Origin of the sequence: Kitasatospora sp. NPDC057015 (assembly GCF_042673745.1) — a bacterium.
Taxonomy (GTDB): domain Bacteria; phylum Actinomycetota; class Actinomycetes; order Streptomycetales; family Streptomycetaceae; genus Kitasatospora.
In genome coordinates this window covers 1-54,409 of sequence record NZ_JBHUSG010000055.1, presented here as the reverse complement: position 1 = coordinate 54,409, position 54,409 = coordinate 1, and the positions used below count along the sequence as shown (strand labels likewise).

Here is a 54,409-nt window from a genome sequence, read left to right as displayed (position 1 = left end):
CGACCTGGCTGTCGGCCGCCCGGCCGGCGGGTGCGGGGGTCGTGGTCCGCGCGTGCGGGTGCGGGTGACCGGCCTGACCGCGAGCCTGCCGATCACCACCTCCTGAACACCCATACCCGCATCCGGGTCACCGCCCGAACGCCCGTACCTTCGTGCCAGCCCGGACCGGTCGGGGTGAGCCGGGAGCAACTGGAGACTGCGCCGGCGTGTCGGGGAATCATGGAAAACCCAGTCGGGCAAGGGGCTGAAGTGGTCTCGGCTAGCGTGGACGCATGGTGCATCTCAAGCAACCGCAGTTGTCCGGGCTGGGTCGCAACGCGGCTGCTCCGGCGCACGTCCTGGTGCGCTTGGCCGCGCACACGGCGGGCCGGCACGGGCTGGGGATGCGCAGGGGCCGGCTGCCGGACGCGGTGGTCGAGGCCCTGCTGACGCATGACGGCAGGGATTCGGCGGTGCTCCTGCACGGGAACCGGATCTCCCCGGCGATGCGCCGCCGGATCGCGGACCATCCCGACCCGGCGATCGGCGACGCCCACGCGGACTTCGTCCGGACGACGGTGGCGTGCGGGTTGTCGATCCGAAGGTCGCCGACGCCGCGGCGGCCAACCCCGCGCTGCCACTGCCCCGGATGAACCGCGTGCTCACCGAGGCCGGTCTCTGACAGCCGCCGGCTTCAACACCTGTGGCCGGTTGGTGAGGTGATAGGTCTCGGGAATCGGGTTGTCAGTCCAGCGGACGCACATGCCGCAGGTCTGGTGCTCGGGCCACACGGGCTCCAGGAGGCTTTGCCGATCGACTTGGTCTTCGGCAGCGCCCGGGCCGCTCGTCGTGCCGATCAGAGTCCGATGCCTTGGCGCGTCGAGGATGCGCCTGGAGGCGGGCGGGTGGCAGGTGATCTGGGGTCAGGACGCCCAGAGGACAGCAGCGGTCGAGTCGACGTTCCAGTCGTGAGGCAGGTCGGCGTCGCAGAAGACGCACACGTAGTGTTCCTCCCTGACGATGTTGTGCTCCTGGCATTCGGGGCAGCGTCGGAACACGACCTCGTGCGTGAAACCGGCTGGCTTCCGCAGGCCGGCCCGGTCCAGTGCCTGAGCCACGGCCGGCCAGGACGAGGTATCCGGGCAGTAGCCGGTGGACTGGTTGCTGACCCCGTCCACTGCCCACCGACCGGACGCGTGCTGGAAGCTCATCTCGCCGGCGCTCAGCACCGGCTGCCCGCCCGCGCAGGCCACGTGCTCGCTTCGGCGGGGAGCCAGCAGCAGCACTCCGTCGGTGTCGATGACGAAGGTGAAGGGATCAGCCAGCTCCTCTGCGGCCCGCTCCGCCACCCATGTCGCGAAGTCCGCCGCGGTGCGGACGCGGAAGCCCCCGTACCCGGGTTGGACGGCAGCCCTCGGATCAGCCGGTCCGACATACCGATAACGATGCGACACGCTCATGCCGGTCAACCTAGGGCACCATCGCAGCGCCCGGCATCGGTTTCCAGGGCAGTCGGATCTCGGGGCGAGCATCCTGGCACCCAGCCGGTCACCGGGTGCTGGTCTTCCGGACGTGGAGCTACACCTCGGCACCCTTGTAGGTGACGCGGACGTGGATGCCGCCTCGACGTTGATGGTGACGATCCGGCCGCTGCAGGTGCGTCCGACGACCCGAAGGCGGTGGCGTCACGCCCACGTACGCATGCCCACTCGGAGATCCTTATGGGCGGCCCGGTTGTCAGCGTCTCGTGCTATGCCTGGCCACCATGGACGAAGAGACGAAGCTGCCGACGACGACCACGGACAGTGTCGCCGAGGCGCACTTCCTGCGTGGCTGTCAGATCCTGGAGGAAGGCGGGCCTGACGATTGGGACGTGGCCCGCGCCCGGTTCGAGGAAGCCGCACGACAGTCGGACCCGTCCATGCTCTGGCGCATCGCCGATGTGTGCCGGTGGGTACCGAACCAGGCTGCCTACTGGATGAGCCGAGCCGTCCTCACCGAGAGTCGGCCCGGCGGCATCACGACGGACCGCAACCTGCTGCGCATCGTCGAGGGCCACAACGGCGCCGCGGTCACCCAGGACTTTTCGGTCGCTGTCGAATCGGACCATCACGACCTGGCCGTTGCCGCGCTCACCGCGGCTGCTGAGAACCGACTGTGGGCGATTCTGGAAGACGGCCGCGAACTGCCGCCGGAGGAGGCTGAGGAGATCATCGACGACACCGACCTCTACAGCCCCAACTACGTGGGCATCGATCCTGCGGTGCCGAGGGTCTGGCTGGACTGCAAGGGCGGGATCTTTCCGCACATGGCCCGCACGGTGCTGCTCATCGTCGCGGACGAACTGCGCAAGGCCGGGATCCAAGAGGCACACCTGTTCACTCCGGAGCGGTGAACAGCTCCCGAAGTGCGTGAGGGTGTCCGCTGGGGCGATCCGTTGAGCGGGGCCGGACGGTGCGGCCCGGCGCGCGATGGCCAACGGGCGGGGGAGTGCGGCGTGTTCAAGCGAAGGCGGTCCGGCGATTGGAGGGACTCGACGGTGAGGGCGTGCCTCGCCATCGCGGCCGGGTTCATGGCCTTCACCCCCGACTCCCTGTTCCGCCATGTCGTCACCGGGGCCGTGTTCGCGGTCAGCCTCCTGGACTTGGTCCTGGTGATCACGGGGTGGATTCTGCTGCGCCGGGCGGCGCGGTCCGGGCGGCTGAAGGGCCGCCACAGTGTGACGGGCCGAAGCCTCGACCTGTGAGGGCCGATCCCGGTTCTCCCAATGCCGGGCGGCGCCCGGCCGCGGCGGATCGGACGAGGCTTGCACACGGCAACCCAGACGCACGGGCTGCGGACGACGGAGTGGGAGACTGCAGCACGTGGACAGCCTGATCACGCTGGACGATCGCGGCCGCATGGTCCCCACCGACCGCGCGGCCCTGACGCAGTTCGTCGCCGGCCTGCTCGATGGTTCCCTCGACCGGCCTGCGGACCTGCGGCACGCGGGCGTGGGGCTGCTGGTGCTGGGGCGTCACGAGGAAGCGGTGCGCCTGCTGGAACGTGCGCTGCTGTCCGTGGAGGGCAGAGCGGTGGTGGCCGTCCACATCAACTTGGGCGACGCCCACCGCTACCGAGGTGCATTCGAGCAGGCCGAGCCCCACTACCTGGAAGCTCTTCGGCTGGCCCGCGAGGCTCACCCGGGGATGGTGCACTTCTGCCTCCAGCACCTCGGCAAGCAACGACTCGATCAAGGGCAGATCCCGGCCGCGCGTTCCCTGCTGCGCCTGGCACTGCGTCAGCGCCAGGCCCTCGGTGATGTCGACCTGATCGCCGCAACCCGGAACGCCCTGCGCCTGGTCGAGGAAAGCGTCGCCGAAGGGCGTTCGCCGACCTCACCTTGATCCGGGCGCCCGTTTGATCCGGACGCCGGTGTGCGGCGGCACCAGCTGCTGCCGGCCGAGGCGCGGGCCGCATTGGCGCTTCCGAGCTCGGCCGTCCCGTGACCTGCCCTGCGGTCCGTCACCGTCGCCGCCCAAATTCGGCCAAGGCCTGGTCATCCGATGATCTGCCTGGGGCGCCGGGTGCCTCCCTGTGTCTGCGTGCAGGGCGGGCGAGTTGGCCTGTTCATGCATCGGCACTCCGTGTGTTGGGGCATGATCACAGCGTGAGCATGTGGTGGATGGTGCGCAGGGACGATCTGCTGGCGGAGCTGGCGGGCACGCTGGTGTTCTTCGGTGCTCACCCGATGGAGGACCCCGGCATTGGCGAACTCGCCCACACCGCGGCCACCTTGGCGGGGGAGTACCGTGCCGGCGAGCTGGGGGAGGACATCCGCCGCGCCGGCCGCCTGCTGCAGGAGGCCGCCGTCGAACTCCACGCCGCAGACCGTTTCCGCGGCACGCTCCTGCCCGTCGTCAATCGCCACCTGCACCACGCCACCACCGCTTTGACCCGTGCCCGGACCTGCCTTCAGTCGGTACCCAGACCGACCAGTGAGCAATACTCCCCACGCCGGGACGAGTCGGCACAAGCCTCGCCCCTCGCCCCCTGCCCGGGCCCGCCGAAGCCCTGACGGCTGCCTGTCTGCACGCCCTGCTGAACACCGGAATGCGACGCCGCCCCCCGAACTGCAGCGGGTCGAGGACGCCGTCACTGACGGCGTCGGCACCTATACGTTCTTCGCGGGCCTGGTCCTGCGCTACGCCCTGCTGGCAGGCGGTGCAGGGAGCGCCGACCAGCTGTGGCGCTCCCAGCGATGCCATGCCGGACCAGAACCGGGCAGTCGGCGCCTTGGCACCTTCAGGCCCGCGCGACCTCCGGCTCCGCCACGGGCCTGTGAAAAGCGGTCGTCAGGGCTGGGAAGGAGCGCTTGCGCGCAGTGCTGAGCCGCAGGCATCCCGTGCCGGCGGCTCGTACCGTCAGTACGCCGATACGGACGCCCGACGCCTCAACGGCCAGGTGAGGTGCTCAGTCCCACGACCGAGAGCTTCGGTTGGCAAGTGAGCGCCTGTCGTCCACTTGAGCGGCTGTTGTCGAGGGCGCGGATGCGCTCGGTGGCGTAGGCATCGTCAAGGAATGACTTCGTCCGAGGCGGGGGTGGGGGCACGTTTGCACCGGCGCACCCGTTTCTGTTTCGGATGATCAAGGTGGGGAGAGTTCGATGGCGGTTCAGGTACTGGCGGCGGCGGGGCGGGTGGCGTCGCTGTGGTGGGACGGCGAGGAGCTCGTCGACCTGGTCGGGGGCGGGCGACGATGGGGGACGGACGGGAAGGTGCGGGAGAGCTCGCTGCGGTGGGGGTATCCGTTCGACCAGGGGGTGGTGTCGCCGTCCGGGCGGTTCGCCGTGCTGTACGCGGAGCGGGGTACCAAGGGTCTGGTGCTGGACATCGAAGGGCCGAAGGTACTTCGGGAGATCAACCGCAGCTACTACCGCGCCGAGGACTACGACTACCCGGTGGCTATCGGTCGACTGCCGGACGGACGGGAGATCCTGGCGCACTGCCCCGAGGAATACAACCGCTTGCAGGTCGAGGACCTGGTGACCGGGGAGCGACTGACCGAGGGCGAGCGCGGATCCGTCGACGTCTTCCACTCGCGGCTCGCGGTGAGCCCCGACGGTCGGCACCTGCTGACGGCGGGCTGGGTGTGGGCCCCGATCGGGGTGGCGCACGTGCACGACCTGGCGGCGGCGTTCGCCGATCCGGCCACGCTGGACGCGGACAGCCTGTTCGAGCCGTACGCCGGTGTCGATGCCGAGGTGGGGGCGGCCTGCTGGTTGGACGAGGACCGGCTGGCGGTGGCCACCACCGACGAATCGTTGGGATGGGAGGAGGAGCCGGTGCTCGGCACGATGCGACTCGGCGTGTGGTCCGTCGGGCAGCGTCGCTGGCTGCACCGAAGCCCGGTCGACCACCGCACCGGTACGCTGCTGGCCCGTGGCTCCCAGGTGATCTCGTTGAACGGTCACCCCCGCCTGCTGGACACCACGACGGGCCGCGTGATCGCCGCTTGGCCCGAGGTGGCGATTCCCGAGAAGGCCTACTGCTACGGCGTCGAGCACCTTCCGACCCCGGCTGCCGCCGTCAGCCCCGACGGCACCCGGCTCGCCGTCGCGCAGGAAGGCGGCGTCGCCATCATCGACCTGCCGGAGCATCAGCAACCCTGAGGCCGAAGCGCCCTCGCCCCGCCCGGCTGGCCTCGTCGACCAGGTCGGCGTCACGAGCAATGCCACCGCCGACTCACCCGCCGCCGGTCCGTTGGACCCCGCTCGGGTGCCATTGGCCCGCAGGCGCGGCGACTACGGCCGTGACGACCCTGGAGCGGCCACCGCACCGTCGGTGGTCTGTGGGCGGATTCAGGTCGGGTCGGGGGCCCGTAGGCCGCAAGGCCTCTGGTTGCCCGTCCACCCGAACGGCGTGTCAGACGATGGCGAGTCGGCCCACCAGCAGCTCCACCCGTTCCTCGGCTTCCGCCGGCGGCAGTCGCCCCGCCCGGGTCAGGGTGGCCAGCCCGTGTAGGGCCGCCCAGAACGTCTCGGTGAACAGCCCCGGGTGGACGCCGTCCCCGGCGACCTCGCCGAGGCTTTCCAGTAGGGCGGCGAAGGCGTCCTTCAGCGGCGCGGGGGTGTCCTCGACCGCGAAGGCCAGGCCGCCGTCCAGCTGGAACATGGCGTCGTACACTGCCGGGTTGCCTCTGGCGAAGTCGAGGTAGGCACGGGCGAGGGCGGTGGTCCGGGCGCGAGGGCCGTCCGCGGCGGAGGTCGCGGTGCGTACCGCCGCGGCCATCTCGGCGGCACCCTGGAGGGCGACGGCGCCGATGATCTCGCGCTTGCCGCGGAAGTGACTGTAGAGGACGGGCTGGCTGTACTCGATTCGTTCGGCGAGCTGGCGGGTGGTGACCGCGTCCCAGCCCTGCTGCTCGGCGAGTTCGCGGGCCGTCGCCACGATGAGGCGCTCGCGGGCCGCCCGTTCGCGTTCCTTGCGTTCTTGTACCGACATGACCCGATCCTAGCACCGCTAGACAATCCAGCGGCAGCAGTACTAGCGTTACCTCATCATCTAGCAGCGCTAGATCACAGGAGGGGTCGTCATGCTCAATGCACTTGGGGTGTCCACCGTCGTGATCGTCGGCCTGATGGTGGGGGTGGAGTTCTCGGTCGCCTTCATCATCAACCGGATCCTCGGCGCACTGCCCGAGGACAGTGGCCAGCTCGGCCGTGCCCACGGGGGCCGGATGCTCGGCGCCCTGATGCCGGTCTGGTACATCACCTCGCTCGTCCTGAGCGCCGTCTGGGCCGTCGCCGGATGGCACCGCCCCGGCGCCGGCCTCGTCGTCATCGCCGCCGGGCTGCTGATCCTCAGCGTGATCATGTCGCTCCTGCTGCTCGTCCCGATCAACAACCGGAGCAAGACGTGGACCCCCGAGAACCGGCCTGCGGACTGGAAGGAGCAGAGCAACCGCTGGGACCGCTACCACTACGCCCGCGTCGCCGTCATCATCGCCGCCTTCGCCCTGCTGGCCACCGCCCTCGCCTGAGCCCGCGGGCCGAGACCGCGCAGGTGGCGCGCACTCCTCCAGTCCGCGGGCGGCAGTCGACAGTTCGCACAGAGGCGACGGTCCACGCTCGGCCCGCGGAGCTCTCCAGGAGGCCGGTGGCGGTGCGGAGGACTGGATCGTCCATACCCTCTGCACCCGGTACGCCGATCATGGCCGGGCCCACGACGCCCTGGCCTACCTCGACGGCCTGAAAGCCCGCCGCGAAGCGGGAAGCGGGAAGCGCCGAGCGATGCGTCGACTCCCCGACCCGCGGCGCCCTGGTGCCCGGCCGATCGTCCCCCGGCCGGTACCTCACTACCGGCACCTCACTATCAGGGCGCTGTTCTGCCCTCGCCCACCACCTCCCGTCACCGGGTCCCCATCGCCGGGCCGCGCCGGGCAGGACGACGATCCGGGTGCCGTTCGGCGCGGTGCGCTCCAGCAGACGCAACTCGTCTCGGCTGCGGACGACCGGCTGGCCGCTTCCTGGAGCGTCCGGTGCGGGGCGGGCCGTGCGGGCGCCGGATCAGCTGACGGTGGCCGGTTGGGTGTCTGCGAGCTGCGCCAATTCGCCTGCGGATTCGGGGGTGAGACGGTAGAAGCCCTGGAGGGAGATGGAGTGCTCCAGGCGCCCGTCGGCGACGTGCTTGAGGTTGCGGGTCTTGCCGCGGCGGTTGCGCCACGTGAGGTGGGCGAGGAGGTCGCCGGGGACGGGTGCGTCGAAGCGTACGGGTGTCGCCTCGACGTGGACGGCCTGGGCGCCGCAGCCGCCGGCGCCGAGCATCGACCAGTCGTCGTGGCCGGGGAACGAGGGCTGGTCCCAGGACGTGGGGGCCTGTCCGCAGCACTCGGCGCGATCCCGGTCGACGATCCGCATGCGGCTCACAACGTGGACGACGCCCCGGTTGACGTGCACCGCGTACACCTCGTCACCCGGCTCCGCGCCGGACCATGCGGGCAGGGAGGTGTGTACGCCGCTGAAGGCGACCGGCGGCCGCTGGCCGGTGCGCCCGGCGAGGCGCAGGGCACGGCAGACGTCGTGGGTCCACAGGACGGTGAAGGAATCAGGCACGCCGTGATCGTAGAAGGCGGCACTGACACCGGCCGGGCGTGGGTGGTGTGATTGGTCGAGGTAGTGGTCACCCGGTCGCGACGTCTGTCACCGCACCCTTGCGGCGCCCCTCTTGGAACCTGGCCAGGGGAGTTGGACACGGCATCGGGGACGGTGGGCGGGGGCGGCGCGCCGATAGAGTCGGCCCGTGACCGAGCGCATTGCCCAGCCGTCCCTGCCGACCGGAGATCAACTCCGCGCTCTGCGTGACTTCGTCCATGGCCGGAGTTACTCCGCCGGCTCGGTTGCCGTTCGGCTTCCCGGTGAGGCGCCTCTCGCTGCGGACTCGGCTGTGGCCGATGCGGCCCGGGTCGCGGGAGCCCTGTACGACGTCACCGATGTCCTCTGCGAGCGGCTGTTCGCGGAACTCGACGCTGGTCAGCCCGGCACCGGTGCCGAGGTCGCGTGGGAGGCGCTTCTCGCGATCACGGGCGTTTGGCGAGACGCGCCCGAGGTGCCTGCCGAGCTACGAGAGCTGCTGGCCGACGCCGCCCGGCAGCGGCCCTGAGCAAGTAGGAGCCGGTCGAGTGGCGTGTGGTCGCCCGCTTCGACGGCGAGCAGGGCCTGGACGAACGTTCGGAGTTCGATGGTTCCGTGGGGGAACTCGAACGACCGGTGGACGTTATCGGGTGTGAATCCGGAGGGATGACAGCAGCCGGCGAGCAGGCAGTGCGCCTCCGCCGCGAGCGCGAGCCGATTGAACCCCTCGTGCTTCGCCGGTGTCGTCTGCGCAGCGCAGCCCAGGTGGTCCAGCGTGATCCGGTGGTGCCCGGAACTCTCCTCGACGGTCAGGCGGCCGCTGCCCGGAGTGATGAACCGCCCCCGCGTGACCTGCCCGTACGGGTGGACCAGCGGCAGATCCACGTCCCGGGTGTGCTGCGGCGGCAGCCCGTCGAACCTCCCGGCGAGCGCCGTCGTTCTCGCGCTCCAGAGGTATGGGAACGGCAACCTCCGTCGTGATCGGGTTGACCCCGAGGCGAGGCGGTACTGGAGGCCGGTCGCGCCCGTTCGGTGCTGTGCTGGGAGGGCTGTGCGAGCTGCCTGGGTGTCAGTTCTGTGGGGCGGGGCTTCCGGTTGTTCATGCGGGGCCGGGGGGTGGTGGCAGTCGATCATGGTTGGTGGGGGGCCTGGGCGGTGGCGTCCGTTCGGGGTGTGATCTCGTGACTCGCCCATGGCAAACCGGTCTCAGGTGTCTCGAAGGGGACACTGGTCGGTGCTGCCGCTGACCCGGGGGGCGGAGGTGCCGAGGTAGGGAGAGGTGGCGAAGTGGCGGAGGTCGTGGCTGACGCGCAGGACGGCGAAGGGGCCGTGGAGCTCGGGGGGTATCGGCAGGAGCTGAAGCGGACGCTCGGCTCGTTTCAGGTGTTCGCGATCTCGTTCGCGTTCATCTCGGTGGCGGTCGGGATCTTCGCGACCTTCGACGAGGTGCTGGTGTCCTCGGGGCCGGTCGGGATCTGGCTCTGGGTGATCGCGGCGGTGGGGCAGACCCTGGTGGCGCTGGTGGTCGCGCAGTTCGCGGCCCGGATCCCGCTCAGCGGCTCCTCGTACCAGTGGGCCTCGCGGCTGGCGAGTCCCAGGGTCGGTTGGTGGTTCGGCTGGCTGACGTTCTGTTATCTGGCGATCGGTGTGGTGGCGATCGACAACGCGCTGGCGAGTCAGGCGTTCATGCCGCTCGCCGGCATCGACGAGAACGAGGAGACCGCGCGTCTGATCACGCTGGTGGTGCTGCTCATCCAGGCTGTGCTCGCGATCGCCTCGACGCGTCTCGTCAGCCTGATCAACTCGGTCGCGGTGGGACTTGAACTGGCGCTCGTCGTGGTGGTGGCGATCGCGCTCGTCGTCGCGGTGGTGGTCGGGGGTGACGGGACGGTCGGCAACCTCACCTCGCGCGGCGTCGCCGAGAACGCCCCCGACTACTTCGGTGTCGGCGGCGGGTTGATGCTTGCCATGATCATGGGTCTCGCCACACTGGTCGGCTTCGACTCGGCGGCGAACCTGGCGGAGGAGGCCAAGGATCCCTATCGCAGCGTCCCCCGCGCGATCGTGGGATCGGTCATGGCGGCCGGACTTCTGGGCATGCTGTTCCTGATCACACTCACCGTCGCGATCGAGGACATCCCCAGGATCAGCGCCGACGGCTCGCCGGTCGCGGCGATCATGCGGGAGCGTCTCGGTTCGGTGGCGGAGAGGTCGCTGCTGGTCGCGATCACCGTTGCCTTCTTCGGCGCCGGGATCGTGGTGATGGTCGCGTGCTCGCGGCTCGTCTTCGCGATGTCGCGCGACTCGCGGTTCCCCGCGTACCGCTTGATGCGGCGCGTCCACCCGCGCACCCGGACGCCGATCCCGGCGACCGTCCTGATCTTCGTGCTGGGGGTCGTCCTGATGGTCGCACTGCCGGGCGCCGCACTGCTGAAGCTGGTCACGGCATCGACGATCCTCCCGGCGGTCACCTACGGCTCGACGGTCGTCCTCTACCTGGCCGTCCGTGGAGGGCTGAGCCGCAAGGAGGGCTCGTTCGACCTCGGACGCCTTGAGCTGCCGGTCGCGATCTGCGCACTGGTCTGGACGCTCGTCGCACTGTTCGTGCTGGTGACGCCGGCGGAGGCACTCACCCCGGTCGTGATCGTGATCGGCCTGCTCCTCGTCGGCGGGCTGTTCTTCCTCGGCATGCTGACTTTCGACCGTGAGGCGCTGGACGCCGAGCCCGGAGACGAGAGCGCCTTCAAGCACTGACGGGACGCCGACGCGCAGCCGGCGGACCGCCGCCGGCTGCAGGATCATTCGTCCGGCGGCCCCTCCAGCCGGCGATCGATCTCAGCGTGCCGTCCCGTCAGTAGCTCGTCCTGGACCGCACGGACTCTCTCCGATGCTCGCGCCTCCAGGGCTGCGAGTGAGATCGCCTGGTACTGCGGTGTCGGCGTATGGTCGCCGGACCGGTGGCTGCGCTCCGATCGAGCCGGCGCGGCATCATGTCACCGCAGGGACCTCAGCCAGGGAGTACAGGTGATCGAGTTCATCGTCCATGACGACCCTGTCGGGCGCGCTGAGAGCAACTACCTCGCCCACGTTGACCTGGCCCCCTTCGGACTGGACGGGCAGAAGGAGCAGTTGTGGCTGAAGCCGCTGAACGACGGGACCTTCTCGATCGCCTGCATCCCGTTCTGCACCTACGGGCTGGCCCTCGGCGATCGGGTCGCCCTGTCGGACGATGACGAGGTCGCCGAGGTGGTCGCGCTCTCCTGGCACCGTGTTCTGCGACTGCTCCTCGTCCCAGGCCCGGCCCCGACAGAACTGGCCCAGGCGGTCGATCGCATCAAGCGTGAGATCAGGACAGCGGGACTGCTGAGCGAATGGAGCGGTGATCGTCACGTCGCTGTCGACATCCCGCCCCACACGGATGCCTCCCGGCTGTTCGAGATCATGGAACACGAGGTGACGGAAGACCGAGCGTTCTGGGAATGGGCTGACACCATGCCGTTCTCCGCACGACGCTGAGCCGACCCGCCGGCCCGCCGGCCCGCCTTCTCCCGGACCGAACCCGCCTCCGCCATGCCCCGATACACCCCGAGCTGCCGTGGATTCGCCCGGCCGACACTTCAGAACACATGGTCGACGCCTGGGACAAGGGGCCGGCCGACCCCGGCGCCGCCCGGACAAAGCGGCGGTGTCGGACCGGTCAGGCTCCTGCGACGCAGCGCCGGCGGTGATGGGCGATCGTGACGGCAGCCAGGAGCGGCCCCCAGGCCACGAGGGGCAGGTAGAGGAACCCGGCAACGGTGTTGCCGAGCGGGGTCATGTTCGGGTGGGGGAAGGCCCACCAGAAGGCGAACTGGGTGAGGAGCAGGGTCAGCGCCCCTGCACCGAGGCCCGCCGCGACGGTGACCGCTCGCTGATCGGGCCGACGCCCGCCGGCGAGGGGGATCCACCGCGGCAGTACCTCGCCCCACGGTCGGACCATCCCGAGCGTGAGCAGCGCCAGCAGCTCTCCGGCGATGCTGAGCCCGAGCACGTACACCGCACCCCAGCCGGTGAAGCCCATCGCCTCGTACCCGGCCTCGGTGTACCCGGCAGTGAAGCCGGTCGCCAGCAGGAGGCGCCAGATCCCGGACGGGAGGGTGACCAGTGCGGCGGCGTGAGCGGCACGGACGGCCCAGCGGGGCGGGGAGGGAAGGGCGGGGTCGAGCTGCGAGGTAGTCATGTGCACCATCGTCTCGGCGCGTCGCCGCCGCGGAATCGTCCCTGCGGACCGGCCTCGGAGCCGCCTCGGAAGGACGTCCGTACCGCTGTCTCCCCCGCGCGGGGGAGGGCTGTCCTCCCGCCGTTCGCAGGTGCCTCGGTGCGGGCGTGCGCCCCACTGTTGGCCCGGGGCTCCGTCTGTCGGGCCGTACCTGGCTGTGCACATACGCCGACAGTCCGGCCCGCTCGGGCCCGCCGGCACGCGTGCACGGCTTCGGGGAGCACCTCTTCCCCGGGGCCGGTCCGGGCCCTTCGCCCAGCCCGACCCCCGGTGCTCCGGACTCGACGAGTCCCACGCCGTTCGAACTAACGCCGCCGGTGGCAGTCCCGCCGCTCGCCGGGACGACGGCCGCGGCCAAGCCGGCAGTCTTCGCACCGCCGCTTGCCGTTCACGGACTTGGTGCTGTGCGATCCCGGCGTCGAGGGTGAGGTGGGGCCGCTGCTTCTCGGGGCCCGGCGGAACCGCCGGGGGATGTCGTCACTCCGAGCGCACCGGCCAGCGCGCACCGGGTGTTTTGACCACCCGGTCGCCGACGTCGAGCGCGTTGTACGTCCGGCCGTCCACTGCCACGGCTAGCTCTCCTCCCTCGTCGGTGCGGATCCGTATCATGCAGCGGGTCGTCGTGCCGTAGGTGCCGGTCGAGCTGCTCACCCACCGGTCGGTGACCTCGCCGGTGTAGGCGTCGTCGACGGTGTTCGCGCGCTGTACGGCGATCAGCGCCAGGATCAGGGCGAGCGGGCCGAGGGCGAGGATCAGGAAAACGGTGTTCGACATGTGCGACCCCCCGCGTCGATGACGGCACGGGCCGTCCACGGCAGCGTACCGGCCTTGGAGGCACCGGCCCAGAAGGCATACCCGGACGGGGAGTTCCGGTTGGGGCGGGGTGTGCACGGTCCTGGTCCGCAGTGACCGCCTCTCCCTGATCCGGCGCCGGTGGAAGGTCGGCCTCCAGCACCCCTGCCCAACGGCCTGGCCGAGAACGGCGAAGACCCGCCCGACCCGCTGCACCGGGAACCGTTCGAGGCCTCGCCGTCGACCTGGCCGTGCTGCCCGCACCCGCGCCCTGCGCATGTGGCCGACCGTCCGCCCGCCGACCGTCCGCCCGCCGACCGGGCCAAGCGACTACCGCCGCCCGCCCTGCGGCCACCGCCAGCTGATGCGCTGCCTCCAGGGGTCGAGGCCGCCTCCGAGACGTCCTGGTACGCGCCCGCGTACGGTGGCGACACCGTCCACTGCCGCGACCATCACCACGCCCTTCCCGTCGTGGCCACCGTGGCGCTGCTGCGCCGTTTCGGGCCGACGCCCCCGTCCGTTGCCGCTTCGGCCGCGCCGGCTGGCGCACCCCCGCGGCCGCGCTCGAACCACCCGGGCGGCTTGGACGGTCCTCGGCCCCCTCCACCCGCGGCCTTCCCGGTCCGGCCGGAGGGGTGTCCGGCCGGACCAGGAAGGCTTGTCTCACCAGCCGCGGGGGCGGGGGTTGAAGGCGGGAGGTGGTGGCGGGGCGGTGCGGCGGCCGGGGGCGGCGGTGTGCTGCGTGCAGGGGAGGTGGGCGTGGACGGTCTTGCCGGCGCCGGGGATCGGGGTGACCTGGAGGATGCCGCAGAGGGCGGCGATGAGGTGCAGGCCGAGTCCGCCGGTGCCGGCTTGGGGGTCGGGCAGGCGGGGCTGGGGCGGGGTGCGGCTGGTGTCGGTGACGGCGATGTCGAGTTCGTCGTCGAGGGCGGTGACGGTGATGGTGCCGGGTCCGTGGGTGTGGCGCACCGCGTTGGTGACCAGTTCGGAGACGACCAGCAGCAGGTCCTCCCTCTCGTGTGGGTGTCCCGGGCGGACCCGTTCGAAGAAGGCGCGGGCTGCGGCGCGGATCAGGGCGACCGCCTCGGGCGAGCCGCTGAACGCGGCCTCCCAGTACTGCCCGCCGGGTGCTCCGGTGGTGCGCGTGTCCGCTGCCGGGCGCTGTTGCGGGCGCGCGGGCGGGCGGGTGTCGTGCTCGGGGAGTGTTGTGGGGATCGCTGTGGTGCTCATGCTGCTCGGCCTGCTTTCCGTGTCTTGTCACGGGGCAGGGCGAGGGTGTCCCGAGGGGTGGTTCAGGGTGGGGGAGGGTTGGTCCGGGGCTCCGGCTCCCTCGGCGGGTGCGGGAGCCCCGGGTCGTGCGTGCTCACCGGGTGGTCCGGGACGTTCAGCGGTGCTCCCAGTAGCCCTTGTGCCAGGTCTTCATCCAGTGACCGGGCTCCCAGCGGTTGGTGTCGTAGGCCTTGTGCCACGTCTTGTGCCAGTACCCGTGGTGGTGGTGGCCCTTGGTGTCGGTCCAGCCCGGGTGCCACTGGTTCTCCCAGTAGCCGGCGTGGTGGACCTTCTCCCAGTGACCGGGGACCCACTTGTTCTCCCAGTAGCCGGCGTGCCACTTGTAGGAGCCGCTGTGGTGGGTCTCGTACTGGGCGTTGTACGAGGCTGCGGACGTCGTCTGCGCGGGGGTGGTCGCCGAGGCCGCACCGGCCGTGGTGATCGCCGCGCCCCCGGCCAGCAGCGCTGCGGCTGCCGCCAGGGAGAGCGAACGCTTCGCGTTCATGGAACTCATCGCCTTTCACAAGGGTGCGGTGCCCGCGACTGCGCCCCTGTCCCTGCCGGTCGGCGGCAGGAGGGGCGCGGAAGGTGGGAGACGGGGCCGGCGGTGACGGTCGGTCCGGTGGGCCGTGCCGTCGGACCGGATCGTGCTCCCTGAGTACCGCAGTTGACGTTCATGCCCTTGGTCCGGAGACAGAGCGGGGCGCGGATGGGTCAAAGTATGACTTTTCTGGTCAAGCCTGCAGTCGCCCGGGCCGCGTCCGGGTGGCCGGGGCCGCTCACCCGCTGGACGGGGCGGTCCCTCGGCGTTCCGTTCCGATCATCGGGCGGCGCACCGGTTGGAGATCCCACCGCGGGTTCGACCGGTGCGCCGCAGCGCGGGCACATCAGCTGGGGGTGGTCCACTGCTGGTTGGCGCTGCCGTAGCAGGTCCAGATCTGCAGTCGGGTGCCGTTGGCCGAACTGGGCCCGGCGGCATCCAGGCACTTGCCGGAGACGGGATTGACCAGCTGACCGTTGGACTGGTGCTGCCACACCTGCGCACCGGAGCCGTTGCAGTCGTACAGCTGCACCTTGCTGCCGTCCGCGGTTCCCGCCGCTGTCACGTCCATGCACTTGCCCAGTGCCTTCACCGTGCCGTCGGTGCCGACCGTCCACTGCTGGGCACCGGTGCCGTTGCAGTCGTACAGCTGCACCGCCGCACCGTTGGCAGAGCTCGCACCCGCCACGTCCACGCACTTGCCGCCGTACCCGGTGATCCGACCGGTGACGCTCCCGGGGGGCGGGGTGACGGGTCCGCTCTGGCCGGCGGCCCACGCGATCTCCTGCAGGAGGAGCTGGTTCTGCTGGGCGCTGGCGAAGGTCGACGACAGGGCGGTGTTCGTCGTGTAGTTCATCGCGTTGTGGCCGAAGTTGTTGTACACCATGTGGTAGTTGCGGTTGGTCCAGGAGATCGGGTAATAGCCGCTGTACCAGGTCTGGTTGGGGTCGGTGCCGATCGGGAACGTCGAGGGGTCCATCGAGGCCAGGACGTCGATCGCGGGGTTGTTGCGCAGGTCGTTCTGCCAGCTGTACCACTCGCTGACCGACGAGGTGATGGTGGCGGGGAGTCCCGCTGTAGCCGGGTGGCTCCTGTCGTCGATCCGCAGCGTCTCCTGCGTCGGACCCCAGGTGTTGCTCCGGAAGGTTCCCGTGCCGAGGAACGTGTTGTGGTACCAGGGCCAGTCGCTGCTGTCGGTGTTGAACGCCGAGACGTGGAAGCCCACGAAGCCGCCGCCGTTGTCCACGTACGTCTGGAACGCCGAGCGCTGGGAGGCGGTCTGCGGATAGTTGTCGAGGAACATCACCACCTGGTACTTGGCCAGGTTGGCGCTGTTGAGCTGGCTCCAGTCGGTGGTGGCGGTGTAGGTGAAGCCGTGAGTGGCACCCTGTTGCGGGAACCAGGAGTTGGCCTCGCGATCGAAGCTGATGTGCGCGGCGTCGTACGTGCCGTCGTAGAGGGCGAGCACCTTGAACGTCGTGGCTGCTCCGGCAGGGGGCGCCGGTGCCGCTTGCAGTCCCAGCACGACGGCGCTCAGGGCGAGGAGCCGGAGCAGCAGCGTGCCCGTCCGGCGCGCGGTCCGGGCGCGTGTCCTCGGGCGGCGTCTGATCATGGCGGTGGCCTTTCCTCGGATCGGACGGTGGTTGCCCGCTGCAAGGGTCTTCGGTGGCGCGGTCGACCTGTTCTGGCGACGGCTTCAACGGGCAGACCGGAGTCTGCGCGTGTGCACGACATCGCGTCAAGGCCTCTGACAGGAAACCTTCCTGACAGTAGATTCCGCCAAAGCTCTTACGTACTGCGCGATGCTCGCGACCTGGACCTTCACAAGTCACAGGAAAAAACGGAACATCGCCGCCACGAGGCTCGGCTTTCCTACAGAGGTTGAACTAGCGGCGGCGGGCCGGCAGGCGTGCGCCTCTCCAGGGCCCGCGGCCGCTGGGCGACGCGCGGCGAAGACAGCCGACCTGTTCGGCTCGCCAAGACGTCCGGAGCTGACCTCGAAGCACAACGGCAGGCCGAGGAGGTCGTGGTGGCGCGGGTGCCACGACCGGAGCCAGTGCTTGAGGGCCACCGCCGAGACGTCCCCACGACGGTGGCCCATCTGGCGGGCGAGGAACTGCAGGACACCGGACCCGTTCCCATCACCGATGGCGTTCGCGTACTCGTGCAGGGCGATCCGCATCGGCCGGCGTCGGCAGCGAGGCGTCGGCAGTCCGATCCGTGCGAGGTCCTGGCGCAGGGACCGCAGAACGGCACGGGCCTTCGCGCTCAGCAGGCCGGGTGAATGGGCGTCACTCCAGCGCGGCCGCCTTGCGCAGGAGCACTGACCGCTCGCGGGCGTTGCGGCACAGGCGGGCGGCGAGTTCCAGCTCGGTCCGGGCCTGGGCGGTCCGGCCGAGCCGGACCAGCAGTTCGCCGCGCACGCTCGGGAGCAGGTGCGACCCCGACAGGCGGCCGGAGGCGGCCAGTTCGTCGACCATGGACAGTGCCTGTTGCGGTCCGCCCGCCATGGCGACGGCCACGGCCCGGTTGAGCTCGACGACGGGGGAGGGGGCCACGCGGCCGAGTGCCTCGTAGAGGAGCACGACACGTTCCCAGTCGGTCTCCTGCACCGAGGGCGCGGTCGCGTGGCAGGCGGCGATCGCGGCCTGCAGACCGTACGGGCCGAGGCCGCGCCCGAGGGCCGTGGCCCGGCCGATCGCGGCCAGACCACGACGGATCGCCGACCGGTCCCACAGTCGCCGGTCCTGGTCCTCCAGGAGCACCGCCTCCCCGTCGGGCCCGGTCCGCGCCGGAAAGCGCGCGGCGGTGAGTTCGAACAGGGCGAGCAGCCCGAACACCTCCGGCTCGGCGGGCAGCAGGGCGGCCAGCATCCGGGCCAACCGAACAGCCTCGTACGCGAGATCGGGGCGCAGCAGGCGGTCGCCGGTCGTCGCCGTCGAGCCCTCCGTGAAGATCACGTACAGGACGCTCAGGACCCCGCCGAGCCGCCCCGGCCGTTCCTGCGGCGGCGGCAGCTCGAAGGGTACGTGCGCCGCGGCGAGCGTCTTCTTCGCCCGGGTGATCCGGGCTTGGACGGTTGGCACGGGTACGAGGAACGCCCGGGCGATCTCCTCACTGGACAGGCCACCCACCACGCGCAGCGTGAGCGCCACCCGGGCCTCGGGCGCGAGCACCGGATGGCAGGCGGTGAACATGAGTGCGAGGACGTCGTCGTCGACCCGGTCGGGGTCCCACGGCAGGTCGTCCGGCCGGCCGGGCGCGTCCGCCGCGCCCGAGCTGAACTCGCCCTCGGTCAGCTGACCCGCGAGCACGGCGTACCGCTCGTCGAGCGCCGACTTGCGACGGAAGCCGTCGATGGCCCGCCGCCGTGCGGTCGCCAGCAACCAGCCCACCGGGCTGGCCGGCGCGCCGTCACGCGACCAGGTGACCAGTGCCTCCGCCAGGGCCTCCTGCGCGACGTCCTCGGCGAGTGCGAAGTCTCCGGTGTAGCGGGCCAGCGCCCCGACGATCCGCGCGGACTCGATCCGCCAGACGGCCTCGACGGCCCGCCGCGCCGCCTCGGCGCTCGGCGGGCCGTCGGCGGCCCCGGACGTCAGATCTGCCCGGTCTGCTCGCGCCACGCCCGCTCCTTGATGATCCACTCGTTGTCCTGGGGGAACTCCTCGATGCCCGGCACGCGACGGACCTCGCACTTCGAGCCGGCGATGGCCGGCAGGCGCTTGGCCCACTCGACAGCTTCCTCCTTCGAGGCGACATCGATCAGGTAGAAGCCGCCGAACAGCTCCTTCGTCTCGCCGTAGGGGCCGTCGGTGACCACCGGGGTCTCCCCGCTGAAGTCCACCACCACACCCTGGGACGCGTCGTCCAGGCCCTCGGCGGCGACGAGCACGCCCGCCCGGATCAGCTCCTCGTTGAACCGGCCCACCGTCTCCAGCATGTCCTCGAAGGGCGTCTCCATCATCTTCGCGACGGACTCGTCAGTGCCTCGCATGATCAACATGTACTTCGCCATCGTCGTTCTCCTTGCTCGGGGGTCGCTTCCCGACCCTCTCTACACCAAGGTCGAACGGCGCAGCCGCGGATCGACACGACAGGCCGACCAGTTTTTCGACGGGCGCCTTCGCCTCCCGCCGGGGCGAGGAGATCCTCGTTCGCGGCCTGAACCCGCCGATCCCGGAAAGTGCGCGGCCGGCGCTCCGGCGACCGGTCCAACGCGGTGGCCGGTCTCCTCGGGGCGGGCCAGGACGTCATCGACGGTCCGGGGACCGCTGCGACCGGCCCGGGAACCGGGTGGTCGGGAACGGGTTCCGGGACGGATCCGGTGAGCCGTCGCCGTACCTCGCAGGCGTACCCGCGCCGTCCCGCCGACGGTTCCGCCGCCGTTCCGCCGCCGGTGAACACCGGTCCGACCGAGCTCGACCAGCACTACGGTCCAGTCCCATGACAACGACGACGACGCGTACGGTCGAGTACCCGGCCGACGGCCTGACGATGATCGGACACCTCGCCGTCCCGGCCGGCGTCGACCGCCGCCCCGCGGTGCTGCTCGGACCGGAGGGCATGGGGCTCAGCGACGTCGAGCGCCGCCGGGCCGACGCCCTCGCCGAGCTGGGATACGTGGCACTGGCCTTCGACCTCCACGGCGGGCGCTACCTGGGTGACCCCGAGGAGATGCTCGCCCGTTGCATGCCGCTGCTCGCCGCCCCCGACCGGATGCGGGACATCGGCCACGCGGCGCTCGACGTGCTGCGCGCCGAACCGCGGACCGACCCCGACCGGATCGCCGCCGTCGGCTACGGCACCGGGGGCGCCGTAGCGCTGGAACTCGGGCGCGACGGCGTCGACCTGCGCGCGATCGGGACGGTCAACGCACTGACCACGGGCCGACCGGGCGAGGCGGCGCGGATCGGCTGCCCGGTGTGGGCCGGAGTCGGGTCGGACGACCCGATCATGCCGCCCGCGCAACGGGAGGCGTTCACCGCCGAGATGCAGGCCGCGGGCGTCGACTGGCGCCTCGTGGTCTACGGCGGCGCCTTGCACGCATTCCACCACCCGCCGGTCGACCACCCCGTGGTCCCCGGCGTCGGCTACCACCCACGGCACGCGCAGCGAGCCTGGCGCGACGTCGTCGACCTGCTCACCGAGTGCCTTCCCCTGACGGAATGACCGGGAACTGCGACCGCACACCTGTGGCGAGATGTCCGGTCGCGTGAGCGTGCCGGCCGCGGGGCACCCGCTCCACCGCACCCCGGCCGGTGACGGGTCGTCTGAAGGCCGCGCGGCAAGCCACTCGGCCAGGTGCTCCAGGACGTACCAGTGGGTGCGGCCTGCAAGGCAGGCAGCCAGGTCGGCGCCGACCGCGGTGGCGACCACGGCCGCCTCGTCCGCCTCATCCGCCTCGTCCGTCGCGTTCTTCCGGGCGCTGGCCCCGGTCTGCGGCCGCCCCGGCCGTCGGGCAAGGCACGGCCCAGGCGTGCGGTCTACTCCTCGACCTCGGTGCGGTAGATGCGCAGGCCCCGGCGCTGGTAGTTGAGGAGCGCGCTCGGGTGATCCTTGGAGTTGGTGTTCAGCCACACCCTGCGGACGATCTCCGCATCCAATGGTTCGGTCGCCCAGGCCTGTTGCAGCGCCAGTGTCAGGGCACGGCCACCGAGCCCCTGGCCGACGTACTCCGGCAGGAGACCGAAGGTACGGATCTCCACGACCCCGCCGGGCTGGGGTTCCAGCGCGGCGATCCCGACTGTCTCTCCCGCCAGCTTGATCAGCCAGTACTGGCGGTGCGGGTGCGCCCGCGCCAACTCCTGCCACTCCTGGTCGGAGCGCGTCGAACTGCGCCACCCGTAGGCCGCTCCGACCCTGGCCTGCACCGAACGTGCAAGCGCGGACAGACCGTCCTCGCGCCAGAGCCCCATCGAAGGCACGACCCGACCGGGCTTCAGCTCAAGGCGACTGGTCATCTCCAGATACGTGACAGTCTTTTCCATCCCGGCACGCTATCGGGGCCGCGTGCACCGGCCCACACCGACCGGCCAATCTCGACAGGCCCAGGCCCGACGGAATGCGCGCATTCAGCGCGGTTGAGCTGCCAGGAGGCTGAAACTCCACCCGTCCCACTCCACCCAGGCGGTGACCCGGGTCCTGGAGATCGCCGGAATTGACCAGACGACCCCCATCGAACGACCTCACCGCACAGCCGCCCCCCGACCGCGTTGCCCCGTTCCGGTGAAGTCTGGCTGATCTCGACGCAGTTTGCCCACGTCGCTTCTAGGCTCTGGGCCGGTTTCACCATCCTTCTACCGAACGGGAGACCAGCATGGCCGAGCAGGCCGACCTCATCCTTCACGGCGGCGACATCGTCACGCTCGCGGAGCACGGCGACGAACGGGGCGAAGCGGTGGCCGTCAAGGACGGCACCATCGTCTTCGTCGGCCCCGTGCAGGACGGGCTGGAACGCTGGCGCGGCCCGCAGACCGTCGTGCGGGACCTCGGGGGCCGCGCCCTGCTGCCCGGGTTCATCGACGCGCACGGACACCTCGGAGGCATCGGCCTGCAGGCCGTCATCGCCAACCTGCTCGCCGACCCGGACGGCGACGTCACCGACCTCGCCTCTCTGAAGGACAAGCTGCGCTCCTGGGCGGCGGGCCCGGTGGGTGCGGACTCCGATTGGATCATCGGCTTCGGGTACGACGACGCGATGCTCGCCGAGCACCGGCACCCCACCCGCGACGACCTCGACGAGGTGTCCACGGACCGCCCGGTGCTCGCCATCCACCAGTCCTTCCACCTCGGCGCGGTGAACAGCCTCGGCCTGAAGCGGCTTCGCTACTCGGCCGCCACACCCGACCCCGAGGGCGGGGTGATCCGGCGGCGCGAACTCGCCGTCCCGCCCTCGCACGGCGAGCCCGACGGCGTGCTGGAGGAGAAGGCGTTCACCCCGGCCTCGGACCTGGCGCTCGTGGGGCTCCCGGAACGGGAGCTGCTGATGCTGTTCGCGACGGGTGCGGCCACGGCGGCGAGCTTCGGCTTCACCACCGTGCAGGAGGGCGGCACCACCCTCGCCAACCTCAAGGCGCTGCGGGACACGGCCGCCGCCGTGTCGCTCCCGGTCGACGTGGTCGCGTACGTGAAGGCCGACGAGGCGATCCCGTCCACGCTCGACGACCCGATCGGGGTGAGCGACGAGTACGTGGACGGCGTCCGCGCGGCCGGCGTGAAGCTGGTCCTGGACGGCTCGCCGCAGGGACGCACCGCGTGGCTCACCGAGCCGTACCTGATGCCGCCGCCCGGACAGCCCGAGGGCTACTGCGGGTACCCGGCGGTGCCGGACGACGCGGTGGTGGCCAAGCAGATCGGTACGGCGGTCGAGCGGGGGTGGCAGGTCCTGGCACACGTCAACGGCGACGCGGCGATCGACCAGTTCCTCAAGGCGGTGGCGGCCGCCGGGCCGGGCCGGCGGCCGACCGTGGCGATCCACGCGCAGACCGCCCGCGAGGACCAGGTCGACGCGTTCGCTCGACTGGGAGTCCTGCCGTCCTTCTTCTCGATGCACACCTACTACTGGGGCGACTGGTACCGCGAGACCGTCCTCGGCGCGGAGCGGGCGAACAGCATCTCCCCCGCCCGCTGGGCACTCGACAGGGGCTTGCGCTACACCTCGCACCACGATGCCCCGGTGGCGCTGCCGAACTCTATCGCCGTGCTGTCCAGCCAGGTGACCCGCCGCACCCGCAGCGGCCACCTCCTCGGCCCCGACCAGCGGGTCTCCGCCCTGGACGCGGTTCGCGCGATCACCATCAACGCCGCCCACCAATACGGCGAGCAGGACCGCAAGGGCAGTATCGAGGTCGGCAAACTCGCGGACCTGGTCATCCTCAGCGCGAACCCGCTGACGGTCGACCCCGAGGGGATCCGCGACATCAAGGTGATCGAGACCATCAAGGCCGGCACCACCGTCCACCCGCCCGCACCCACCGCCCGGGCCTCCGGAACCGTCTCGACCGCACCCACCCCGCAGTGGGGCTGCTCCTGCTGAACCGGCGCGCCCTGCCGCACCACGAAGGAGCGGGCGCACCAGGACATCGTCCTCGGCCAGGGCGGCGGCGCCGGCGGTTCGCGCCGCCCGTGAGGGGAACTCGGTCACGGTCCGTGCTCTCCAGTCCCGTGGTCACGGGCCGAGAATCTGAGGTGCCCCGCGCGCGGACCGCTGTTGGAACCGGTTGCGCCGTCCGTGGCCGGCACCTCGGCGGCGCCGGCCGGGCCCGTGTCGACGGGCTGCCGGCTGCGCCGCGCTCCTGCCCCTGGGCGTCCACGTGGTCGCGGCGAGCATCCGGGACCGCGACGGACCGGGGGTGCCGGGCACGGGCCCGACACCCCCGGTCGCGGCCGGCCGCCATGGCGACAGGCCCGGCTCAGCGGCCGTGGGCGCCGTGGTGGGTGCTCAGCGGCTCGCCTTGTGCGAAGCGGAGCGGGAGGCCGACCGACGTGCGCCCCGAACGCTGCCGAGCTGGCGTACCAGTTGGTGCAGCGAGATCGCACCGGTGATCGGCGGCAGGCCGGCGACGACCATGTCGGGGAGCGCCCGGGAGACGTCGGCGACGCACAACACCGTCGCAACGACGGAGAACATGACCACCACCGCCCAGGAGTGCGCCACCCGACGCCCGTCGAGGGCGGCACGCAGCACCGACAAGGAGCCAACCAGCCAGGGACCGTAGACGATGACCGGCCACAGCTGCGCCAGCCCGCGAGGTCCCCGGGCGAATGCCAGATCCCGCAGGGGATCGTAGGAGAGCGTCCACCCCACCAGGCAGACGGCCGTGACCGCCACGGCGGTCAGCAGCCCGAGCAGCGAGCCGAGGGCCTGTGGCCATGGAGGCCTCGGTGGGCCGGGGCGTCGCCGGGAACTGCGAGCCGGTGGGGCGTCGTCGGTGCCGACGGCGGGAGCGCGCGGGTGCGGGACGAAGACCTCGCCGACCTCCCACGCCGCGTACGCCTCGGCATTGGGCGTCCGGATCCCGCCGGACATCGGGCTCCCGTCGTCCCACCGGCCCTGCCCGTACGGTGTCCCCTGCGGAGTGCTCCCCGTCGAGGCGTACGGGACGGCTCCGTACGACGGGAAGTACCCGCCCGTCGGGTCGAAGGGGTCGGTCACCGCGGCCCACGGGTAGGCCTCGGTCGCCACCGCCGGCCAGGGGATCCGCATCGTGGTGCTCACGCTCCGACCGGAAGGGGGAGCGCATCCCATCGGGCGGCGACGTCGTCCTCGAGTTGACGGATCGTGCGCAGCAGGTCGCCCAGGATGCCGGAGCAGTAGGCCAGGACGACCCGCTCGCCGTCGCGCGAAAGGTAGCCGGGCCGCACCTCGCCCTGGGCGTTCCTGCTGTCGGGGACGAAGAGCCATGTTCCGGGATCGCCGAGCGGATCGGGCCTGGACGAAGGCTGCGGTGGTGATTGCTGCATCGAAGTCATGCCTCACCAACGACATCTCTCCGGGCTCGGATGTAGGACGTACGGGCGTCCTTTTATCGTGAGGATATGTCGTGCTCGACGAAGTTCCCCAGTGGGCGCATGCGACTCCCCGGGGGATTTCCGAGTTCGTTCCTGACGTGACGGACCTGGCGGGCTGGGCAGCCCGGTTGCCTTCGGGGTAGGGGGTGCTCGGTGAAATTCCCTGGGTGGCGCGCGCCACCCCCTCCTTTTTAGCCCATTACCTAGAGCGTGTCGGACAGATCGACCAGCGCGCGTTTCAGGTTCACGCCCCGGTAGGGCGCTCTGTGAAATTCCCCAACCCTGTGGGGCTGGAAAGAAACGATTCCTCCTCATGATCTTTCGGTTCACCGTGCTATGTTTCCCGCCGCGCTGGAAAGATTCATTCGGACTATGCGCGGGACGGGGAATCGACTAACGGGAGGTTGGGGTGCTCACCAGGGAGGAATACCTGGAGGCGCAAGCCATGCGCGGTCAGGGGCGGTCCATCGCGGCGATCGCCCGGCATCTCGGCCGCGACCGCAAAACCGTGAGGTCGTATCTCGGGGGGCAGCGCATAGCGGGAGTCAGACGCCCGCAGCGGGACGAGTTTCTTCGGTTCCTGCCCCACTGTCACCAGCGTCTCGCCGACGATCCGCACCTGCCGGCGACCGTCCTCTTCGACGAGGTCGTGCAGCTGGGTTACCCGGGCGCCTACTCGACCTTCACCCGTGCTCTGCGCACACACCGACTGCGGCCCACCTGTGACCACTGCCGGGCCACCACGGGCGGCACGGTCAGCTGGTCCCCGGCGGCCGAGGAGGTGCGGTTCGGCTGGCTCAGACTTCCCGACCCGCCTGCCGGATGGGGCGGCGGCGGCCACGCGCACCTGCTGGTGGGATCACTCACGCACGCGGGCCGTTGGCGAGCGGTGCTCGCGGAGAACGAGGAGTTCCCGCACCTGGTGGAGGCGATGGATCTGGTCCTGAGGCGCCTGGGCGGCACCGCCGGCGTCTGGCTGTTCGACCGGAGGTCGCCCGTCTGCAGTCCGGAGACCGGCCGGGTGACACCGGCGCTTGTCGAAGTGGCCAGGTACTACCGAGCCGAGATCGGCTGGTCGTCGTGCCAGAGCAACCGGCGCACCACGGAAGACGTGAGCCCGGGCTTCTCCGCCCAGCACTGGTGGCGCACAGTGGGCCGCGACACCCCTCTCCAGGCCGCGCAGGACAGTCTCGACCGGCTCGCGCAGCGGGCGAGCGGCCTTCGCCCGGTGGACCGCGCCGTGCCGGCCGAGGACCGGCTGTTCGACTTGCCCACCCTGCCCTTTCCTGCATGGGTCCGAGCCATCCGCAGCGTCACCTCCCAGGGTCTGGTCTCCTTCCGTGGCAACACCTACGCCGTGCCGGCCGACCTGTCGGGGGCCCAGGTGGAGGTGCGTTGGCGCCTCGGTGATCCCTGCCTGTCCATCGTGACACCGCGAGGGGCGGTCATCGCCCGCCACACCCTGGCACCGTATTGGGCGGGACGGACGGTGATCAGTGGCAGGCCCATCGTCCTGGCGGAGCCTGCGCCGGCATCACGAGCTCAGAGGCACCTGGTGCTGCCCGCACTCGAGTGACGAGCTGTGGCGGTACCCGACGGGATTCACGCCCGTAGACGCTCGTTCAGGGGCTGGCGGCGGGCCGGGCCGGTGATGGGGTCGGCCGGCGCATGGCGGGAGCGAGGCCTGCGGCCCGGGCCCTGTCCACCTGGACCGCGCCGTCCTCGCGGATGACCGCGAGGCGGCCCGGCCTCACGCCCCGGCGGGGGCCGGGATCGGCAGCGCGTCGGCCGTGTCGTCCGGGCCCGCCGACCCGGTGGGGCCGCCGGCCCGTGGGTCCACTTCAGTGCGATCTTGAAGCTGGCCTCACCGTCGACGCCGGCGACGGCCGCGACGATGCCGTGCCGCCCGGCGTCGAGCTCCGGCCCGAACTCGACGCAGACCTCGTCCGGCCGGGCGGCTGCCAGTGCGTCGCGGACGTTGCCCGCCGCGGCCCGCAGAGCCTCCTGGAAGCCCTCGATCCTTTCAGCGAGCTGGTCACCGAGCCCCGTGTCGTGCGGCCCGCCTCCGCGGCGACCGGATGTGCCACTGTGCTGCATCCGCCCGCCACTGCAGAGGGGTTGACAGTGGTCAGTCGTACCTTGAGACTCCCGGGAGAGCGCTCTCTCGTGCTCGATGTGCGACCTGTTGCGACCTGTCAAAGCGCGCCCCGCCCCCGTCAGACAGTCGCCGTACCCACCCGGTAGCCGCCGTGCCGCGCGACGGCCCGGCCCGGTCGGGCCCGGCATCCCACCCCCCAGGGAGATGCACATGCGAGTCCTGCCCCTGCTCTTACGGCCCCTGGCCCGGGCGTTGCGACGACGACGCCCGCTGGTGGCCGTCCTGGTCGCGCTCGCCCTGGCGGCCGGCGGAGCGGTCGGCGTCACGGCCGGTACCGCGAGCGCCGCCTCGACCCTGCTGTCCCAGGGCAGGCCCGCCACGGCGTCGTCCGTGGAGAACGCCGGCACGCCTGCGTCGGCGGCGGTCGACGGCAACGCCGGTACCCGCTGGTCCAGCGCCGCCGCCGACCCCCAGTGGCTGCAGATCGACCTCGGCGCCACCGCCACGGTCGACCGGGTGGTGCTGAACTGGGAGGCCGCCTACGCGAGCGGCTTCCGGATCGAGGTGTCCGACAACGCCACCGCCTGGACCCAGGTCTACGCCACCGCTACCGGGACGGGCGGCGTGCAGGACCTCGCCGTCGCCGGCAGCGGCCGCTACATCCGCCTCTACGGCACCGCCCGCGGTACCGGTTACGGCTACTCGCTCTGGGAGTTCCAGGTCTTCACCGGCTCCGGCGGTGGCGGCGGTGGCGGGGGTGACTTCTCCGGCTCGGTGATCTCCGCCTACAAGCAGGTCACCGCCTCCTCGTACGAGGGCGGCAACGCCCCGGCGGCGGCGCTGGACGGCCGCACCACGACCCGCTGGTCGAGCCAGCCCGGCGACACCCAGTGGCTGCGGGTGGACCTCGGTGGCGCCGCAACCGTCACCGGCGTCGTGCTCAACTGGGAGACCGCCTACGGCACCGGCTACCGCATCGAGGTGTCCGATGACGGCACCACCTGGACGCCGATCCACACCACCACCGCGGGCACGGGCGGCACCGAGCGGCTGGCGATCACCGGCAAGGGCCGTTTCGTGCGGTTCTACGGCACGGCGCGGGCCACCGGCTACGGCTACTCGCTGTGGGAGTTCCAGGTCTACGGCACGGTCGACTCCTCGGCCGCCACACCGCCGCTGCTCTCCGGGCCCACCCGGGCGCCGGCCGCACCGGGCCAGTTCGCCCTCGCCGCCCCGGCGGACAAGGCCATGGTCACCGCCACCCGGCGGCCGGCCTTCTCCTGGGCCGCGGTGCCGGGAACCGCACGCTACGAGGTGTGGCTGAACCTCAGCCGCACCGACTACGACTTCACCCAGAACGTCGACCTGATCGACCTCTACACCAAGGTCGCCGAGCCCACCGGCACGACCTATACGCCGAGTTGGGACATCTCCGACCGCTGGACCTACAAGTGGTACGTGGTCGCGGTGAGTGCCTCCGGGGCCCGCACCACCTCGAACATCCGGACCTTCAGCCTCTACCTGCCCGACATCGAGAGCACCGACGACGGCATCGGCGTCGTCAACGGCGCCCGCGACCTCGACAAGAACGGGACGATCGAGCCGTACGAGGACTGGCGGCAGCCCGTCGAGACCAGGGTCGCCGACCTCCTGGGCCGGATGACCCTGGAGGAGAAGGCCTTCCAGATGTTCTACAACGTCCAGTCGTACCCCATGTCCGGCTGGCACTTCGGCCCGGCGCAGCCGGGGGACCTGCACAACGTGCTGCTCTCCACGGCGGCCACCCGCCTGGGCATCCCGCCGGTCTCGGCGGGCGACACCACGGCCGGGTACCAGACGACCTACCCGCTGCAGAGCACCCTGGCGGCCGGCAAGGACTACGCGCTGGACTACCAACTGGGCAACATGCAGCGGCTGGAGGAGTTGGAGGTCGGGGCGCGCGGCACCCTGTCCCCGCTGGCGGAGGTCGGCACCAAGGTGCTGTACCCCCGGATCCAGGAGGGCGGCGGTGAGAACGCCGAGGTCGCGGCGGCGCAGCTGCGGGCCCTGGTGGCGGGCCTGCAGGGCGGTCCGGAGCTCAACCCCGGCTCGGTGCTGGCGACGGTCAAGCACTGGCCCGGTGAGGGCGCCGGCGGCGAGGCCGGGATCACCTACGACGGGGTCACCATCAAGTACCACATGATCCCGTTCCGGGCAGCGATGCAGGCCGGCGCGGTGAACATCATGCCGGGCTACGCGGGCAGTTCGTACCTGGACCCGGGCGGACCGGGTGCGGGCGACAGCGCCAAGATCCTGGCGTACCTGCGGCAGAACCTCGGGTACACCGGCCTGATCACCACGGACTGGCTGCCGTCCTCGGCGTGGGTGAACGCGGCCAACGCCGGGTCGGACGTGATGGGCGGCGCCGACCCGGGCGCGCCCGGCTACAGCATGGCGACCTTCGAGTCGCAGGTGCCGCTGGCCCGGATCAACGACGCGGTGACCCGCATCCTGCGGCTCAAGTTCCAGCTGGGTGTCTTCGAGCACCCGTACGGCGACCCGGTGAACGGGCCCTACCGGTTCCACCAGCCCGGTTACGTGGAACTCGCCAACAAGGCGGCCCGGGAGTCCGACACGCTGCTGAAGAACAACGGCGTGCTGCCGGTCCGGCTGAACGCCGGGGACAACATCGTGGTCGCCGGCCCGCGCGCCACCGACGGTTCGGCCTGCTGCATCTGGACCAGCTACTTCCACGAGAACTACGGTTCGCAGACGCTGCTGGACGCGGTGAAGGCGCGGGCGGCCAAGGCCGGGGTCAACGTGTACCAGGACACCGGGCCCGTGCCGAAGCTGGCGGTGGTGGCGGTGGGTGAGCCCACGTACACCCACGCCACCGCGTGGGTGAAGGAACAGCCCTACCTGCCGGCCGACCAACTGGCGCTCATCCAGAAGTTCAAGCAGCAGGGCATCCCGGTGGTCGTGGTGCTGACGCTGCCACGGCCGATCGTGATCAGCGAGTGGAACAACCTGGCCGACGCCGTCGTGGTGACCTACCGCGGCGGTGAGGAGGTGGGCCCGGCCACCGCGGGCCTGCTGTTCGGCGACTACACGCCGTCCGGCAAGCTGCCGTGGCAGCTGCCGCGGAGCCTGGACCAGGTGCTCAAGCCGGGCGGCACCGACGTGCTGGCCGACGCCAACGAGAACTGGGACCTTCCCTACGACCTGGGAGCCACCGCCGCGGAACGGGCGGACATCCGGGCCAGGATCGACGCCGGGCAGCCGGTGCCGACGGCGTACGGAAATCCGCTCTACCCGTACGGAGCCGGTCTGACCGGCTGGAACTGACCGGTCCGGCCCGGCGCACGGGCGCCCCCGCCGTCCCTTTACAGGGAAGCGCGGGCGCCCGCTGCGTCCGGTGGTGGCGGCGGGGCCGCGTGAGCTGCCCTATTCGGACGAGAGCAGGTGGGTGCACCTCGACGGCTCCCCCTGGGCTGTGGAGTAGGAAAGAACGGAGAACCGGCGACGATCCAGTCGCCCGGCCCACGGACTTTCGGGACCGAGTGCACCCGGTCCCGAAAGTCCCGATGACAGGACCGCCCCGCGGGACTCAGGGGCAGCAGTGGACCCGCGCCGGGTACGGCAACTGCGCAGCCCGATCCCGAGGTAAGGCAGTGCCTCACAGAGTGCTGGTTTGATCACGCAATGTCCAAGAGGGCGAGAGTCCAGTCTCAGCGACGGGTGAAACGAGGTCCTGGGCCGCTTTCCGCCTTTCCGTGTCAGGGCCACGGAGGGTCACCAAAGCTGCGATCATGATCGGTCGTGACTGACGAGTCCCTCCAAGACCTCTGGCTCCACCAGGCCACCGACATCAAGGTCAACACCCTGACCGTCCGCTCTGACCGCGTGACCATCCACGCCGTGACCTGCAGACACCAGCCGGCAGGCCCGTACGTGCCCACTGACTGCGGAACTCAGGTCGTCCTTCACCAGGTCTTTCGTCACCAGCCACCGCGCCGACGACATGCGCTCCATCTCCTCCGTGGTAGCAGGGCGGCGGCGCCGGCTACATCGAGCACCCAAGCCAGCCAGGACTGAGCGCGGAACCGGCCTGCCTATCCCTCATCGATCTCCTGGTCGATGGCTTCGTTGGCGCGGTCGATCTCGGCCATGTGCTCCTCCGCCCAGGTCCGCAGCCCTGCAAGCGCGGCTTCCAGGGACAGCCCGAGTCCGGTGAGTCGGTAGAAGACCCGCGGTGGCACGGTCGGTTCGACCCGACGCGACACCAGCCCGTCGCGGGTCAGGCTTCGCAGCGTCACGGACAGCATCTTCTGCGAGACGCCGGGCATCCGGCGTCTCAGTTCTGCGAAGCGCACCTCGCCCGGTGCGGCATCGGCGAGCGTCTTGACGGCCATGGACGTCCACTTCGTACCGATGCGATCGAGCAACTGCCGCGTCGGGCAGTGGGGATCAAAGAGATCGCCGCGTACCCCACGACCTGCGGCCGGGGCTCCTCGGGTGGTCACCTGCGGCTCACCACCTTCCCTGAAAGTGCCGTCTAGGAAGCAGTCGGACAGTTACCTATCGTTCCGTGGTAACCAATGGTAACCACTCGGAGGAGCCGTCATGCCCGTCACCACCGCACACCAACTGCGCCGCATCGCCACGAACGGCGTCCAACTCAACGTCGCAATCGCCGGGGACGGACCCGCGGTTCTCCTGCTGCACGGCTTCCCGCACACCTGGCAACTCTGGAGCGGCATCATGAGCCGACTTGCCGGACGGTACCGGGTCATCGCCCCGGACCTGCGAGGCCTCGGTGCCAGTGCACGCACCGTCGAGGGTTACGACGCAGGCACCCTCGCCGCCGACGCCGAAGGGCTGCTCGACGCACTCGGCGAGCCCTCAGCAGCGGTGGTCGGCATCGACGCGGGCACCGCCCCCGCTCTTCTGCTCGCGCTGCGCCGGCCCGACCTCGTCCGGCGCCTGGTCGTGATGGAGGCACTGCTCGGCCGCCTGCCCGGAGCCGAACACGTCGTCGCGGCCGGCGCCCCGTGGTGGTTCGGCTTCCACGCCGTCCCCGGCCTCGCTGAGACCGTCCTGGCCGGCAACGAGGCCCCGTACATCGACTGGTTCCTCGACTCGGGGACGCTCGGGCGAGGAGTGCCCGACGACATCCGGGCGGCCTTCGTTCACGCGTACACCGGGAGCGAGGCCCTTCGCTGCGCGTTCTCCCATTACCGGGCCCTGCCCACCAGCGCGCAGCAGATCCAGGACGCCGTCGCGACGGCTCGGCTGACCATGCCCACCATGGCCGTCGGCTCTCACCCCGTCGGCACCGGGCTCGAACGCCAACTCCGTCCCGTCGCCGACGACCTGGTCGGACACCACCTCCAGGACTGCGGCCACATCATCCCCCTCGACCGCCCCGACGCACTGTTCGCGCTCCTTGCTCCCTTCCTGTCCGCCGATCTGCCGAAGTGACTTGAACGGGGCCGAGGATCACGGTCGTCGGTTCCGGCGTTCGTCCCAGCGGTGAGCTGTCCGGGACCGCTGGATCAGGCTGCGCACGGTGATGACTGAGCCTTTCAGCGTTGCCTCTCCAGGGTGAGGATGGCTTTGGGTGCTGACGTCAGCCGGTTGGGGCTGCAGCGGGTGTGCTGGAAGATGCGTCACCGTTTGACGGTGGCCACTCCGCGTTCGACGGGGTAGCGCAGTCGGGCGTGGGCCCGGTTGAGTGACCTCTGCCCGACGGTGAGCTCGCCGTGAGGTGGGCGTCTGGTCGGCACGGCGAAGGTGCCGCCTGCGCCGGTGTAGGCGAGGTCGGCCAGGACGGGGACGCGGAGCCTGACACAGGAAGTCGTGGGGGCGCCATTCGAGCGGGTCGCCGGCCACGGTAATCTGGGCGGACTGCGAGGTCGCGACCAGGCATTCGCGGATGTAGCTGCGGGTCAGCGGCCGGTCCTCGGTGCCGTATCGGCGTTGGAACAGGAACGGCATGGGCGGGCTCCAGGTTTGTTTGAACACGTCGTAGGCCGACACCAGCGGCAGGGCGGCGTTCCCGGCCCGGACCCGGAAGATGACCGCGGTCAGCACCTCCGCCAGTTCCGGGGAGACCAGCAGCAGGCGCTCCGCATCGGTCTTGGACGGGGCGACCTGCAGCATCGGCACCACCTCGCCGGTGGTGGGCAGGGTGTCGGCGATGAAGCTGTGGTGGGTGAGTTCCAGCATCTCCTCGATCCTGATGCCGGTGTGCCGCAGCACCTCCACCGTGGCCCAGGACCAGAACGCCGCCTCCTCCTCGTGGGTCAGGTTCCGCCGCCTGCCGGCGGCCACCTCGGTGACGTAGACGCGGCGCGCCTGTCCGGACCCGCAGCGTTCGAACTCCTCCCCGGCAACGAGGAACCGTCCACCGGCCGGCACCGCGCGAGCCGCGGTGATGCGGGCCTCGGCGTCCTTGCTGGCGGTCGACGGCGCGAAGCAGGGCGGGCAGCAGCGGCAGCTGAGTCCTGGTCCGCTGGTCCATCCGGGACTTCACCCCGGACCTGGACTTCTTCGTCGCGCACTCGTTCGCCTTGATCGGACACGGCGCCACCCAGGGCGCCCACCGAGCCGGATCGTCGGCGGCCCAGCGGGCGATGTCCTGGTAGAACGCCCGGACGAAGACCAGCTCGCTGCGGAAGTTCACCCTTGGCCGCACCGGGTGGCCCTGGGCGTCGCGGATGAAGGCCAGGCGTTCCTTCCACGCCTGCGCGACCTTAGCCGCAGCGAGTCGATGCCGGGATGGTGGATCTCCAGGTCGCGCCAGAACAACCGGCACAGGTTGCGGGCGATGGAACGCAGCGAGACGTGGTCGAGCTCGGGAGCCCGCTCGGTGAAGTACTCGACCAGCAGGTCACGGACGGCCCGGCATCCAATGCCGTACGCATCGACGATCTGCTCGACGCTGCGGCGGCCCTCGATGCGAAGCGCCCGCAGCTGCAGCGGTGCGCTGGCCGGGAGCACGCCGGTCTCCTTGAGCACGGCGTAGAACAGCGGCCGGCCCGCGCTGCCCCGGAAGTGGTGTTCCTCCAGAGCGGCAGTCAGCTCGATGCAGTCGCCGACGGTGATGTCGCTGACCAGGCCGCCCTTTCGGATCACGATCCAGGTGAGCTTGTTCAGGGCGTCGGACCTCGCTGTGGCTGTCGCATGCTGAGCCAGCTGTTCGAGCCGCTGGAAGGCATCGGGGTCGCTGGCGGCCCGGGACTCGGCGAGCATCACCGTCACGCGCTGCCGCAGCAACCACGGGTAGCTGGGGCGGATCGCCTGCCCGGCGACCAAGAGCACCAGTCCCGTGGCCAGTTCATCGCGCCAGTGGCTCTTGGGCGTGCCGCGTGCCTGCAGGGGCAGATCGGTCCACTCGAAGCCGGCGTCGTCCGCCCCGCTGGCCATCCAGCGATCCTGCCAGGTCTCTCCGGGCTGGCCTTCGAGCCAGTCCAGCAGCTTCCCCACGCCCCGTCGCCGGGTCTTGTCGCGGGTCAGGCCCGCACCGGGGTCGGTGAACAATCCCAGCAGCCGCTCGACCAGGCTCTCCCGGCTCTGTCGGGTCTGCCACCAGCTCGCTTCGCCGACTCGCGGTTCCCACTCCAGCGCTTTGTCTATCTCAGGTGACTCGACGGTCCTGGCAACGTTGACGTTCGCGGTCGGGTTCACCGGCTTTCGCCGCCCGCAGCCGAGGTACCGAACAGCGCTGCCAGCACCTCGGGGCGGTAACCCGGCGCCGGCGGGGCCGGCGGCTTGGCCTGCTCAGCGCGCCGTCGCTCATGGTGGGCCAGGACGTGGGCGACGACCTCATCGGGCGTGAAAGCGATACAAATTTCCGTGGTGGTGATGTGCGCATGCCCCATGACCCACTGCACGTCGGCGAGGGTCAGGTTCGGATCGCGGACCATCCTCTTGGCCGCGCGGTGCCGCAGGTCGTGCTGGGTCCAGTTCGCGCCGAGCAGCTGGTTGGCACGGGTGAAGACCATCCGAGCCGCGTCGTACTCCAGCGGATGGAAGGGCCGTCGCAGCGTCCACCACAGCGGCTCCGACGGGTGCTTGGGGACCATGCCGCGCAGGTCTTGCTGGTTGAGCCGCAGCAAGACGAACGCGTCGGCGGAGGCGGGAAGGTGCTGCAGGACCTGGCTGCCCTTGCGGACCACGCCGATCGTCTGGTCCCCGGGCGAGACCAAGCACTGCGGGACACCCAGCAGCTCAGAGGCGCGGGCACCGGTGGAGATGTAGAACGCGATCAGAGCCCTGTCCCGGTTGTACTTCAACCCAGCGAACAGGTCGTTGAACGCCTGGTCAGGAATGATCCTCGGGGTCGGCTTGGGCTCCTTGGGCTGATAGGTGCCCCGGCGCGTCGGCTGCCGGAACGGCTGTATCGGGTTGTGATGCGCATTCGGACTGCCCTCGTCGGCAGCCCCTCCCTGCGGGAACGGGTTGATCAGCGGCCAGCCGTGGGTCTCGCGGTGGTACTTGTAAAACGACCGGATCACCGCGCGAGCGTGCCGCCTGGTCCGAGCGGCATAGTTCTCGCCGGGCGCGGCTTTCCCCGTGACCGGATTCACCGAGCCCGGGGCGGGTGCGTCGGGACGGCGCCGCCGGAGCGGCTTCTTCGTGGTCTTCAGCCACAGCGCGAAGTCACGGGCCTCGACGCGGCTCGCCAGATGCCAGGGGACGTCCACGGCGCGTAAGAACCGGACCCACGCCAACAGCTCATAGGCATAGGACCGCAACGACGTCGGACTCGCGTCGTCGGCGAGCATGTGGTGCAGGAACTCATTGACCGTCGCCACCTCAGTGCCATCAGCGTCTACAAGCCGGAACGGCCGCAGCGGGTCATCGCTCTTCTCGACGCGGCCGACCCTCGCCACCTTCAACGCCGCCACGTCCCGGACCGTCGTGCTCTGCTCTGGCATCCATACCTCCACGGGCCGACCTACTCGACGACACGCGATGAAACCAGATCCACCACCACACGCGGAGTCACCGCCACCCGCCAGTAGGGGCCACAACCCCCTTGTCGTCACTATGAGTTGACCTCGAAGGGAGCCCAATCTAGTGCCGCATCAGGCAACGTTCGCCCCGTTCTTGCCGGTCGAGTGCGGACCGCGCGGGGCACGTAGTCTCTCGGAATGCATTCTCACCTGAGCTTCGAGAACCCTCCCGCGCTGCCTCATGAGGTCGTGGCCGAGACGTTGGAGCGGGCCCTGCCTGACCGTTCGCACGAGGGCGAAGCGGCGGACGCCCTGGTCGGAATCGCCTTGAGCGACGACGACCGGGAGTTCGTCGAGCACTGGTGCATGGAAGTCGGGACGCGCGCCGTGTCGGGCAGTCCGCTTCTCGGGCTGGCCGGCCTGTGCCTGGGCCATACCGCTCGACGCTTCGGCCATCTCGGCGACGACGCCCTCGCACTGGCGAAGTCGCTTGCGGCGCGTGCTGAAACGGACCCGGCAGACGTGGATGATCGGGCTCTCGACGGTTATGACGACGTCCGGAGCTTCCTGCGCCTTTGGTGAGGCCGGCTGGCGCAGTCGCCGGTTAGGCGGCGTTGGCCCTGCTCACGATGGCGGTGAGGCGCTTGTCGGCGGCGTTCTTGTTCCGCCAGATGATGTAGCGGCGGATCATGCTGCCCTGGGCCTTGTGGTGGGGATGGTCGGTGCCGTCGAGGGCGAAGTAGCGCAGGGCGGTGAACTGGGCCTCGATCCGGTTGAGCCAGGAGCTGTTGGTCGGAGTGTAGGTGATCTCGACGTTGCTCGCCGCAGCCCAGGTTCCGACCCGCTGGCACCGCTTGGTGGTCAGGTGGGGCGAGTAGTTGTCGCAGACGATCGCGATCCGCACGTCCAGTGGGTGCAGCGAGCGCAGGTAGCGGCAGAACTCCGGGAACTTGGAGCGGTTCTTGGTCCTCTTGATGTGGCCGTAGAGCTGGTCCTTGGCCAGGTCGTTGGCGGCGAACAGGTGCCGAACGCCGTGCGGGCGGGTGTAGGTCGCCCGTCGGCGGGGCCTCGGCTCGCGGTCGGGGTCCTTGTGCTTCCCGCTGCGTTCGGCCCACTGCCGGCCGGGGTGTGGCTGGAGGTTGAGCGGGCCGAACTCGTCCATGCAGAAGATGACTTCGGGCTCGCCTTCCTCGGGTATGACCTCGCCGTCGGCGATCGCGTAGAGGTGCTCGACGCGGGCCTTCTTCGTGGCGTAGTCGGGGTCGCGGGAGGTCTTCCAGGTCTTCACGCGTTGAAAGGAGACGCCCTCCTCGCGGAGCAGGATGCGCAGGCCCTCGTGGCTGATGTCGTCGACCACTCCCGCGGCGACCAGGAAGTCGGCCAGCTTGGCCAGGCTCCAGGTCGAGAACGGCAGGCTGTGCTCGGCCGGCTTGGACTTGGCGATCTTCTTGATCTCGCGGCGCTCGGGCAGCGTGAACGTCCTGGGTCTGCCGCCCCGGTACTTCGGGTAGAGCGAGTCGAAGCCGTCGGCGTTGAAGTTGTGGACCACGTCGCGGACCCGATCGGCACTGGTGAACGTCACCTCGGCGATCTTCGCCACCGGCATGCCCTGCGCGGACAACAGGACCACCTGGGCACGTCGCCATGTCACCACCGACCCGGTACCTCTACGGATGATCCGCAGCAACCGCCTGCCCTCATCGTCATCGATCTCACGGACCTGCACGCGTTCAGCCACGTGATCATTCTGACCGTCCGGCGCCACCAGCGCAGCAAGCGGACGGTGCATCAGAACGAGGCGAACGTTGCCTGATGCGGCACTAGTATGCGGAGCATGACACGACATATCGACGAGGATCTGCACGGTGCGGAGTTCCGCGAGTGCGATCTGACCGGGGCACGCCTGATCGGCGTCGTCATGCAGGATGCCGTGATCGACGGGCTCGTCACCAACCTCGTGGTGAACGGTGTCGAGGTCACCGAGTACGTTGAGGCAGAGCTCGACCGGCGACATCCAGTGCGGGTGCTAATCCGCTCCGAGGACCCTGACGATCTGCGCGAGGCATCGCGTCAGCTCCATGCCGGCTGGGCCGCCACGATCGATCGAATCCGCCGTATGCCCGGCATCGAGCGCCGCAGCGTGAACGACGAGTGGTCGGCGGTGCAGACGATGCGCCACCTGGTCTTCGTCCACGACTCGTGGTTCCGCCGCTGCTGCCTGGGCTCGACGGAGCTGTTCACGCCGATGGGCATCGGGACGACCGTCGAGCCCTACCGTGGAGCGCACGGGCTTGACCTCTCGCTCGATCCGGCCCTCGACGAGATCGTGAGCGTGCGTGACGCGCAGGCCGCCGAGCTTGAGGCCTGGCTCGACGAGGTCACCGCCGTGCAGCTCGCAGCGCGAGCGCCGGTGCCCGACGACGATGTCTGGCCGCCGTACGCCCGGGGCCGCTTGGTGCGGCAGTGCCTCCGCACGGTGCTCAACGAGACCTTCGAGCACCACGGCTTCTGCGTTCGCGACCTCGACCTGATCGAGGCACAGGACGCCGAGTAGGGCCGACTACGGACAACTGCACCCGCAACTCTTTGGCGATCACCGTGTTGTCGTCGCCGACGGCGAACCGCTCACCGGCCTCCATCCTCAGCTGCTCTCGCACCGCTCTACGCTCGGCGGTCAACCCGCCACCTTGCGCATATCTCATACAACAGACGTACCGCCGGACCGAACAACTGTCAGCCCTCGACGGCACCACACCTTAAAGCTCAGTAGTAGGACCGGTGGAATTATGACCTACTGACTCAATCTCATAGTCCGGAAAAGGGTGCGTGAACCGCACGGGCCTGCCCAGCGAACGGGCGTAGGCGATCTCGGCCCGGGTGCTGTCTCCGATGTAGTCGCCAACCACGAGCACCTCGTCGGCGAGCAGGATCTTCGACCGGTGCAGTTCGTCGAGCCGAATCTTCAGCGCCTGCGCCTCGGCAGGATCGGACCACAGTGCATGCGGCGACTTCAGGTCGCAACCCGGCTTGACGACAATCCTCCCGGCCTTGGTCTCGCGAAGATCGGCCTCGGCCATCTCAGCCATGAAACGAGTAGAGCCGCAGATCGCGACGATACGAGGGAAGCTGAGCTGCCTCTTCGCCTCGGCGAGTTTCTCCTCGGGGGTGATCACTTGCTGGGGCGACACTGGTTCCTCCTGGTGGTGCGGTCCGAGGGGTGCCTGCGGAGACGGAAACGAAGGCGCCCAAGATCATCTTCCAGTGAACGACGTGGCCGCCCGCACGCCCGCACTCTATGCGACGAGCATCCCGACATGGCGCCACGGCACCCGCCGGTCGGCTCTACGTTCCGCCTGCGCGATGCCGAACCGGTCACCCTCGCCACGAAGGGCCGGTGCCCACTACCGCGTTCACCGCCTCGATCAGCCGGTTCACGCAGCAGGATGTTGCGCTGCCGACTGGACGGCCGGTTTCCTGCGGGCAGCTGGCGGCGGTGCCGGGTCGGGCTCGGATACTGCCACGACCCGAACGAGGAAGGAACGACCAGATGACCGCATTGACGGAGTCGTGGTTCGCCAGCGATCTTGCGGTTCTGCTGCACCTGGCGCGGCCCGACGCAGCTCGCTGAACGTCTGGCGGCCACCGGGCCGGAGAACTGGTCGCGCTCGGCCAACTGCTGCAGGCCTGCAGCAGACGTGCCCACTCCTGTGCCCGGCGTCCGGATCGACCCGACCACCTGCCGCTCGCTCGTCATCTGACCACTACCGCTGTGCGCTTCGACGAGGAGACCATGTCCACCGCATCCCACCGGCCCACCACCAAGCCAGTTGACGCGCCCCGCCCGGCCGGCTGCCACCGCGGCAGGCCGGCCCGCTATCCTGGCCCGGCCCGGTGCTCCTGGCCATCGTCCCCGTGCTGCTGGCTGCCGTGGCCGCCCCGGCCGGGCCTCCGCCGCTGCGGTGTGGGTGCAGCGACTGCTGCCGGCCGGTCAGGGCGAGCTCGGCGGGCCGGTTTGACGGCTGGTCGGGGCCGCCGGCCCGGGGGCCGTAGGCCACCGCCACCTGCCCGCCACCGTCCCCGGCGCCGCAGGCGCTGGCCCGTCACCGGCCCTGGGCCGCCAACGGCCTCATGCACAAGATCGGACCCGGCCTCTACACCGCTGCGCAATGGAGACCAACATCCTTGCCACCAGCGGAAATTGTCCAGGAGCTACCCGGCCTTGGGTGAAGCCCGAAGCACCAGCAAGGGGGAAGGGCGTCCTATCCGCCCTCGGTACGGGCCTCATCCGGCCACCTGGTACGTCACCGCCGTGATTGTGTTGCGGGGGGCTTGTGGCATCCCTATCCTCGTGACCAACGCGTCGACGGAGACGAGTAGCCACGGATCACGCGAGCAGAGAGAGCCGCCGGAAGCTGTGAAGGCGGACTCGCACCCGTGGTGAAGACCCTCTCGAGCGCGGGGAGGAAAGGCCCTCGGGTCCGATGCCCCGCCGGTTTGCCCCCGTCATCGGGCTGAATGAGGCCGCCGCTGTCTGGCGGTGGCAAAGGCGTGGTGGCACCGCGAGTACCCTTCTCGCCCACGCTTCCAAGGGATCATGACGACGCCCCTGGAGGGCTGCGATGATCCACATCACTAGCCGCGTGCTGGCATCTGACCTACGGGCACACCTCGACGAGATCGTAACCGTCTCCGGTTGGGTGAATGCACTCCGGCTGCAACGCAAGATGCAGTTCGTCATCCTGCGGGACCACTCCGGCATGGTCCAGGTAACCCACAAGCGCGACGGCGGTCCGCTTGAAGCCGCCATCGAATCGCTGACCCCCGAGTCCGCCGTTCGAATCACCGGCCGAATCGTAGAGGCAGCCCAAGTCAACCTGGGTGGCCTGGAGCTCGTCCCCGAGACGGTCGAGGTGCTGAACCGGGCGCAGACGCCCCTGCCGATCGACGAGAAGACCGGCCCCGAGCACCGACTCGACTGGCGGTTCCTCGACGTACGCAAGCGGGCCACCGCGCAGCTGGTGTTCGCCGCGCAGACGACTCTGGAGCAGGGGCTGCGCGAGTACGCCATGGGGAACGGCTGTACGGAGATGCACACGCCGAAGCTGATGGGCACCGCCTCGGAGTCCGGCGCGGAGGTGTTCAAGCTCGGGTACTTCGAACGCTCGGCCTACCTCGCCCAGTCGCCGCAGTTCTACAAGCAGATGGCCGTGGCCGCCGGCATCGACAGGGTATTCGAGATCGGACCCGTCTTCCGGGCCGAGCCGTCGTACACCTCCCGGCACGCGACCGAGTTCACCGGCGTGGACGTCGAGCTCTCGTGGATCGACGGCGTTGAGGACGTGATGGTGTTCGAGGAGCGGATGCTCGTCCACGCCATCACGAAGGTTGCCGAGGTCCATGGTGAGGCGATCTGGGAGGTCTTCGGTATCGAGGTAATGGTGCCGGAAGCTCCATTCCCCAGGATCACGATGGCCCAGGCACAGGAGATCCTGCGGGCCGGCGACTGGGACCCCGAAGGCGTCAAGGAGGACCTGGACCCGGAAGGTGAGCGCACTATCGCCGCTCACATGAAGCAGCTCACGGGTCACGAGTTCGTGTTCATCACGCACTACCCGGCCAGCATCCGGCCCATCTACCACATGCGCCCGGCGGACCGGCCGGACCTGACGCTCAGCTTCGACCTGCTCTGGAAGGGTCTGGAGATCACCACCGGCGCCCAGCGAGAGCACCGGTCCGACGTGCTGCTCAAGCAGGCTGAGGAGAAGAGCATGGACACCGAGCCGATGCAGGACTACATGAACATCTTCCGCTTCGGGTGCCCGCCGCACGGCGGCCTCGGCGCCGGCCTGGGTCGGATCCTGATGGTCATGCTCGGCCTGGACTCGATCCGCGAGGCCGCGTTCCTGTTCCGCGGCCCGAACCGCCTCACCCCCTGAGTCAGGGGCACACGCACAGCTGCCCCACCGTCTCCTGACGGTGGGGCAGCTGGGGCTCGCTCAGCACCAGGTGTGGCCCAGGTCGAGGATCCATGCCTCAGCGGGGTTCTTATCCCAGTGGCCGCGAAGGGCCAGTGTGAGTTCCTGCTGCTGCGCCGTGGCCTGGGTGGCCTTTGACCAGCGCCATCTCGTGAGTCCGCTGGGAATCGTCCGGTTCATCCGTTGAGGTGTCGAGCTGGTGTTCCCGGTCGGGCCTCCATCCACGATGGGGACCTGACCGGCCCTGACCTGCAGACTTCGTCGGTGTACGAGACTCGCGTGAGCCTCCCGGGTATCCCAACGCTGTACCTACGCCCACTCCCTGCCGTGCTCGGCGAGCTGCGCGAGCTGGCCCTGGGTCAGCTTCGCCCGGCGAACCTTCTGGTTGGTCAACCAGGCGCCCAGCGCAAAGTGCGACACCTCCACCTGCTCCACGCCACCGGGACCGGCCTCCACGCTCTCCAGCGGTTCCTTATGCGGGCGAGGGAACCGGGGGTGCCGCTCCCGCTCGACAAACTGGGCGAGGGCTGCCAGGCTCTGGGCGAACCGATCGGTGCGGAACACCTTCGGCTTCGCTTCCGCGGCCTCCCTCGCGGCGACCGGTTCGGGGTCCGCCTCGATGCCGATCGCCGTCGGCAGGTTCCGTCGGTCCTCCTCCAGGCCGGGCCAGCTGACCCGCTGCGCCTGCATCCAGCGGCCGAGCTGCTCACCCTCGAACACTGTGTCCGCCGGCAAGGTGGTCCAGTCGACCAGGCTGTCGGACACCAGCTACCACTGCCGGGCCATGCTGCAGGTGATCGGCCAGGTGTGGCACCACCACGGGTCGATCTCCTCCGGCGCCCGCTGGCGCTTCGGCGTCAATGCGCCCTGCTCGCCCGTTGCTAACTGGGCCGAGGCCCGCAGCTCGGACAGCCACGTCCCGAACGCGTATCCGCCGACCGAGGCGCGCGCTGGCGCCGCCAACGAACCACTATGGCTCTTCGCCAGACCCGCGCCCAGTCAGGACGGGCCGAGGGCCAACATGCTCCTGCCCGTCCCAGTACTTTCCAGAAGCTTGCGGACCTCAGCCAAAGTCGCAGCGTCCAGGCACTGCAGCGTCCTCGTGACGTCCGCTATCTGCCCAGGCGTGGGAGCATGAACTACACGCCCCTGTTCTACCCCCTCATCAGCGTCATCGATGCGGGCGTCGCGGACGATCTGCGCCTGTTCGTCGCTGAAGGCCTTGGCCAACTGGGCCAGTACAAGGCGTGCCTGAGCCTCCGCTGTGCTCATGCGGGCGCTGCTCCTGCCGCCAACGGGCGCCGATGCCATGCGTGGGGCGTCAGCGGTTGTGGCTGGCGATGGTGCGCGGTCACCGACACGGCGTATGCCTGGCACACCAGTTCGGGCCGCCTTCTTCCAGCCGGACTTGACCACCGGCAGTGCACGGGTTTTCCACCACTGGATGAACTGTGGCGCGTGCTCGACGGAGAAGGACAGCAGCCTCAGGACAGTATCGAGCAACTCGTCGATGTCGGTCTCGGAGGGCGGGGGCGCCGTCTCGCTGGTCACGAAGACGAAGACAGTCTCTGGCTCCGGTGAGCCAGGCTCGTTCGCGTCGTCGGGGAAGAACGTGCCGTGGCCTTCGAGTTTGCCGTTCTCGTTGTAGAGGTTCTGGTGCAGGCCGCCTGGGGCTTTCCCTGCGTTGCCGGGTGTCAGGTCCTCGGGATACACGAAAGTGCCCCTGACGCTCTTCATCCCGTCGGATGCCGTTGTCTTCGGCCCGCGGGCTGTGGTGGAGGGTTTGGGCGCTTCGCCGGAAGGGGCCATGTGGCGAATGTACTCGCAACCCGGCAGCGAAAAACGAGGATCGTGGCTCGTCCACCAGCAGGCAGTCTCCCCTGCGGGGCTTTTGCTCAACGTGCAGCGTGGACCTCGACTAGCGCCCGGCGCAGGGTGTGGCCCGAACCGGTGGAGAGGCAGTGCAGTAGGCCGTCCGGGATGACTGCCCGATCGTTCGTCCGTGCCGTCGTCCCGGCCACCCCCGGCTCGGCCGGGTGCTCCTGGCGGCCGTCGGCGTTGGGTCCGCCCGCCCGCCGTTCGAGCCGGTGAGGGAGCGGGGTCCGTCTGCGGCTCCCGCTCCCTGGCCTGCTCGGCCTGCTGCTCCTGGTCCTGCCGCTCCCCGCCCCATCTCGGGGGTGAGCCGTCCGCCGGGAGCCGGCCGGGCCCGGCCTGGCGAGTCTCAAACGGATTGCCGGCTGCGGGTCGAGAGCGGGATCCTTGCCGGACCGGGTGGCGGGAAGCCGGGCGGGTGCTGGGCTGGTGGACCCGGACAACAGGGCTATCCAGGAGGATTCCGACGCCGTGATCACACCGGCCATCCCAAGATCGTTCCATGGGTATGATCAGCGGTTCGGCTCACCTCTCAGCTGCCGCTCAGCGGAGACGTCCACGCGGGGTCGTGTCGGGATCTCCTCGTAAGGTGGGTCAGCAGATGCTCCGCCGCGAGGCGGACGGTGTCTCGCGGCGCGCCGATCGCAGTCAGGGCGGCGATGAGCCTTGCCGATGCTGCTTCCGGCACGTCCAGGTCGGTGAGGAGGGGAAACAGCAGCAAAAAGCGGGTGGCTGCGTCCTGGACGCCTTCGTCCGCAAGGGACGGGCTGTCAGCGATCCGGATCAGTTCTTGCCATGGCAGCCCGGTGCCCGAGAACTCTCCGTCCCAGCTGGCGATCTGCTCGACGTAGCCTCTGCCTGGATGGGTGAGGAGGTAGTCGGTGCCGTAGTCGCCTTCCAGGTTGCGGTAGATCACCACGACTCCGGGGCCGTCTTCTGCCGGCATCCTGAACACTGGCTAGTGCTCAGGATCGAAGAGGACCTCGGACAGGGCATCGACATCGGCGCCGTCCTCACCGAACCACTCCGGAACCGGGCGCTCGGCACACCCCCCGTCGCTGCACAACGCCAAGAGGTAGTTCGACCAGAAGCCCGGATGGACCAGCAGTGACTCGCCCGGTACGAACGGGCCGACGTCGTATCCCTTGATCAGCACCCCTGGATCCTGTCACCAGCCACCGACACGGTCCGATTCGGGATCGGCAGGGGGCGCCGTCCAGTTACGGGACAGCTCTTAGCGAACGCCCACCTGCATCAAGCACTGGCCGTGAGGCGCTGGGCAATGATCAAGATCTTCTGGCTAATAGTCAAGATCCCTTTCGGAGGGCACTCAGGGCGGCTTTCGTGGATCTCCGCCAGAGCCGCTGAAATCCGGTTGGTGGTCGTCCGGGCTGAAGATCGTTTTGTTTTGATGGGGGCTCATCGAGCCTTTCCAGTACCACCCACATGACCAGCGTCGTGTGCCGACACTAGCCGCATCAAGGGAGCGTGCCAGCCATGGCAGACCTCAGAGTCACCTACGACGAGACCGCGAACGCGGCATACGTCTACCTCACAGATCCGCAGGTTCGCACCAGGTCTTCGCGCATGTATCCCTGCGATCCGGTGGAGGTCGACGGCATGATCAACCTGGACTTCGACGAACAGGGACGCCTCATCGGGATCGAGATACTGAGGGCCAGTTCCAAGCTGCCCGAGTACCTGCTCGCGTCATCTGAGCGTCTGGACGCCGACGGTGCATGACGTGGTTGAGCGGTCCCTCGCCTCGCGCCGCATCAGGTTGGAGATGCCTCAGGCCGCGTCTGCGATCTCAATGCGGGCGCGGCCCCGCCCCCGCCCTCCGAAACCCGATTGACCTGCGGTGAATGATGGAAGCGTGATTTCCAAGGAACACGCCGTCGAGCTTGTCGACTCCCTACTGGCCCGAGAACGGCTGACGGGGGCAGGACCCGAGCTGGCCATCTGCACCGTGAAGGAGCGTGCAGTCGGCTGGCTCGTCTTCTGGAACTCCGCAGAGTACGCACGCACCCGTGATCCGCGCCACAGCCTCATTGGCAGCGGCCCCTACCTGGTGGACCGACACGACGGCAGCATCCACCACATCCCCACCACCACGTGCATAGCCGAGAACTGGGAGGAGCTCTACCTCCAGCAGATCAAGGGCATCCGACCGCCTGACCCACTGGCCTCGTCCGTGCGTGCGCTCGTACACTCCGCCGGGGTCGTGGCCGCGATGAGCCACCTGCGGAAGCAAGCCCCGGGGCTGAGTCTGCGGGAAGCGCGGGCCTACGTCGATGCCCTTCAGGGTGGCGCCGAACCCTCGGAAGAGTTGGCACGCCGCACCCGTACGCAGGAGAGGTGCCCGCGCCTTTCGATCGAAACGTTGACTGGTCCGGTCCAGTAGCCGTACGACCAACCAGGCCATTGGAAACGGTGGACCGCAACGCGGGTCGAGCACCCACCGAACCAAGACGATCTCCGGCCACGAAAACCTTGCCAGAGCCGTCGAAGTGCCCAGCCGAGTACACGGTGAACGCGTGCTCACCGAGGCACACGACTGTGCCAGATACGGTCTCGTCGGCCGCGGAACCGGGCCCGCTGCGCTACTTCTCCTGCGATATGGCGAGTGCGGGCAGGTCGAGAGCCCGGGCGAGGGCGGTGGTGACGGGAGCCCAGTGGCCGGGCAGGTGCTCTAGGAGCCAGTGGGCGGTCAACGCGAGGAAGTCGGCGAGGTCGCGCTCGGCACCGGCGAGCAGGTGGCGGAGTTCGGTGAGGGACAGTTCGATCACCGGACTGTCGCTCTGCTCGGCGTTGACCGTGAGCCGGACGGTGTCGCCGAGGCGCTCCGCAACCGGTGACACGGGGTCGTGGCCGAAGCCGAGGAGGCCGCCGCTGTCGACGAGCCTGTGCCAGTCGCGCCAGTCCTCCAGCCCGTCGCAGCAGCCGGGCAGGAACGTGATGCCGGTGGAGTTGTCGGTCACCCGCAGGCCGCCGGCTGCGAAGACGTTGTCGAAGGTCAGCAGCCCGTGGAGGAAGGAGTCAAGCGGGTCCACGGGCCGGGGCGGGCGGTCGCCGTCGGGGTCGACGTCGTTGCAACCGGCGATGCGCATCACCGCCGTCCCGACCTCGGCGGACGAGAGTTCCCCGCTGAGGGGCAGGAAGCCGAACGGCTCGGCCTTCGCGACCGGCCAGAGGTCGAAGCCGTCAGGGGTGTTGATCTCCAGGACGGGCTGCATCACGATCACCCGCTGAAGTATTCCGCATCCCCCGCCCGTGACGCCTCCCGGTTACGCCGAGCATCCTCGTCTCTGCCACGCGTGAACCGGCGCGGGAGCTCAGCGCCTTAGGTGGCCCTGTCGCAAATCCTGTGATGCCCGGGATGTTGGAGCTGGCTCGGCACCTGGCAGCGGAGTTGCGGCTCGCTGTTGACTGGAAGTCAGGCGTAGTCGGCAGTGGGCTGGGCAAGGCCGGGACCACCTGCGTGCGGGATCTGGACGTAGTCCTCCGGCGGCTTGGGCAGAGCCTGCAGGCAGGACGCAGAGCATGCGTTGACCAGAAGCGGCAGGACGTCGGTGGCGACTCGCAGCGAGATCCATGCCTGGTGGATCTCGGCTCCCTCCAGCGACCGGTCACAGACGCTGCAGCTGCGAATTGCCGAAGGACCCCACTCTCCGGGTTCGACTGCGCCAAGGCGGACGGCTCCAGTTGTTATGCGCGCGGGCTGGAGCGGCGGGAACGGTGGGCGGAGCTTCTCGTTACCGTACAGGGCGCGCGTGCTCACGGTGCTGCGCTTCAGGCTTGGGCACCTGGTCAGCTCATACGGGAACCAGTGCAGCCGGTGCGATGTGTACGGGGTGAATTCCTGCAGGCTGCTCATGGCGCTGATCTCCGGAGGGATCCGAACCAGGTTGCTGCCGTAGAGGTCGAAGTGCTTGACGGCGGTGAGGCCCTTGATGCTGGGCGGCAGAGTGACGATCTGTCGCCGCTCCTGTGGACTCATCTCAACCAGAGGTCGAAACACCTCCCGCCCGTCGGCCGCTGCTTCGTCGACCAGCGCCAGGAGATGCTGCCAGGCCGGCGAGGACGCGTCCTGCCGCTCGCTGTGGAAGCGCACCCGTCGCCGGTTGCTCACTTCGTGCTGGTCGAAGCACCTGCAGACATCTCGGGAGGCGGCACTGCTACCCGGGGCGGAGTCCGATGTGTGGCCCCATCGGTTGGTGAGCGGTGCCGAATCTGCTTCATTCGCCATGGCACACAAGATACGGAGCCATCGGCGAACCCTAGCGGGCGGGTGGCTGCGATTCGATCAACGTACCTGACCCAATCACGGGATCTGCGACAGCCCCCTTCGGCGGGTCTGTCGCAATCGGTGTGACGATCACGACGTCTCGGTCAGCTGCATGGTCTGGAGCGGGCGTGGTGCGGGTGGCTCGGATGTGGGACGCTCACGTTGTCGCTTCAACAGGTGCCGCCGGGGCACCCGAGGTCCATCGGACCGAACCAGCGGGAGTAAGAGGCGGTGCAGGCGGCAGCCGTATGCGTGGCGCGCGATCAGCGCCCTGAGTAGACCCCGCTGGGCCCCGGTACTGACGCTCCCACTGTCGATGTCACCCGCGTCACCTGGCCATCGACCTGGCCGGAGCTCCAGGGAAGGCACAGGCCGGCGATGACGGCCTTCTCGTCGTACTGGAGTCCCTGGGCGAACGCCCGGATGGCCGGCAAGTCGTCGCGCAGAACGCCGCTGATCCAGTGGGGCGGCTCGTGGCCGCGAGGGATGGTCATCATTTCGGCGAAACCGCGGACGTGGCCTGTGGCGGCGTCCTCACGGACGGAGGCCTTGGAGAGCGCTGAGGCCGGCGGCCGCGTCGAGGCCCAGGTGACCACGCAGGCCGCCCGGATCGCCGACCTGGTCGCGAAGGAGAAGCAGGGCGAGCAGGTCACCGTCTACGCCACCTACGCCTCCCTGGAGCGCATCGTGGCTGCCCACCAGGACTTCGCCCTGCCCGCCTGGGACCTCGTGATCATCGACGAGGCCCACAGGACGGCAGGCTCCGAGGGCAAGGCCTGGGCGGCGATCCACGCCGACGACAAGGTTCCGGCCGCCCGTCGCCTGTACTTCACCGTGACCCGGAAGATCGCCGATGACCGGCACGCGAAGGCCGGCCTGACCGACCTCACCGAAGGCCAGGAACTGCCCGCGCTCTGCTCGATAGACCGTCCTCATCTGGACACTGCAACAGGGCATCGAGCACGGCTATCTCGCCGACTACCGGGTGCTGGTGCCTGTTGTCACGGACGAGGACCTGCGCGAACTGCTCAACCTGCCCGCCGTCGCCGACCTGCGCTCCCAGCGCTCCAACGAGGAACTGCTCCGCTTGGCCCTGCAGATCTCGGTGCTGCGCGCGGTCGCCGACCTTGAGCTGCGCCGGGTCATCACCTTCCATTCCCGCGTGGGCCGCGGCCCGGGAGTTCGCCGCGACCATGAACGCCGCCGCCGAGCTGCTGCCCGCTACGGACCGGCCGGAGCGGGTGACCGCGCTCGCGGTGGCCGGCAGCGACCGGCTCAAGGACCGCCGGGCCGCGTTCGCGACCTTCTGGGCCACCACCGGAGAGTGGCCTGGTGAGGAGGGCGAGGAGTGCTGCATCATCTGCAACAGCCGGCTCCTGAACGAGGGCATCGACATCTAGGCCGTGGATTCGATCGTCTTTTCGGATCCGAAGTCCTCGGTCATCGACGTCGTCCAGGCCGTCGGCCGGGCGCTGCGCCAGTCCTATCGGCAGGGCAAGGTCTCCTGGGTCATCATCCCCGTCTACCTGCCCACCCCCGAGGTCGGCGACGACACAACCACCGCCGACCCGGCCGAGGTGCGCGATGCCGGGGAGGCGGTCAGGGCCGAGGCCGAGGAGGAGATCGAGGCGTCCTCCTTCCGTGCCATCTGGCGGGTCCTGCGGGCCCTGGCCGCCCACGACGCCCGCGTGGTCGGCCGGATCACCGAGCTGCGCACCAAGCGGGCGGGGGAGAAGGACCACACCGTCGTGTCGGACGCCGGCGCGGACACGGACGCCGGGGCCGGTCAGGACGGCGCCGAGCAGCCGAATGGGGACACGCCGGTCGACTGGCTGCGGATCAACGCCCGCAAGCACGCCGCGCAGATCCTCCAGACGGTGATGCTGCGCGCGTTCAACCCGCGCGCCACCGAGTGGCAGCGGATGTACCAGCTGGCCGCCGCGTTCCGGGCCCGGCACGGGCACCTGGACGCGGTCGACAAGAGCGTCGACGGCGACCTGGTGAGCTGGCTCGACCGCCAGCGCTACCTCAAGGGCGCAGGACTCCTCGCCCCGCTCCGGGTGAACGAGCTGGACCAGCTGGACATGATCTGGGACAAGCACGCCCACTCCTGGGAGCGCGGCTTCGCCCACGCCCGCGCCCGGGCAGAGCGGCACGGGCACCTGGCGATCCCGGCCGCTGAGAAGCTCGACGGCCACGGCGTCGGCGCCTGGATGGGCCGCCAGCGCAAGAACCCGAAGCTCACGGCCGCCCAGGGCGCCAAGCTCACCGTGCTGGACGCGATGTGGCGCACCGAGCCGGACTGGAACCGCTCCTACCGGAGCCTGCTCGCCTACATCGCCGCCGGCGGCACCCTGGACGGCCCCGCCAACCGCACCGGCGCCGACACCGACCCCACCTTCCGACCCGGCGCCTGGCTTCGCAAGCAGGACAAGGCCCGCACCGACGGCAAACTCAGCCCCCAGCAGACCGCCGTCCTCGACGCCCTCCACACCTGACCGACACCACCCGCCACACCGCCGCCGAGGAACACGACCGAAGGGGACCCACCATGGACGAGCACGAGGAGCGGTTCCCGCTCACGCTCTACCGCCACGACAGCGGCGAGCTGATGATGCCGGCCACCCACGTGACCGCCCTGCTGCGCCACACCGCCGAGACCTTCCGGCTGGCACGGGTGCGGGGTGAGATGCGGATGGACCTGGAGAGCACCACCCGACTGTACGACTGCCTGGTGCAGTATGCCGCCGGCCTCGACGCCTCCTTCGCCCACGCCGATGCGCACGGGCAGCCCGGCCGGGGCCCGGTGACGGCCCGCGCGCGGGCGGACGAACTCGTCCAGTACCTGGCCGAGGTGACCGGCGCCTACCTCGCCGCCGGCGAGCCCTCTCCGGCACCGGCAGCCGTCAGGAGGGCATGGATTGCCCGGACCAGACCGCGAGCTTCCCACCCGGCATCGAGACTACCCGCCAGCCTCCCGGCCCCAGCACTTCCCATGCCTCGAACGACGGGTCCGCCCGACTGTTGAGGTGGCAGCCGTTGTCGAAAACCAGCCGCAGCGAGCCAGTCTTGAAGGCCACCGCAGACAAAAGCTTCGCTTCGAACAGCCCGAGCGCCGCCGCCACATCCTGTCGTCCTGGGTCGAGGAAGACATGCTGACGGCCGTCACCGACACCCTGGGTGAGCTCGAAGGGGCATCCAAGAACCACGCGCGCATCCGAGTCGAGGCGCAGGAACAGCTGGTAGCCAATGCTGATCTCGGTAACCGCCAGGCCCCGAAGATTCATGATCCAACGGTCTTCGTGCTCGGCCAACAACGATTCATCCACCACAGCAAGATGCACCGTGGAGCACCAACAACGCCAGCCGAATAGACCCCCACGGCCTCGCGGCCCTCACGGTGGGGCCAGCCAGCACGGGAATGGCCAGGTTCGGAACACCGACACTTCACCAGTCGAGGACGGCACCATGGCCGACGCCGATCACGACTGCGACGAGGACCACGACGGCGAGATCAGCTGGGAGGGCCGCGCCGAGTGCACCTGCCGCTGGTCCCTTCAGACCCAGTTCGCCGACGGCGACTACATCGAGGCCGACCACGACTGCAACGCCGACCAGTGGCACCACCACTCACGGGGCGGCCCCAGGGCACGGGCCGCCCCGCACCGCTTTGTGAAGGAGAGACGCGCATGTTCGGCCCTGGCTACAACCTGGTGACGGATCTCCTGGTGGCCGCCGGCCGCACTCGCGAGCAGGCCTCCGCCGTGGTCGCCCGGATCGAGTGGGATGTTCTCGACTGGGCGCAGGGCACCGTGAGCAGCACCGGACTGCGCTTTCCCGACGGCACGTCCGACGACTACGTCGACGGCTGGTACGACGGCAGCGTCGCGGCGAAAGCCCAGCTCGCCGAGCAGGCCCGCGTCGAAGCCCGCAACGGCGGACTGGCAGTACCTCCGGGCCCCACTCCTCCCGATCCCCAGCCGGTCGTCCCGGCGCCCACGGATCCGGGCCGGGTACTCGGTGTGGCCCTGGAGCTGTTCGCGGGTCTCGTCGGCGAGCAGCCGCACGACGACGAGATGACCGACGCCGTCCTGGACGCGATCCAGTGGCTCCTCGACGGCCCCGACTACACCGCCACCCTCACCGCCTTCGTCCGCGACCGGGAGCGGGAACTGCGCGAGATGTACCGCAACTACGGGCACGGCACCGGCCACGACCGCGACCCGGACGGGTGGCCCGGCCCCCGCTACGTCCTGGTCCGCCAGCCCGAGAGCCTGATCCTCGCCGAACTGCTCACCCGCCGGCCCCAGGCCCTGGCCGCCGCCTGGAACGGCGTCCTGCCCGCCGTCCTCCTCGACGACACGACCACGGCATGGCCCCACCGCACCTGACCACCCCGCCCCGACGCCCCGGAAGGCCCGCGATGACCGACACCACCCGCCCCACCCCGGACCACACCCCGGACCCCGCCGCTGCGCCCGTACGGCTGGAGCTGACCCCGGACAGCAGCCGGTCCGCGCCCGCCGACCGGGAGCTGGGCCGCCCGATCCTCGACTCCCCGCTGGTGCGCGGCTCGGTGTGGCTGCGCTGGAGCGGCCACGACGGCATCCGCACCCTGCACCACGGCGCCGACCTCGCTCGCGGCTGGACCGAGCGCGATGTCGACGGCCTGGATGGCTGGGTGGCCCTGGTGGAGGGCCGGATCGTCCGCGCCGCCGGCCCCGGCCTCGCCGCGCCGGAGCCCGTCGTGCACGCCGAGGCCTGGCAGGCCGGCGCGACCCTGCACGCCGCCCTCGCCCAGCATCCCGCCCCCGCCCACGACGCCGAGGAGTACGGCGACCAGGAGCACCCGCTGCTTGGCGACCTTCGCAGCAGCATCCGCCGCCGGGCAGCCGGTCTCACCCTGGATGCCATCGACCAGGCCCTGCACCGGGCCCGGGACGACGAGCGCACCGCCGACCGGCACGCCGACACCGGAGACGAAACCGCCGCCGCCACCGCGGCCGCCATCCTCGACGAGTGGCAGCGCCTGCGCGACCACACCGCCCAGACCCGCGCGCAGCGCTACGACCCCGACCACGACACCACCCTCCAGCACGCGCTGCGCTTCGAGCGCCACCGCCGCGATGTCGCCGAATGCGCCCGCGAGGCCACCCACGAGGCCCGACAGAGCATCGACGTCGCGCACCGCCGCCTGGCCGGGCCCACCGCCCAACCCCTCTACACCGCCCTGGACCGCGCCGGCCTCCGCACCCTCACCGACGACGACCACCAGGCCGTCCGCGACCTCACCCGCCACCTCAACGCGGCCACGCTGCGCCAGGTGACCGACTGGCTGGAGCGCACCCGCACCGCGGCCCTCGCGCTGCGCGCCGAGCATGCCCCGCCCACCCGGCCCACGGTGCGCCGCAGCCGCTTCTGATCGTCCGTCAGCAGTTGGTCGCCGGGGAGATGCCGCGTCGGTGTCGGACCAGGCTGGCATGCTCTGGTGTCATGAACGTACAGAGGTTCTGGAAGTTGATCGAGGATGCTCGCTGTCAGGTTGCCGATCCGGCCGACGGGGATGCAGTCGCGGCCGAGGCTATGGCTTTGCTCTCCGCCCGACCCGGCGACGAGATCATCGCCGCCGATCAAGTGCTGCGAGACCTGCTGGCGCGCTCTTACAGGGACTCTTTGTGGGCCGCCGCCTACACCATCAACGGTGGGTGTTCCGACGACGGCTTCGACTACTTCCGCGGCTGGCTGATCACGCAGGGCCAGGGCGTGTTCGAGCAGGTCCTGGCCGATCCGGACTCGCTGGCTGACCTGCCGATGGTTCGTGCTGCCGCTCCCCACGGGGTGATCGACTGCGAGGCGGCGTTGGTCATAGCTTGGGATGCCCATCTCGAAGCGACTGGCGATCAACTCCCCGACTACGTCTCCACGACCCAATATCCCGACCCGGACCCCGAATGGGCATTCGACTTCGATGATCGAGCCGAGCTGAGGCGACGCCTGCCGGAGCTGGCGGCGCTCTACCTGGTCTGAAACTACGCTCGCCTGCGACCAGGTCCGCGCCTCCTTCAGGTCAACCGCTTGGCGAGTCGAGCTTGTGGTGGTGTGGGTGGGTTGTGATCAATTCTGTAGGGGTGCTGTGTTGCCTGGTCAGCTGCGTGTGGTGGGGTTGTGTGGTTGGCGGCGGTAGAGGGCGATGTCGTGGTGGAGGCCGATGATGAGGTCGCCAGTGGTGGTGAGCGTGACGGCCCAAGGGTTGTCGGTGAGGATCTCTGCGATGGCCCGTCCGGTGGTCAGGTCCCACACCCGCACCGACTTGTCGTAGCTGCCGGTGACGGCGACGGGCCGGCCGTTGAGCATGGTGCACGCCACCGCGAACACGTTGCCGGTGTGGCCGGTGAGGGGTCCGCCCAGGGTCCGTCCGGTGGTCAGGTCCCACACCCGCACCGTGGTGTCCGTGCTGCCGGTGACGGCGACGGGTCGGCCGTCGAGCATGGTGCACGCCACCGCGTTCACGGGGCCGGTGTGGCCGGTGAGGGGTCCGCCCAGGGTCCGGCGGGTGGTCAGGTCCCAGACCCGCAGCGTGGTGTCCGTGCTGCCGGTGACGGCGACGGGCCGCCCATCGAGCACCGTGCACGCCACCGCGTTCACGCCGCTGGTGTGGCCGGTGAGGGGTTCACCCACCGGCTGGCCGGTGGTCAGGTCCCACACCCGCACCGACTCTTCCCAGCTGCCGGTGACGGCGACGGGCCGCCCGTCGAGAGTTGTGCATGCCACCGCGTAC

58 protein-coding genes and 1 pseudogene (1 of these 59 cut by a window edge) are annotated in these 54,409 nt (G+C 69.9%); 29 read left to right on the top strand and 30 right to left on the bottom strand.

The features are described 5' to 3' along the window. Nucleotides 1-106, top strand: the 3' portion of a protein-coding gene (locus tag ACFTWP_RS35130; protein ID WP_380269096.1) for a hypothetical protein. The gene continues 71 nt to the left of window position 1, outside the view; only the last 106 of its 177 coding nucleotides appear in the window; the start codon falls outside the window, past its left edge; the stop codon is at nucleotides 104-106. 166 nt (nucleotides 107-272) lie between these two features. Then, nucleotides 273-632, top strand: coding sequence for a hypothetical protein (locus tag ACFTWP_RS35125; RefSeq protein WP_380269095.1), 360 nt, complete (start codon nucleotides 273-275; stop codon nucleotides 630-632). A gap of 270 nt (nucleotides 633-902) precedes the next feature. Here the strand turns inward: ACFTWP_RS35125 and ACFTWP_RS35120 are convergent, their stop codons facing one another. Beyond that, a complete protein-coding gene (locus tag ACFTWP_RS35120) occupies nucleotides 903-1,439 on the bottom strand; it encodes a hypothetical protein (protein WP_380269094.1) in 537 nt (178 codons plus the stop codon). Between the two features lie 305 nt (nucleotides 1,440-1,744). Here ACFTWP_RS35120 and ACFTWP_RS35115 point away from each other — a divergent pair, with 305 nt between their 5' ends. The 5 genes from ACFTWP_RS35115 (at nucleotide 1,745) to ACFTWP_RS35095 (ending at nucleotide 5,629) form a co-directional block, all read left to right on the top strand. Continuing rightward, nucleotides 1,745-2,374: a hypothetical protein gene (locus ACFTWP_RS35115; protein ID WP_380269092.1), complete on the top strand. Its 630-nt coding sequence runs from the start codon at nucleotides 1,745-1,747 to the stop codon at nucleotides 2,372-2,374. Between the two features lie 144 nt (nucleotides 2,375-2,518). Beyond that, nucleotides 2,519-2,725: a hypothetical protein gene (locus tag ACFTWP_RS35110; protein ID WP_380269090.1), complete on the top strand. Its 207-nt coding sequence runs from the start codon at nucleotides 2,519-2,521 to the stop codon at nucleotides 2,723-2,725. Between the two features lie 118 nt (nucleotides 2,726-2,843). Further along, complete coding sequence (locus tag ACFTWP_RS35105; protein WP_380269089.1) at nucleotides 2,844-3,365, top strand: tetratricopeptide repeat protein; 522 nt, start codon at nucleotides 2,844-2,846, stop codon at nucleotides 3,363-3,365. Between the two features lie 263 nt (nucleotides 3,366-3,628). Next, a complete protein-coding gene (locus ACFTWP_RS35100) occupies nucleotides 3,629-4,036 on the top strand; it encodes a hypothetical protein (RefSeq protein ID WP_380269088.1) in 408 nt (135 codons plus the stop codon). A 588-nt stretch (nucleotides 4,037-4,624) separates the two neighbouring features. Continuing rightward, nucleotides 4,625-5,629, top strand: a complete 1,005-nt coding sequence (locus ACFTWP_RS35095; RefSeq protein WP_380269087.1) for a hypothetical protein — start codon at nucleotides 4,625-4,627, stop codon at nucleotides 5,627-5,629. Nucleotides 5,630-5,882: 253 nt separating this feature from the next. Here the strand turns inward: ACFTWP_RS35095 and ACFTWP_RS35090 are convergent, their stop codons facing one another. After that, a complete protein-coding gene (locus tag ACFTWP_RS35090) occupies nucleotides 5,883-6,461 on the bottom strand; it encodes a TetR/AcrR family transcriptional regulator (RefSeq protein WP_380269086.1) in 579 nt (192 codons plus the stop codon). Between the two features lie 91 nt (nucleotides 6,462-6,552). Here ACFTWP_RS35090 and ACFTWP_RS35085 point away from each other — a divergent pair, with 91 nt between their 5' ends. Continuing rightward, entirely contained in the window at nucleotides 6,553-6,999 is a 447-nt protein-coding gene (locus ACFTWP_RS35085; protein WP_380269083.1) for an anthrone oxygenase family protein, read from the top strand. 526 nt (nucleotides 7,000-7,525) lie between these two features. Here the strand turns inward: ACFTWP_RS35085 and ACFTWP_RS35080 are convergent. Continuing rightward, the gene (locus ACFTWP_RS35080; RefSeq protein ID WP_380269082.1) at nucleotides 7,526-8,071 is read right to left on the bottom strand and encodes a hypothetical protein; all 546 of its coding nucleotides are present in this window, start codon (nucleotides 8,069-8,071) and stop codon (nucleotides 7,526-7,528) included. 187 nt (nucleotides 8,072-8,258) lie between these two features. On the opposite strand from ACFTWP_RS35080, the gene ACFTWP_RS35075 reads away from it, so the two are divergent. Beyond that, entirely contained in the window at nucleotides 8,259-8,618 is a 360-nt protein-coding gene (locus tag ACFTWP_RS35075; RefSeq protein WP_380269112.1) for a hypothetical protein, read from the top strand. A gap of 14 nt (nucleotides 8,619-8,632) precedes the next feature. On the opposite strand, the pseudogene ACFTWP_RS35070 reads toward ACFTWP_RS35075, so the two are convergent. Beyond that, nucleotides 8,633-9,223: pseudogene (locus ACFTWP_RS35070) on the bottom strand (DUF6420 family protein); the annotation flags it as partial. Between the two features lie 165 nt (nucleotides 9,224-9,388). Between ACFTWP_RS35070 and ACFTWP_RS35065 the strand changes: the two are divergent. Beyond that, complete coding sequence (locus ACFTWP_RS35065) at nucleotides 9,389-10,843, top strand: APC family permease (protein ID WP_380269081.1); 1,455 nt, start codon at nucleotides 9,389-9,391, stop codon at nucleotides 10,841-10,843. Between the two features lie 270 nt (nucleotides 10,844-11,113). Continuing rightward, nucleotides 11,114-11,605: a DUF4265 domain-containing protein gene (locus ACFTWP_RS35060; protein WP_380269080.1), complete on the top strand. Its 492-nt coding sequence runs from the start codon at nucleotides 11,114-11,116 to the stop codon at nucleotides 11,603-11,605. Between the two features lie 181 nt (nucleotides 11,606-11,786). Here the strand turns inward: ACFTWP_RS35060 and ACFTWP_RS35055 are convergent, their stop codons facing one another. The 7 genes from ACFTWP_RS35055 to ACFTWP_RS35025 all read right to left on the bottom strand — a co-directional run bounded on the left by ACFTWP_RS35055 (nucleotide 11,787) and on the right by ACFTWP_RS35025 (nucleotide 18,964). Beyond that, nucleotides 11,787-12,308 (bottom strand): hypothetical protein, encoded by a 522-nt coding sequence (locus ACFTWP_RS35055; protein WP_380269079.1) that lies wholly within the window; start codon nucleotides 12,306-12,308, stop codon nucleotides 11,787-11,789. 516 nt (nucleotides 12,309-12,824) lie between these two features. Continuing rightward, the gene (locus tag ACFTWP_RS35050; RefSeq protein WP_380269078.1) at nucleotides 12,825-13,121 is read right to left on the bottom strand and encodes a hypothetical protein; all 297 of its coding nucleotides are present in this window, start codon (nucleotides 13,119-13,121) and stop codon (nucleotides 12,825-12,827) included. A gap of 681 nt (nucleotides 13,122-13,802) precedes the next feature. Continuing rightward, complete coding sequence (locus ACFTWP_RS35045; protein WP_380269077.1) at nucleotides 13,803-14,369, bottom strand: ATP-binding protein; 567 nt, start codon at nucleotides 14,367-14,369, stop codon at nucleotides 13,803-13,805. Nucleotides 14,370-14,523: 154 nt separating this feature from the next. Continuing rightward, the gene (locus tag ACFTWP_RS35040) at nucleotides 14,524-14,913 is read right to left on the bottom strand and encodes a hypothetical protein (protein ID WP_380269076.1); all 390 of its coding nucleotides are present in this window, start codon (nucleotides 14,911-14,913) and stop codon (nucleotides 14,524-14,526) included. Between the two features lie 382 nt (nucleotides 14,914-15,295). Further along, a complete protein-coding gene (locus ACFTWP_RS35035; protein ID WP_380269074.1) occupies nucleotides 15,296-16,561 on the bottom strand; it encodes a ThuA domain-containing protein in 1,266 nt (421 codons plus the stop codon). A 679-nt stretch (nucleotides 16,562-17,240) separates the two neighbouring features. Next, nucleotides 17,241-18,572, bottom strand: a complete 1,332-nt coding sequence (locus tag ACFTWP_RS35030) for an RNA polymerase sigma factor (protein ID WP_380269073.1) — start codon at nucleotides 18,570-18,572, stop codon at nucleotides 17,241-17,243. Further along, the gene (locus ACFTWP_RS35025; protein ID WP_380269072.1) at nucleotides 18,545-18,964 is read right to left on the bottom strand and encodes a YciI family protein; all 420 of its coding nucleotides are present in this window, start codon (nucleotides 18,962-18,964) and stop codon (nucleotides 18,545-18,547) included. The genes ACFTWP_RS35030 and ACFTWP_RS35025 overlap by 28 nt, the downstream gene beginning before the upstream one ends. A 428-nt stretch (nucleotides 18,965-19,392) precedes the next feature. On the opposite strand from ACFTWP_RS35025, the gene ACFTWP_RS35020 reads away from it, so the two are divergent. Then, nucleotides 19,393-20,118 (top strand): dienelactone hydrolase family protein, encoded by a 726-nt coding sequence (locus ACFTWP_RS35020; protein WP_380269071.1) that lies wholly within the window; start codon nucleotides 19,393-19,395, stop codon nucleotides 20,116-20,118. A 314-nt stretch (nucleotides 20,119-20,432) separates the two neighbouring features. Here ACFTWP_RS35020 and ACFTWP_RS35015 read toward each other — a convergent pair whose 3' ends face one another. Further along, on the bottom strand, nucleotides 20,433-20,936 hold the full coding sequence (locus ACFTWP_RS35015; protein WP_380269070.1) for a GNAT family N-acetyltransferase: 504 nt from the start codon (nucleotides 20,934-20,936) through the stop codon (nucleotides 20,433-20,435). 329 nt (nucleotides 20,937-21,265) lie between these two features. On the opposite strand from ACFTWP_RS35015, the gene ACFTWP_RS35010 reads away from it, so the two are divergent. Further along, nucleotides 21,266-22,984, top strand: coding sequence for an amidohydrolase (locus ACFTWP_RS35010; protein ID WP_380269069.1), 1,719 nt, complete (start codon nucleotides 21,266-21,268; stop codon nucleotides 22,982-22,984). A 405-nt stretch (nucleotides 22,985-23,389) separates the two neighbouring features. Here ACFTWP_RS35010 and ACFTWP_RS35005 read toward each other — a convergent pair whose 3' ends face one another. Beyond that, on the bottom strand, nucleotides 23,390-24,166 hold the full coding sequence (locus tag ACFTWP_RS35005; protein WP_380269068.1) for a DUF2637 domain-containing protein: 777 nt from the start codon (nucleotides 24,164-24,166) through the stop codon (nucleotides 23,390-23,392). After that, complete coding sequence (locus ACFTWP_RS35000) at nucleotides 24,163-24,420, bottom strand: hypothetical protein (RefSeq protein WP_380269067.1); 258 nt, start codon at nucleotides 24,418-24,420, stop codon at nucleotides 24,163-24,165. The genes ACFTWP_RS35005 and ACFTWP_RS35000 overlap by 4 nt, the downstream gene beginning before the upstream one ends. A 448-nt stretch (nucleotides 24,421-24,868) precedes the next feature. Here ACFTWP_RS35000 and ACFTWP_RS34995 point away from each other — a divergent pair, with 448 nt between their 5' ends. Beyond that, the gene (locus ACFTWP_RS34995; protein WP_380269066.1) at nucleotides 24,869-26,035 is read left to right on the top strand and encodes an IS21 family transposase; all 1,167 of its coding nucleotides are present in this window, start codon (nucleotides 24,869-24,871) and stop codon (nucleotides 26,033-26,035) included. A 26-nt stretch (nucleotides 26,036-26,061) separates the two neighbouring features. Here the strand turns inward: ACFTWP_RS34995 and ACFTWP_RS34990 are convergent, their stop codons facing one another. Then, entirely contained in the window at nucleotides 26,062-26,556 is a 495-nt protein-coding gene (locus tag ACFTWP_RS34990; protein ID WP_380269065.1) for a CU044_2847 family protein, read from the bottom strand. Nucleotides 26,557-26,767: 211 nt separating this feature from the next. On the opposite strand from ACFTWP_RS34990, the gene ACFTWP_RS34985 reads away from it, so the two are divergent. After that, nucleotides 26,768-29,881 carry a discoidin domain-containing protein gene (locus ACFTWP_RS34985; protein WP_380269064.1) on the top strand — a complete coding sequence of 1,038 codons (3,114 nt, stop codon included), beginning with the start codon at nucleotides 26,768-26,770 and terminating at the stop codon, nucleotides 29,879-29,881. A 767-nt stretch (nucleotides 29,882-30,648) separates the two neighbouring features. Here the strand turns inward: ACFTWP_RS34985 and ACFTWP_RS34980 are convergent. After that, complete coding sequence (locus ACFTWP_RS34980; RefSeq protein WP_380269063.1) at nucleotides 30,649-31,059, bottom strand: winged helix-turn-helix transcriptional regulator; 411 nt, start codon at nucleotides 31,057-31,059, stop codon at nucleotides 30,649-30,651. A 100-nt stretch (nucleotides 31,060-31,159) separates the two neighbouring features. Here ACFTWP_RS34980 and ACFTWP_RS34975 point away from each other — a divergent pair, with 100 nt between their 5' ends. Continuing rightward, nucleotides 31,160-32,017 carry an alpha/beta fold hydrolase gene (locus ACFTWP_RS34975; RefSeq protein ID WP_380269062.1) on the top strand — a complete coding sequence of 286 codons (858 nt, stop codon included), beginning with the start codon at nucleotides 31,160-31,162 and terminating at the stop codon, nucleotides 32,015-32,017. Nucleotides 32,018-32,205: 188 nt separating this feature from the next. On the opposite strand, the gene ACFTWP_RS34970 is transcribed toward ACFTWP_RS34975, so the two are convergent. Continuing rightward, nucleotides 32,206-32,322: a hypothetical protein gene (locus tag ACFTWP_RS34970; protein WP_380269061.1), complete on the bottom strand. Its 117-nt coding sequence runs from the start codon at nucleotides 32,320-32,322 to the stop codon at nucleotides 32,206-32,208. Nucleotides 32,323-32,612: 290 nt separating this feature from the next. Here ACFTWP_RS34970 and ACFTWP_RS34965 point away from each other — a divergent pair, with 290 nt between their 5' ends. Beyond that, nucleotides 32,613-32,882 (top strand): hypothetical protein, encoded by a 270-nt coding sequence (locus tag ACFTWP_RS34965; protein ID WP_380269060.1) that lies wholly within the window; start codon nucleotides 32,613-32,615, stop codon nucleotides 32,880-32,882. Between the two features lie 335 nt (nucleotides 32,883-33,217). Here ACFTWP_RS34965 and ACFTWP_RS34960 read toward each other — a convergent pair whose 3' ends face one another. Both ACFTWP_RS34960 and ACFTWP_RS34955 read right to left on the bottom strand, forming a co-directional pair. Continuing rightward, on the bottom strand, nucleotides 33,218-34,225 hold the full coding sequence (locus ACFTWP_RS34960; RefSeq protein WP_380269058.1) for a hypothetical protein: 1,008 nt from the start codon (nucleotides 34,223-34,225) through the stop codon (nucleotides 33,218-33,220). Beyond that, nucleotides 34,222-35,478, bottom strand: a complete 1,257-nt coding sequence (locus ACFTWP_RS34955) for a tyrosine-type recombinase/integrase (protein WP_380269057.1) — start codon at nucleotides 35,476-35,478, stop codon at nucleotides 34,222-34,224. Before ACFTWP_RS34955 ends, ACFTWP_RS34960 begins: the two co-directional genes overlap by 4 nt. Nucleotides 35,479-35,694: 216 nt before the next feature. On the opposite strand from ACFTWP_RS34955, the gene ACFTWP_RS34950 reads away from it, so the two are divergent. Beyond that, nucleotides 35,695-36,078 carry a hypothetical protein gene (locus ACFTWP_RS34950; protein WP_380269056.1) on the top strand — a complete coding sequence of 128 codons (384 nt, stop codon included), beginning with the start codon at nucleotides 35,695-35,697 and terminating at the stop codon, nucleotides 36,076-36,078. Between the two features lie 22 nt (nucleotides 36,079-36,100). Here the strand turns inward: ACFTWP_RS34950 and ACFTWP_RS34945 are convergent, their stop codons facing one another. Continuing rightward, nucleotides 36,101-37,234 carry an IS630 family transposase gene (locus tag ACFTWP_RS34945; RefSeq protein ID WP_380269055.1) on the bottom strand — a complete coding sequence of 378 codons (1,134 nt, stop codon included), beginning with the start codon at nucleotides 37,232-37,234 and terminating at the stop codon, nucleotides 36,101-36,103. A gap of 96 nt (nucleotides 37,235-37,330) precedes the next feature. On the opposite strand from ACFTWP_RS34945, the gene ACFTWP_RS34940 reads away from it, so the two are divergent. Next, nucleotides 37,331-38,050, top strand: a complete 720-nt coding sequence (locus tag ACFTWP_RS34940) for a DinB family protein (protein ID WP_380269054.1) — start codon at nucleotides 37,331-37,333, stop codon at nucleotides 38,048-38,050. Between the two features lie 202 nt (nucleotides 38,051-38,252). Here the strand turns inward: ACFTWP_RS34940 and ACFTWP_RS34935 are convergent, their stop codons facing one another. Beyond that, on the bottom strand, nucleotides 38,253-38,684 hold the full coding sequence (locus ACFTWP_RS34935) for a hypothetical protein (RefSeq protein ID WP_380269053.1): 432 nt from the start codon (nucleotides 38,682-38,684) through the stop codon (nucleotides 38,253-38,255). A 1,431-nt stretch (nucleotides 38,685-40,115) separates the two neighbouring features. On the opposite strand from ACFTWP_RS34935, the gene aspS reads away from it, so the two are divergent. Continuing rightward, on the top strand, nucleotides 40,116-41,432 hold the full coding sequence (gene aspS, locus ACFTWP_RS34930; RefSeq protein WP_380269052.1) for an aspartate--tRNA(Asn) ligase: 1,317 nt from the start codon (nucleotides 40,116-40,118) through the stop codon (nucleotides 41,430-41,432). 348 nt (nucleotides 41,433-41,780) lie between these two features. Here aspS and ACFTWP_RS34925 read toward each other — a convergent pair whose 3' ends face one another. The 5 genes from ACFTWP_RS34925 to ACFTWP_RS34905 form a co-directional block, all read right to left on the bottom strand. Further along, on the bottom strand, nucleotides 41,781-42,236 hold the full coding sequence (locus ACFTWP_RS34925) for a helicase associated domain-containing protein (RefSeq protein WP_380269051.1): 456 nt from the start codon (nucleotides 42,234-42,236) through the stop codon (nucleotides 41,781-41,783). Between the two features lie 3 nt (nucleotides 42,237-42,239). After that, the gene (locus ACFTWP_RS34920) at nucleotides 42,240-42,434 is read right to left on the bottom strand and encodes a hypothetical protein (protein WP_380269050.1); all 195 of its coding nucleotides are present in this window, start codon (nucleotides 42,432-42,434) and stop codon (nucleotides 42,240-42,242) included. A gap of 36 nt (nucleotides 42,435-42,470) precedes the next feature. Beyond that, nucleotides 42,471-43,280, bottom strand: a complete 810-nt coding sequence (locus tag ACFTWP_RS34915) for a hypothetical protein (protein WP_380269049.1) — start codon at nucleotides 43,278-43,280, stop codon at nucleotides 42,471-42,473. A 595-nt stretch (nucleotides 43,281-43,875) separates the two neighbouring features. Beyond that, nucleotides 43,876-44,259, bottom strand: a complete 384-nt coding sequence (locus ACFTWP_RS34910; protein ID WP_380269048.1) for a hypothetical protein — start codon at nucleotides 44,257-44,259, stop codon at nucleotides 43,876-43,878. Nucleotides 44,260-44,301: 42 nt separating this feature from the next. Next, nucleotides 44,302-44,499 carry a hypothetical protein gene (locus ACFTWP_RS34905; RefSeq protein WP_380269047.1) on the bottom strand — a complete coding sequence of 66 codons (198 nt, stop codon included), beginning with the start codon at nucleotides 44,497-44,499 and terminating at the stop codon, nucleotides 44,302-44,304. 341 nt (nucleotides 44,500-44,840) lie between these two features. Between ACFTWP_RS34905 and ACFTWP_RS34900 the strand changes: the two genes are divergently transcribed. Continuing rightward, on the top strand, nucleotides 44,841-45,086 hold the full coding sequence (locus tag ACFTWP_RS34900) for a DUF2283 domain-containing protein (RefSeq protein ID WP_380269046.1): 246 nt from the start codon (nucleotides 44,841-44,843) through the stop codon (nucleotides 45,084-45,086). A 133-nt stretch (nucleotides 45,087-45,219) separates the two neighbouring features. Further along, nucleotides 45,220-45,747: a YrhB domain-containing protein gene (locus ACFTWP_RS34895; RefSeq protein WP_380269045.1), complete on the top strand. Its 528-nt coding sequence runs from the start codon at nucleotides 45,220-45,222 to the stop codon at nucleotides 45,745-45,747. A gap of 199 nt (nucleotides 45,748-45,946) precedes the next feature. On the opposite strand, the gene ACFTWP_RS34890 is transcribed toward ACFTWP_RS34895, so the two are convergent. Then, nucleotides 45,947-46,579, bottom strand: coding sequence for a hypothetical protein (locus tag ACFTWP_RS34890; RefSeq protein WP_380269110.1), 633 nt, complete (start codon nucleotides 46,577-46,579; stop codon nucleotides 45,947-45,949). A gap of 200 nt (nucleotides 46,580-46,779) precedes the next feature. Then, on the bottom strand, nucleotides 46,780-47,592 hold the full coding sequence (locus ACFTWP_RS34885) for a leucine-rich repeat domain-containing protein (RefSeq protein ID WP_380269044.1): 813 nt from the start codon (nucleotides 47,590-47,592) through the stop codon (nucleotides 46,780-46,782). A 417-nt stretch (nucleotides 47,593-48,009) separates the two neighbouring features. Here ACFTWP_RS34885 and ACFTWP_RS34880 point away from each other — a divergent pair, with 417 nt between their 5' ends. From ACFTWP_RS34880 to ACFTWP_RS34870, 3 genes are all read left to right on the top strand, one after another. After that, nucleotides 48,010-48,762: a DEAD/DEAH box helicase family protein gene (locus ACFTWP_RS34880; RefSeq protein ID WP_380269043.1), complete on the top strand. Its 753-nt coding sequence runs from the start codon at nucleotides 48,010-48,012 to the stop codon at nucleotides 48,760-48,762. A 62-nt stretch (nucleotides 48,763-48,824) separates the two neighbouring features. After that, complete coding sequence (locus ACFTWP_RS34875) at nucleotides 48,825-49,031, top strand: hypothetical protein (RefSeq protein ID WP_380269042.1); 207 nt, start codon at nucleotides 48,825-48,827, stop codon at nucleotides 49,029-49,031. Between the two features lie 3 nt (nucleotides 49,032-49,034). Beyond that, nucleotides 49,035-50,129: a Helicase associated domain protein gene (locus ACFTWP_RS34870; protein ID WP_380269041.1), complete on the top strand. Its 1,095-nt coding sequence runs from the start codon at nucleotides 49,035-49,037 to the stop codon at nucleotides 50,127-50,129. Nucleotides 50,130-50,537: 408 nt separating this feature from the next. Here ACFTWP_RS34870 and ACFTWP_RS34865 read toward each other — a convergent pair whose 3' ends face one another. Then, on the bottom strand, nucleotides 50,538-50,918 hold the full coding sequence (locus ACFTWP_RS34865; RefSeq protein ID WP_380269109.1) for a DUF6188 family protein: 381 nt from the start codon (nucleotides 50,916-50,918) through the stop codon (nucleotides 50,538-50,540). A 181-nt stretch (nucleotides 50,919-51,099) separates the two neighbouring features. On the opposite strand from ACFTWP_RS34865, the gene ACFTWP_RS34860 reads away from it, so the two are divergent. The 4 genes from ACFTWP_RS34860 (at nucleotide 51,100) to ACFTWP_RS34845 (ending at nucleotide 53,658) form a co-directional block, all read left to right on the top strand. Next, on the top strand, nucleotides 51,100-51,348 hold the full coding sequence (locus ACFTWP_RS34860; protein ID WP_380269040.1) for a hypothetical protein: 249 nt from the start codon (nucleotides 51,100-51,102) through the stop codon (nucleotides 51,346-51,348). Then, nucleotides 51,321-52,022, top strand: coding sequence for a hypothetical protein (locus ACFTWP_RS34855; RefSeq protein ID WP_380269039.1), 702 nt, complete (start codon nucleotides 51,321-51,323; stop codon nucleotides 52,020-52,022). The genes ACFTWP_RS34860 and ACFTWP_RS34855 overlap by 28 nt, the downstream gene beginning before the upstream one ends. Nucleotides 52,023-52,054: 32 nt before the next feature. After that, the gene (locus ACFTWP_RS34850; RefSeq protein WP_380269038.1) at nucleotides 52,055-53,053 is read left to right on the top strand and encodes a hypothetical protein; all 999 of its coding nucleotides are present in this window, start codon (nucleotides 52,055-52,057) and stop codon (nucleotides 53,051-53,053) included. A 71-nt stretch (nucleotides 53,054-53,124) separates the two neighbouring features. After that, nucleotides 53,125-53,658, top strand: a complete 534-nt coding sequence (locus ACFTWP_RS34845; RefSeq protein ID WP_380269037.1) for a DUF4240 domain-containing protein — start codon at nucleotides 53,125-53,127, stop codon at nucleotides 53,656-53,658. A gap of 117 nt (nucleotides 53,659-53,775) precedes the next feature. On the opposite strand, the gene ACFTWP_RS34840 is transcribed toward ACFTWP_RS34845, so the two are convergent. Then, on the bottom strand, nucleotides 53,776-54,409 hold a 634-nt coding region (locus ACFTWP_RS34840; RefSeq protein WP_380269036.1), incomplete at its 5' end, for a WD40 repeat domain-containing protein.

Excerpts from the sequence above, each read along its gene's own strand:
- ACFTWP_RS35035 (WP_380269074.1), bottom strand. The coding sequence starts at position 16,561 with ATGATCAGACGCCGCCCGAGGACACGCGCCCGGACCGCGCGCCGGACG.
- ACFTWP_RS34850 (WP_380269038.1), top strand. The coding sequence starts at position 52,055 with ATGACCGACACCACCCGCCCCACCCCGGACCACACCCCGGACCCCGCC.
- ACFTWP_RS34965 (WP_380269060.1), top strand. The coding sequence starts at position 32,613 with ATGACCGCGGTCAGCACCTCCGCCAGTTCCGGGGAGACCAGCAGCAGG.
- ACFTWP_RS35015 (WP_380269070.1), bottom strand. The coding sequence starts at position 20,936 with ATGGAAAAGACTGTCACGTATCTGGAGATGACCAGTCGCCTTGAGCTG.
- ACFTWP_RS34860 (WP_380269040.1), top strand. The coding sequence starts at position 51,100 with ATGGCCGACGCCGATCACGACTGCGACGAGGACCACGACGGCGAGATC.
- ACFTWP_RS35010 (WP_380269069.1), top strand. The coding sequence starts at position 21,266 with ATGGCCGAGCAGGCCGACCTCATCCTTCACGGCGGCGACATCGTCACG.
- ACFTWP_RS34875 (WP_380269042.1), top strand. The coding sequence starts at position 48,825 with ATGAACGCCGCCGCCGAGCTGCTGCCCGCTACGGACCGGCCGGAGCGG.
- ACFTWP_RS34985 (WP_380269064.1), top strand. The coding sequence starts at position 26,768 with ATGCGAGTCCTGCCCCTGCTCTTACGGCCCCTGGCCCGGGCGTTGCGA.
- ACFTWP_RS34855 (WP_380269039.1), top strand. The coding sequence starts at position 51,321 with ATGTTCGGCCCTGGCTACAACCTGGTGACGGATCTCCTGGTGGCCGCC.
- ACFTWP_RS34885 (WP_380269044.1), bottom strand. The coding sequence starts at position 47,592 with ATGGCGAATGAAGCAGATTCGGCACCGCTCACCAACCGATGGGGCCAC.
- ACFTWP_RS34990 (WP_380269065.1), bottom strand. The coding sequence starts at position 26,556 with ATGCAGCACAGTGGCACATCCGGTCGCCGCGGAGGCGGGCCGCACGAC.
- ACFTWP_RS35120 (WP_380269094.1), bottom strand. The coding sequence starts at position 1,439 with ATGAGCGTGTCGCATCGTTATCGGTATGTCGGACCGGCTGATCCGAGG.
- ACFTWP_RS34940 (WP_380269054.1), top strand. The coding sequence starts at position 37,331 with ATGACACGACATATCGACGAGGATCTGCACGGTGCGGAGTTCCGCGAG.
- ACFTWP_RS35125 (WP_380269095.1), top strand. The coding sequence starts at position 273 with ATGGTGCATCTCAAGCAACCGCAGTTGTCCGGGCTGGGTCGCAACGCG.
- ACFTWP_RS35115 (WP_380269092.1), top strand. The coding sequence starts at position 1,745 with ATGGACGAAGAGACGAAGCTGCCGACGACGACCACGGACAGTGTCGCC.
- ACFTWP_RS35085 (WP_380269083.1), top strand. The coding sequence starts at position 6,553 with ATGCTCAATGCACTTGGGGTGTCCACCGTCGTGATCGTCGGCCTGATG.
- ACFTWP_RS35020 (WP_380269071.1), top strand. The coding sequence starts at position 19,393 with ATGACAACGACGACGACGCGTACGGTCGAGTACCCGGCCGACGGCCTG.
- ACFTWP_RS34890 (WP_380269110.1), bottom strand. The coding sequence starts at position 46,579 with ATGCAGCCCGTCCTGGAGATCAACACCCCTGACGGCTTCGACCTCTGG.
- aspS (WP_380269052.1), top strand. The coding sequence starts at position 40,116 with ATGATCCACATCACTAGCCGCGTGCTGGCATCTGACCTACGGGCACAC.
- ACFTWP_RS34955 (WP_380269057.1), bottom strand. The coding sequence starts at position 35,478 with ATGCCAGAGCAGAGCACGACGGTCCGGGACGTGGCGGCGTTGAAGGTG.
- ACFTWP_RS34915 (WP_380269049.1), bottom strand. The coding sequence starts at position 43,280 with ATGGCCCCTTCCGGCGAAGCGCCCAAACCCTCCACCACAGCCCGCGGG.
- ACFTWP_RS35045 (WP_380269077.1), bottom strand. The coding sequence starts at position 14,369 with ATGAGCACCACAGCGATCCCCACAACACTCCCCGAGCACGACACCCGC.
- ACFTWP_RS34880 (WP_380269043.1), top strand. The coding sequence starts at position 48,010 with ATGACGGCCTTCTCGTCGTACTGGAGTCCCTGGGCGAACGCCCGGATG.
- ACFTWP_RS34865 (WP_380269109.1), bottom strand. The coding sequence starts at position 50,918 with ATGAATCTTCGGGGCCTGGCGGTTACCGAGATCAGCATTGGCTACCAG.
- ACFTWP_RS34975 (WP_380269062.1), top strand. The coding sequence starts at position 31,160 with ATGCCCGTCACCACCGCACACCAACTGCGCCGCATCGCCACGAACGGC.
- ACFTWP_RS34900 (WP_380269046.1), top strand. The coding sequence starts at position 44,841 with ATGGCAGACCTCAGAGTCACCTACGACGAGACCGCGAACGCGGCATAC.
- ACFTWP_RS35055 (WP_380269079.1), bottom strand. The coding sequence starts at position 12,308 with ATGACTACCTCGCAGCTCGACCCCGCCCTTCCCTCCCCGCCCCGCTGG.
- ACFTWP_RS34950 (WP_380269056.1), top strand. The coding sequence starts at position 35,695 with ATGCATTCTCACCTGAGCTTCGAGAACCCTCCCGCGCTGCCTCATGAG.
- ACFTWP_RS35040 (WP_380269076.1), bottom strand. The coding sequence starts at position 14,913 with ATGAACGCGAAGCGTTCGCTCTCCCTGGCGGCAGCCGCAGCGCTGCTG.
- ACFTWP_RS35050 (WP_380269078.1), bottom strand. The coding sequence starts at position 13,121 with ATGTCGAACACCGTTTTCCTGATCCTCGCCCTCGGCCCGCTCGCCCTG.
- ACFTWP_RS34845 (WP_380269037.1), top strand. The coding sequence starts at position 53,125 with ATGAACGTACAGAGGTTCTGGAAGTTGATCGAGGATGCTCGCTGTCAG.
- ACFTWP_RS35090 (WP_380269086.1), bottom strand. The coding sequence starts at position 6,461 with ATGTCGGTACAAGAACGCAAGGAACGCGAACGGGCGGCCCGCGAGCGC.
- ACFTWP_RS35000 (WP_380269067.1), bottom strand. The coding sequence starts at position 24,420 with ATGACTTCGATGCAGCAATCACCACCGCAGCCTTCGTCCAGGCCCGAT.
- ACFTWP_RS35025 (WP_380269072.1), bottom strand. The coding sequence starts at position 18,964 with ATGGCGAAGTACATGTTGATCATGCGAGGCACTGACGAGTCCGTCGCG.
- ACFTWP_RS35095 (WP_380269087.1), top strand. The coding sequence starts at position 4,625 with ATGGCGGTTCAGGTACTGGCGGCGGCGGGGCGGGTGGCGTCGCTGTGG.